At 41.1% G+C, this 47,676-nt stretch carries 37 protein-coding genes and 1 pseudogene; 18 read left to right on the top strand and 20 right to left on the bottom strand.

Translation table 11 applies throughout. The annotated features are described in order from the left end of the window. Window positions 1–377: leucine-rich repeat domain-containing protein (locus tag V7K15_RS13520; protein ID WP_334906012.1), on the bottom strand; the 377-nt coding region annotated here is incomplete at its 3' end. 363 nt (window positions 378–740) lie between these two features. On the opposite strand from V7K15_RS13520, the gene V7K15_RS13515 reads away from it, so the two are divergent. Then, on the top strand, window positions 741–890 hold the full coding sequence (locus tag V7K15_RS13515) for a hypothetical protein (RefSeq protein WP_334906011.1): 150 nt from the start codon (window positions 741–743) through the stop codon (window positions 888–890). 434 nt (window positions 891–1,324) lie between these two features. On the opposite strand, the gene rsmG is transcribed toward V7K15_RS13515, so the two are convergent. Together rsmG and V7K15_RS13505 are read right to left on the bottom strand one after the other, a co-directional pair. Further along, on the bottom strand, window positions 1,325–2,062 hold the full coding sequence (gene rsmG, locus V7K15_RS13510; RefSeq protein ID WP_334906010.1) for a 16S rRNA (guanine(527)-N(7))-methyltransferase RsmG: 738 nt from the start codon (window positions 2,060–2,062) through the stop codon (window positions 1,325–1,327). An 82-nt stretch (window positions 2,063–2,144) separates the two neighbouring features. Further along, the gene (locus V7K15_RS13505) at window positions 2,145–2,819 is read right to left on the bottom strand and encodes an ABC transporter ATP-binding protein (RefSeq protein ID WP_334906009.1); all 675 of its coding nucleotides are present in this window, start codon (window positions 2,817–2,819) and stop codon (window positions 2,145–2,147) included. Between the two features lie 317 nt (window positions 2,820–3,136). Between V7K15_RS13505 and V7K15_RS13500 the strand changes: the two genes are divergently transcribed. The 3 genes from V7K15_RS13500 (at window position 3,137) to V7K15_RS13490 (ending at window position 5,078) form a co-directional block, all read left to right on the top strand. Then, on the top strand, window positions 3,137–4,096 hold the full coding sequence (locus tag V7K15_RS13500) for a Sll0314/Alr1548 family TPR repeat-containing protein (protein ID WP_334906008.1): 960 nt from the start codon (window positions 3,137–3,139) through the stop codon (window positions 4,094–4,096). Window positions 4,097–4,185: 89 nt separating this feature from the next. Further along, window positions 4,186–4,638: a DUF3531 family protein gene (locus V7K15_RS13495; RefSeq protein ID WP_292805944.1), complete on the top strand. Its 453-nt coding sequence runs from the start codon at window positions 4,186–4,188 to the stop codon at window positions 4,636–4,638. Between the two features lie 8 nt (window positions 4,639–4,646). Next, complete coding sequence (locus V7K15_RS13490) at window positions 4,647–5,078, top strand: NUDIX hydrolase (protein ID WP_334906007.1); 432 nt, start codon at window positions 4,647–4,649, stop codon at window positions 5,076–5,078. Between the two features lie 37 nt (window positions 5,079–5,115). Here the strand turns inward: V7K15_RS13490 and V7K15_RS13485 are convergent, their stop codons facing one another. The 6 genes from V7K15_RS13485 to mfd all read right to left on the bottom strand — a co-directional run bounded on the left by V7K15_RS13485 (window position 5,116) and on the right by mfd (window position 10,984). Next, entirely contained in the window at window positions 5,116–5,496 is a 381-nt protein-coding gene (locus tag V7K15_RS13485) for a type II toxin-antitoxin system HicB family antitoxin (RefSeq protein ID WP_334906006.1), read from the bottom strand. After that, window positions 5,462–5,737, bottom strand: a complete 276-nt coding sequence (locus V7K15_RS13480; protein WP_334906005.1) for a type II toxin-antitoxin system HicA family toxin — start codon at window positions 5,735–5,737, stop codon at window positions 5,462–5,464. The genes V7K15_RS13485 and V7K15_RS13480 overlap by 35 nt, the downstream gene beginning before the upstream one ends. Continuing rightward, window positions 5,734–5,862, bottom strand: coding sequence for a hypothetical protein (locus V7K15_RS13475; RefSeq protein WP_334906004.1), 129 nt, complete (start codon window positions 5,860–5,862; stop codon window positions 5,734–5,736). Before V7K15_RS13475 ends, V7K15_RS13480 begins: the two co-directional genes overlap by 4 nt. A 293-nt stretch (window positions 5,863–6,155) precedes the next feature. After that, window positions 6,156–6,974 (bottom strand): hypothetical protein, encoded by an 819-nt coding sequence (locus tag V7K15_RS13470; RefSeq protein ID WP_334906003.1) that lies wholly within the window; start codon window positions 6,972–6,974, stop codon window positions 6,156–6,158. Window positions 6,975–7,064: 90 nt separating this feature from the next. Next, window positions 7,065–7,325, bottom strand: a complete 261-nt coding sequence (locus V7K15_RS13465) for a hypothetical protein (protein ID WP_334906002.1) — start codon at window positions 7,323–7,325, stop codon at window positions 7,065–7,067. 56 nt (window positions 7,326–7,381) lie between these two features. Continuing rightward, entirely contained in the window at window positions 7,382–10,984 is a 3,603-nt protein-coding gene (gene mfd / locus V7K15_RS13460; protein WP_334906001.1) for a transcription-repair coupling factor, read from the bottom strand. A 240-nt stretch (window positions 10,985–11,224) separates the two neighbouring features. Here mfd and V7K15_RS13455 point away from each other — a divergent pair, with 240 nt between their 5' ends. Together V7K15_RS13455 and V7K15_RS13450 are read left to right on the top strand one after the other, a co-directional pair. Further along, a complete protein-coding gene (locus tag V7K15_RS13455) occupies window positions 11,225–12,553 on the top strand; it encodes a hemolysin family protein (RefSeq protein WP_334906000.1) in 1,329 nt (442 codons plus the stop codon). Window positions 12,554–12,701: 148 nt separating this feature from the next. Next, window positions 12,702–13,508, top strand: coding sequence for a TdeIII family type II restriction endonuclease (locus tag V7K15_RS13450; protein WP_334905999.1), 807 nt, complete (start codon window positions 12,702–12,704; stop codon window positions 13,506–13,508). A gap of 1 nt (window position 13,509) precedes the next feature. On the opposite strand, the gene V7K15_RS13445 is transcribed toward V7K15_RS13450, so the two are convergent. The 5 genes and pseudogenes from V7K15_RS13445 to V7K15_RS13425 all read right to left on the bottom strand — a co-directional run bounded on the left by V7K15_RS13445 (window position 13,510) and on the right by V7K15_RS13425 (window position 21,800). Then, on the bottom strand, window positions 13,510–13,662 hold the full coding sequence (locus V7K15_RS13445; protein ID WP_334905998.1) for a DNA cytosine methyltransferase: 153 nt from the start codon (window positions 13,660–13,662) through the stop codon (window positions 13,510–13,512). After that, window positions 13,655–13,885: a DNA cytosine methyltransferase gene (locus tag V7K15_RS13440; RefSeq protein WP_334905997.1), complete on the bottom strand. Its 231-nt coding sequence runs from the start codon at window positions 13,883–13,885 to the stop codon at window positions 13,655–13,657. The genes V7K15_RS13445 and V7K15_RS13440 overlap by 8 nt, the downstream gene beginning before the upstream one ends. A gap of 79 nt (window positions 13,886–13,964) precedes the next feature. After that, window positions 13,965–15,146 (bottom strand): aldo/keto reductase, encoded by a 1,182-nt coding sequence (locus tag V7K15_RS13435; RefSeq protein ID WP_334905996.1) that lies wholly within the window; start codon window positions 15,144–15,146, stop codon window positions 13,965–13,967. 175 nt (window positions 15,147–15,321) lie between these two features. After that, window positions 15,322–21,186: pseudogene (locus tag V7K15_RS13430) on the bottom strand (amino acid adenylation domain-containing protein); the annotation flags it as partial. Window positions 21,187–21,584: 398 nt separating this feature from the next. After that, window positions 21,585–21,800: a hypothetical protein gene (locus V7K15_RS13425; RefSeq protein WP_334905994.1), complete on the bottom strand. Its 216-nt coding sequence runs from the start codon at window positions 21,798–21,800 to the stop codon at window positions 21,585–21,587. A gap of 1,337 nt (window positions 21,801–23,137) precedes the next feature. Here V7K15_RS13425 and V7K15_RS13420 point away from each other — a divergent pair. The 9 genes from V7K15_RS13420 (at window position 23,138) to V7K15_RS13380 (ending at window position 36,823) form a co-directional block, all read left to right on the top strand. Next, window positions 23,138–24,580: a sugar transferase gene (locus V7K15_RS13420; protein WP_334905993.1), complete on the top strand. Its 1,443-nt coding sequence runs from the start codon at window positions 23,138–23,140 to the stop codon at window positions 24,578–24,580. Between the two features lie 482 nt (window positions 24,581–25,062). Next, window positions 25,063–26,004, top strand: coding sequence for a class I SAM-dependent methyltransferase (locus V7K15_RS13415; RefSeq protein WP_334905992.1), 942 nt, complete (start codon window positions 25,063–25,065; stop codon window positions 26,002–26,004). 51 nt (window positions 26,005–26,055) lie between these two features. Further along, entirely contained in the window at window positions 26,056–27,501 is a 1,446-nt protein-coding gene (locus V7K15_RS13410) for an oligosaccharide flippase family protein (RefSeq protein WP_334905991.1), read from the top strand. A 65-nt stretch (window positions 27,502–27,566) separates the two neighbouring features. After that, window positions 27,567–28,670, top strand: a complete 1,104-nt coding sequence (locus tag V7K15_RS13405; RefSeq protein WP_334905990.1) for a glycosyltransferase family 4 protein — start codon at window positions 27,567–27,569, stop codon at window positions 28,668–28,670. 7 nt (window positions 28,671–28,677) lie between these two features. Further along, on the top strand, window positions 28,678–29,961 hold the full coding sequence (locus V7K15_RS13400; protein WP_334905989.1) for an O-antigen ligase family protein: 1,284 nt from the start codon (window positions 28,678–28,680) through the stop codon (window positions 29,959–29,961). A 174-nt stretch (window positions 29,962–30,135) separates the two neighbouring features. After that, a complete protein-coding gene (locus V7K15_RS13395) occupies window positions 30,136–31,290 on the top strand; it encodes a glycosyltransferase family 4 protein (protein ID WP_334905988.1) in 1,155 nt (384 codons plus the stop codon). A gap of 63 nt (window positions 31,291–31,353) precedes the next feature. Further along, the gene (locus V7K15_RS13390; protein WP_334905987.1) at window positions 31,354–32,655 is read left to right on the top strand and encodes a UDP-glucose/GDP-mannose dehydrogenase family protein; all 1,302 of its coding nucleotides are present in this window, start codon (window positions 31,354–31,356) and stop codon (window positions 32,653–32,655) included. A 405-nt stretch (window positions 32,656–33,060) separates the two neighbouring features. Next, the gene (locus V7K15_RS13385; protein ID WP_334905986.1) at window positions 33,061–34,251 is read left to right on the top strand and encodes a glycosyltransferase family 4 protein; all 1,191 of its coding nucleotides are present in this window, start codon (window positions 33,061–33,063) and stop codon (window positions 34,249–34,251) included. 325 nt (window positions 34,252–34,576) lie between these two features. After that, entirely contained in the window at window positions 34,577–36,823 is a 2,247-nt protein-coding gene (locus V7K15_RS13380) for a GumC family protein (protein ID WP_334905985.1), read from the top strand. 161 nt (window positions 36,824–36,984) lie between these two features. On the opposite strand, the gene V7K15_RS13375 is transcribed toward V7K15_RS13380, so the two are convergent. The 5 genes from V7K15_RS13375 to fabI all read right to left on the bottom strand — a co-directional run bounded on the left by V7K15_RS13375 (window position 36,985) and on the right by fabI (window position 43,660). Next, window positions 36,985–38,376 (bottom strand): right-handed parallel beta-helix repeat-containing protein, encoded by a 1,392-nt coding sequence (locus tag V7K15_RS13375; RefSeq protein WP_334905984.1) that lies wholly within the window; start codon window positions 38,374–38,376, stop codon window positions 36,985–36,987. A 741-nt stretch (window positions 38,377–39,117) separates the two neighbouring features. Further along, complete coding sequence (locus V7K15_RS13370) at window positions 39,118–40,587, bottom strand: polysaccharide biosynthesis/export family protein (RefSeq protein ID WP_334905983.1); 1,470 nt, start codon at window positions 40,585–40,587, stop codon at window positions 39,118–39,120. 400 nt (window positions 40,588–40,987) lie between these two features. Beyond that, entirely contained in the window at window positions 40,988–41,971 is a 984-nt protein-coding gene (locus V7K15_RS13365) for an ABC transporter ATP-binding protein (protein WP_334905982.1), read from the bottom strand. Window positions 41,972–42,131: 160 nt separating this feature from the next. Next, the gene (gene hisB / locus V7K15_RS13360) at window positions 42,132–42,773 is read right to left on the bottom strand and encodes an imidazoleglycerol-phosphate dehydratase HisB (protein WP_334905981.1); all 642 of its coding nucleotides are present in this window, start codon (window positions 42,771–42,773) and stop codon (window positions 42,132–42,134) included. 110 nt (window positions 42,774–42,883) lie between these two features. Further along, entirely contained in the window at window positions 42,884–43,660 is a 777-nt protein-coding gene (gene fabI, locus V7K15_RS13355) for an enoyl-ACP reductase FabI (RefSeq protein WP_334905980.1), read from the bottom strand. 380 nt (window positions 43,661–44,040) lie between these two features. On the opposite strand from fabI, the gene ntcA reads away from it, so the two are divergent. The 3 genes from ntcA to ruvX all read left to right on the top strand — a co-directional run bounded on the left by ntcA (window position 44,041) and on the right by ruvX (window position 46,921). Then, window positions 44,041–44,712 (top strand): global nitrogen regulator NtcA, encoded by a 672-nt coding sequence (gene ntcA, locus V7K15_RS13350; protein WP_292790746.1) that lies wholly within the window; start codon window positions 44,041–44,043, stop codon window positions 44,710–44,712. Between the two features lie 168 nt (window positions 44,713–44,880). After that, window positions 44,881–46,371 (top strand): DUF3084 domain-containing protein, encoded by a 1,491-nt coding sequence (locus tag V7K15_RS13345; protein ID WP_334905979.1) that lies wholly within the window; start codon window positions 44,881–44,883, stop codon window positions 46,369–46,371. A 94-nt stretch (window positions 46,372–46,465) separates the two neighbouring features. Continuing rightward, a complete protein-coding gene (ruvX, locus tag V7K15_RS13340; protein WP_334905978.1) occupies window positions 46,466–46,921 on the top strand; it encodes a Holliday junction resolvase RuvX in 456 nt (151 codons plus the stop codon). Window positions 46,922–46,978: 57 nt separating this feature from the next. Here ruvX and V7K15_RS13335 read toward each other — a convergent pair whose 3' ends face one another. Next, complete coding sequence (locus V7K15_RS13335; protein WP_292790756.1) at window positions 46,979–47,242, bottom strand: DUF3146 family protein; 264 nt, start codon at window positions 47,240–47,242, stop codon at window positions 46,979–46,981. Window positions 47,243–47,676: the final 434 nt, after the last annotated feature.

Genomic DNA, 47,676 nt, shown 5'->3' with positions numbered 1-47,676 from the left:
TCCGGTGGCAGACTGCTCAGTTGATTACCGCTGAGGTTGAGCGTTTGCAGGTTGGTGAGTTGGACTATTTCCGGTGGCAGACTGCTCAGTTGATTGTAGCTGAGGTCGAGGGTTTGCAGGTTGGTGAGTTGGACTATTTCCGGTGGCAGACTGCTCAGTTGATTGTAGCTGAGGTCGAGGGTTTGCAAGTTGGTGAGTTGGACTATTTCCGGTGGCAGACTGCTCAGTTGATTGCTGCGGAGGTTGAGGGTTTGCAAGTTGGTAAGTTGGACTATTTCCGGTGGCAGCGTTGTTAAGCCTTCCCCAGAAAGGTCTAATTCTGTCACTTTCTCTCTGACAGCTTGTTCAATAATTTGCAGCAGTTCTTCATAAGTCATTTCGGGTTTTACAGAGGCTATGCCTGACGACGAGTTGCTGCTTGGACGCGCAGCAGAGAAATTGAGCTAATTAATAATGTAGCCTGTATCAAATTGCATTGAGGCAATGTGCGATCCAAGCTGCTACGTGTCTACTCTTGATCTCAAGTCTTGTGATTACTCACATTTTTGTAACAGTCAGAATGTCGCGCTGACAAGCAATCCCGCCCCGAACTTCAGTTCTGGGCTAATAGCTCAAGTCCACTCAAGTGGACTGAAATTTTCACTTTCACAGAGTATAACTATCTACATCGCTTAAAATTTGATATTTAGTCCTCTTGAGAGAACTTTAGCTATTAGCCTGGGAATAAATTCCCAGGCGAGATGGCAACGAAGCGGAAGATTTATAAAAATGTTGGTAATGACAAGCCGTTGCGCGTCTACGCTCAACCTCAAAGCTTTACCATTGACGTTCGGAACTCAAAGCTTGCACCTTTTAACACCAATTGTCGAGTAAAAAAAGCGACGGCGTAGCCTGTCGGAGCGATCGCTTGACTTCAAAGCCTCACCATTCCCCTTTTGAACTCGGAAGTTGCACCTTTTAACACCAATTGTCGAGTAAAAAAGGCGACGGCGTAGCCCGTCGGAGCGATCGCTTTACTTAAAAGCTTCACCATTTCACCTCTGAACTCAGAAGTGGCTAATATGATTCCGGGCAATTAAGCATAATACCCCGAACCCAATACGGTTCAGTTAAGGCTAAAACTCTTTGTCAAAGTCAATTTTTTTAACGAACCGCAAAGGACGCAAAGGAAGAGAAGGAAGAGAAGGAAGAGAAAGAAGAAATGCTTAACTGAATTGTATTGACCCGGAACCCCACCCCGCAAAAGCCGCGCTTTAGCTCCCCTCCCTGCCGGCTCTTAGGGGTTGGGGGTGGGGTTCTTTTATTATTTTCTCGCACTCGCCCGTCAAAGCGGTTTTTGAGAAGGTACACCTACAGCACGGGGAAAATTAGCTGGTGTGTTTGCTACCTTACGCACATAAAGACAATGACGGATGCTATCACTTAGAGGCGTGGTAAATTTTTCAATTAATTCAATCACACCACCTAGCTGGTTAACAGTATTTTGCAAAACTGTGGTTTCTTCCTCTGTCCAATTACCACGATAAATTATGGCTAAACCACTTTGTTTAAGTAATGGTAGGGCATATTCTGCACAAACAGAAGCTGTCCCAACAGCGCGGATTAAGGCAATATCGTAAGCTTGTCGGTGCTGGGGGTGCTGACCGATTTCTTCAGCCCTACCAACAAGAGTTTTGGCATTAGTCAGGGCAAGTTCAGTTAATATATTGTCGATAAAAGTAATTTTTTTCCGGGTTGAATCCATCAGAGTAATTTTGCAATTAGGTGCAGTAATTGTCACTGGAACACCCGGAAAACCTGCACCTGTGCCAATATCAATCACAGATGCAGCTTCTTGAAGAGACGGGATAAATTCCCCCTGTGGCGCAATTCCTCGCAGAGAATCCCACAGATGTTTTTCCCAAAACTCTTGAGGGTCAGTGATCCGAGTTAAATTTAGTTGGCGATTACCTTCTAGGATTAACTCATAAAGTCTCTGGAATTGCGCTTGCTGTTGGGCTGTTGGTTCCCAATTGAGAGTTTGCTGCCAAATTTCTGCCATCTCAGGCAATAAGTTAGTCATTGGGCACTTGTACTGAGCGAAGCCGAAGTATTGGGCATTCATTATTTTCTCCTTGTCTCCCTCATCTCCCCCACTCCCCGTTTCATACTACTGGTAGAGGTTCTTTAACTTTTGCTTCTAATGTCTTTGGGTCTACTGATTCTAGTTCACCGTGGTTGAGTGTCCAGCAACGGTCTGCGATCGCTAACAGATCCCCAGCATCGTGTGTCACTATCAACAGTGTCCAATGTTGTTTCAGTTTCGCTAATAAATTTACCAGTTGCCGACGCATTGACCAATCTAACCCAGCTGTGGGTTCATCCAATAACAGTAAATTTGGCTGGCGAATCAATTGCACTGCCAAAGCTAAACGTCGTTGCTGGCCACCACTCAAAGCATGGGGAGCAGCAGAAAGCGATAAATGCTCTAATCCCACCTCAGTTAGTGCCTGTGTGACTCGTTCTGACCCTAACTCAGGATGTCCTAAACGCAATTCTTCTAAAATTGAACCACCGCAAAAGTGCCGCTCTGGAAACTGAAATACTAACCCAGCCAATTGTTGTAGCTGTTCGGCTAGAAGTTCTTGTTCCCGCCAGAAGAGTCCGCCAGTAGTGGGTTCGGCTAGTCCTGACAAAATTTCTAATAAGGTACTTTTACCAGAACCACTCGGGCCAATAATCAGACCTAGCTGCTGCGGTGCTAATTCCATGTTGATCGATTTGAGAATCGCTGTCGGGCAAGCTGTGGGGTGATAAATTAGATTTCGGAGATAGAGCATTTGTTAAGATTACCAAAAAGTCAGCAAATTAGTGATTAGCTACACTGAGAGAATCTAGAAAATTCTGGAAAATTTTCTCGCGCATTATCTGGATTAACACTTTAATTTAACAGCAAGAATTATCCACTCTTTCTCCATTGTGGCATTTTCACCCTTAAACAATCGCTATAACAAGCCTGGGAACATGGAAAAATTACCAAAGTCAACCTTTATATAAGAAAATTTTCCTTGAAGCAGAGGCAAGTAAAAATTAAGTGTTTTTTGCATTCTAAGTAACACATACGACTATTTCAACCGCAATTATTCTGAGGCTTAAAATGACTAAAAGGTTTTCTTCGGCTCGATTAGTAGTGTCTGCTAGACTCACTACCCTTGCTCAGACTGCTTTTGCCACTGCGTTCGCCTTTGGCGTTGCCCCTTGGGCAATCGCACTTAATTTGTGTGTAAATCCCTCCCTGGCTGGCGATCCGTTTCGCGATCGTGAACCTCATCAAATTGGCGACCAAACAGAAGCAGCTTTTAAAGCGATTTTCCAACAGGGCAACTATCCAGCCGCAGAGCGTTATCTAGATCAAGCACTATCCAAAGAGCCAAATGAACCTCTAGCTTATGCTATCAAGGCATCTTTAGCATACGGAAATAAGGATTGGGCTAAACTCGACACCTACAGCCAGAAAACTCTAGAAACCGGACAAAAACTGATTTATACCGATCCAGTGCGTGGTAATTTATACACTGCTGTTGGTCATTTTTTAGAGGGTGCAGTAGTTATCAGCCGTGAGGGTACAGTCAACGGTGTGCCGCAAGTCTTTAGTCAGTTGCGGCAAGTTTATGAATATTTAGACAAAGCTGAAGCAATTTCTGCCAACGATCCAGAACTGAATTTAATCAAGGGTTATATGGATTTATTATTGGCGGTGAATTTGCCTTTTGCTAGCCCAGATCAGGCAATTGGACGCTTAGAACAAAATGCTGCTCCTCGGTATCTAGTAGATCGGGGTATTGCTCTTGCTTACCGAGATTTAAAACGGTATTCACAGGCACTAGAGTATGTCAACCGGGCGATCAAAACCACATCCGATAATCCAGAAATTTATTATCTCAAAGCCCAGATTCTGAAAGAATTGGGTCAAAAACAAAAAAGCCAGCAGATGTTCCAGGAAGCGATCGCTAATTTTGACAAAGCATTGACTAAAAAATCCCAACTACCAGGCGATTTAGTCAAACAAATTGAGGGCGAACGCAAAAATGCTATTACCCTGAAGAATCCTGAGTAATTGGGCATCCCTTGTCCCCCATTCCCCACTCCCCACTCCCTACTTTGATATGCTTATTTTCAGAACAGTAATTGAGATATTAGACCAAAATGGAGATTCAGTTCCGCGAAATTAATCCTTTTGATATGTGGATTTGGCTGAAATTCAGCACAAATCCTTCGGCGCGTGAAAAGCAGTTTGTAGAAGAAGTTTTCAATTCCTGGTTTTATCTGGGTAAATTGGGTGCATTTAATGCTGAGAATCTTCAGGTGCAGGACACTGGACTCGATATCAGCTACATGAATTATGATGCACAAGGGTATGATAAAAGCTTGTTAGCACTGATGCATAACATCGGTGAGTTTGAATATGAGGGTCAGTGGGGGCGTTGTTGGTTTGACTTAGGAACTAGTGATGCGATCGCTCTGGATATTTTAATCAACGCCCTCACCCAGCTAAGTGAGGAATATGTCACCATTGAAGAGTTATATATGGGTGGCGAAAATTCAGATTGGCCGGTTGAGAATAGCGAAAGTCGTCCTCAGTCTATTTACGACAATTAGTTATAAAAATGAATAAAGCAGGCGAAATTCGGGTAATAACCTTGGGGCTAATTCGGGATGGCGAACGCATATTTCTTTCTGAAGGCTACGATCCCGTAAAGCAAGAAAGATTTTATCGGGCTTTGGGCGGTGGTGTTGAATTTGGCGAAACCAGCCGCGTCGCGCTACAACGGGAGTTTCAAGAGGAAATTCAGGCAGAGTTAACGAATATTAAATATCTAGGTTGTATAGAGAACCTGTTTACATTTAATGGTAGGCAAGGTCATGAAATTATTCAGCTTTATCAATGTGACTTTGCTGATTCCAAATTTTATCAACTGGAAAGTTTAGTTTTTTCAGAATCACCAAATCATAAACATAGAGCATTATGGATAGATATCTCTCGCTTAAAATCTGGAGAATTACGATTAGTACCTGAAGTATTTTTTGAATATTTATAAATCATCTGGAAATTTACTAAGATTACTTTGCTGTTAATTATGCCACCGCACTCAGCAAAGACACAATATACTGGTTGAGACTAACGCCTTCCCGTTCAGAAGTCTCAGCTAGACGTCGATGTAAAGATTTTGGCATCCGTAGTAGTAGTTTACCGCTATAGCTATCATTACTACTTGGTAAGGGAATATCATCGCCGGCTTCATAAGCTGTCTCAATCCACAATTCCCGCGCCTCATTGAGATTTGCCATTGTCTCTTCAAGGGTTTCGCCTTGGGTAAGACATCCAGGTAAATCTTTAATTTGAGCTACATATCCTTCCTCTGGATCGGGGTAAAGTGTTACAGCGTACTGAAGATTTAAATAATATTCTAAGGACGGCTTCTCAATCTGCTCGTTCTTCTGGTTCAGTGTCTTCATCAATCCACTCTTCTAAATTTAATAGTTCAACTATTTGCTGTACATAGATTCCTTTAACTTTTTGTCCTCCTGTTTTGGGTACAGTGATGGTTTTACCTTGGGAGTCTCGGAAGCTATGATGGCTACCCTTAGACCTTTTCTCTTCAAAGCCAAAAGCTTCCAATAGATAGTAAACTTCCTGAAACCGCACTTCTGAAGGTCGTTTCAGGAACTGATCTACTAATTTTCTTAATTTGCTCATTGAGAGATGATACTATATATAGTATCAAAGTTTTGAAATATAAAAAAGCGATCGCTTGTTGCATTTAGAAAAAAGGCGATCGCTAGAATTAACGCAGATTGGCGTAAGTCCTGTTTAGATTTCACTGCCGTTACTGGACAGTAAGCGCTCATCTTTTGATCCAAATTAGGTATGCGATCGCATCTTGTTCATTAGCAGGCAAATTTTTTAGTTTGGCGATCGCTTGTTCAAGTAGCTCTGTCATGGCTGTTAATCGTTACGAAAGTCATACATAAATTATCCCTGCTTGCACTCTGTTGGGGTTGTTAGGGTGCGATCGCTTGGGGTGAAAGCAAAGCGCGATCGCTATCAATAGCAGAATTAGTTAGGTTTGAGTAGAAGCAAGTGTTGGGTTTCCTGGTGTCAATTTAACCTATTGCTACACAATTTGATGATAAGTAATTATACTTTCTGCCTCATCTTGTGGATCTGCAAGCCATATTTGATTTACACTAGGCGGAATAGTTGCATTTTCTATTATTTCTACAATTACTTCGGGCGCAGGGATGGACAAAATATCACCACATATTTCTATAACTAAAATTTTTAAACAGTGGGCATATTCCTTAAACTTATCATCTGTCTCGGATAAGTTTTTAGCTAATTGCTTGGCTATTTCCTCTTCGGCTTGTCCTAATGTTTCAAATTGATACGACCAGGATTTTCCTGAATCAAATAGCGATAGTCCTGATTTGTGAGACTCGTCATCACGTTCATTTTCTGGAACTCGGCGAAAGCACCAAGGAATACGCTCTGCTGAGGAGATTTCATTAGAGAGATGAAACTCGTCAATATGCTGCCATACATAAGCTACTATCTGATCTGATATTGAAGGCAATTTTTTTTTATTTTCATACAGTGCATTTTCGTTGATGCGAATCTCATATACATCTTGAGTTAAAACAGGTTCTAAATAGCGATTATAAGAATCATAAAAACATTGAAAAAACTTGTGAAAATGCCGATGTTGCTCATAATATTTGGGTGGATAAACTATCTTTTTACATTCAATTACCATAGGCTTATCACCTGAAGCCTCTAATAGCACCTCTGGCTGTTTGCTGTCTCTCTTAGAAATATCGAGGCACTTGGAAAGAGTGTAGCCTTTGCCAAAAGCTTGATTAAACTGAATTGCAAAATCTCTTAAGCCTTTTTCCCATTCACATTTATCATCCCGAAAACAGTGAAAAGACACCATAGTTTTTTTCAGTACATTGTTTTTTAAGGAATCTCATCCCGATTATAAGTATAAATTTATTATTTTTCTCCAGAAATACATCAATTTTACTTATGCTCGCTCACGGGTTTGGGCTTCATGACGCAACTTACGAGCGTATGCTTGACTATCTGTAATATCAGACCGTGAGTTTATCACACCTTCGCTCTGCCAATAAGCAACGAGTTCGGCTCCTGTCTTGGGAGGATTTGCTAAAACCTGTCTCACAGAAAGAATCTGAAGAATGTATTCAGAAAGAGGAAGATTTAACCGAGAAGCTTCGATACAAAGCTCGTTTTCTAGCTCTGGCGGCAAATCAAGATTAATATTCACTCTGGTTATCCTGTGTAGGTTTGGTTCTAAATTGATAGAAACTTGAGCAAAACTGATCAAACAACAGCCGCCTCTGGAATTGCACCTTGCATTCTCCCGAAAGCATCAATCAAACTCTGCAATTGTTGATCTGCTTTAAAAACTCCTAATCCGCGCACCGTGACTTTACCAGGAGAATACACAAAGCGCGTCTTGAGATTTTCTGGTAAATTAGCCGCCAATAAATTCCAAGCTGGTTCCTCCATCGGCGTTTCTAAAACGACGTGCTGCTTTTGTTCTGGTTTAATCCGACTAAATCCGATTTTTTTCGCTAACTGTTTGAGTTCCATGACTCGCAAAAGTTGATTTGCAGGCACCGGTAAACTACCATAGCGATCGCTCCACTCGGCTGCAATCTGCTTTAATTCTGATTTAGATTTCGCTGTAGCCACCGCCCGATAAGCACTCATCTTTTGATCCAAATCGGTAATGTAATCTGCTGGGATAAATGCTGTCAGGTTGAGGTCAATCTGAGTATCCTCCACTTGCGGAATTTCTTGTCCTCGAATTTCCCGAATTGCTTCTTCCAGCATTTCCATGTATAAATCAAAACCGATGGCATCCATTTGACCGGATTGTTCTGCACCTAGCAAGTTACCCACACCTCTGATTTCCATATCGCGCATCGCTAGCTGATACCCAGAACCTAGCTGAGTAAATTCCTGAATTGCTCGTAAACGTTGCCGTGCCGCATCAGATAACATCCGTTGCTTCGGATAAAATAACCAAGCATGAGCTTGGATACCTGCACGTCCCACACGACCGCGTAATTGATACAGCTGTGCCAATCCAAAGCGATGAGCATCTTCAATCAAAATAGTGTTGACTCGCGGAATGTCTAAGCCAGATTCAATAATTGTCGTACAAACGAGGATATCTGCGTCGCCATTACTGAAAGTGAGCATAGTTGATTCTAACTCGCTTTCATCCATTTGACCGTGAGCGATCGCAAACCTCGCCCCCGGAATCACTTCTCGTAAATTCGCTGTTGTCTCTTCAATTCCATCCACCCGTGGAACTACATAAAACACCTGTCCACCTCTGTCTAATTCTTGACGAATTGCACTGCGGATACTTTCAGAATTTATCGGTGATAGATGGGTTTTAATTGGGCGTCTGGTTGGCGGTGGCGTGGTAATCAAACTCATTTCCCGAATTCCCGACAAGGACATATACAAAGTCCGGGGAATGGGAGTGGCTGAGAGAGTAAGCACATCAACCTGAGTTTTCAGGCTTTTAATTTTCTCTTTTTGGTTTACCCCAAATCGTTGTTCTTCATCTACCACCAACAATCCTAAATCCCGGAATATCACGCCTTTACCTAAAATTTGATGTGTACCAATTACTACATCTAATTCACCCGTTGCCAATCGCTTTTGAATATCGCGGCGTTCTTCAGCCGAACGAAAACGGTTGAGTAAACCGACATTTACGGGGTAGGGAGCAAAACGTTCTTTGAGTGTATGGTAATGCTGCTGTGTTAAAATAGTCGTTGGCGCAAGGAGTGCCACTTGTTTACCGGCGATGACTGCTTTAAAAATAGCGCGAATCGCCACTTCCGTTTTCCCGAAACCGACATCACCACAAATTAAACGATCCATCGGGCGATCGCTTTCCATGTCTCGTTTCACATCTTGAACAGCTTTGAGTTGATCCGTTGTGGGTTGATAGGGGAAAGAATCTTCTAGTTCCTCCTGCCAAGGCATATCATTGGGGAAGCTAAAACCTTGTTGTTGCGATCGCGCTGCATACAGTTTCAACAAGTCCACCGCCAATTTTCTGATCGCTTTGCGGACTTTATTCTTCGTATTTTCCCAAGCTTTACCGCTCATCCTATTGAGTTCCGGTGCTTTATCACCTGCGGCGCGGAACCGAGATAAAGCACCTACTTGATCGGCTGCGACTCTGAGTAACCCGTCAGCATACTGCACCGCTAAATAATCACGGGTTTCGTGATTAATCGTCAAACTTTCCAGCTTGACAAATTTGCCAACACCATGATTTCTGTGAACTACATAATCGCCTGGACGCAGCTTATTGGGATCAACTTGTTTAGAAGTAGCTTTGTGGCGCTTGCGGATATAGCCGGGAGTTGCTAAGGAATGCTGCCCAAAAAATTCCCGATCTGTAACGATTACCAAACGGTACGTAGGCAGGATAAAACCTTCTAATTCGGCCAGACCCGAATATTTTAGAGCTATGGGAGTATGGTTGATTTGGAGCTTATCGATCGCTAGGTAGTCGCGGGGATTGGGGATAAATTGAGCCGGACAATCATGTTCTTGCAATAGGGAGACGGAACGCGAAGGTTGAGCAGAAAGCAGCCAGATCGAGAAATTGCGATCGCGTTCTTGGCGGATGGTCTCAGCTAGTTTAGCAAACTGGTGCGGCATGACTGGAACAGGTCGGCTGGCCAGATTGATCCCACTATTTTCCTCTGACAGTTCCGATAAGTATAATGTTTTAAACTTGGCAATATCAGCCAAACACTCATCAAAAGACCGATGAATCTTCGGGAATTGGGAATTGGTAACTGGTAATTGGTTAGACTCTTCCCCATGCCCCATGCCCAATACTTCGGCTTCGCTCAGTACAAGTGCCCCATGCCCAATGCCCCACTGTTCTTCCGCATTTTCTACCCAGCGATCGCTATGAGCATGACACTGTTCTGGCTCATCAATAGCAATTAGGGTGTTTTCTGATAAGTAGTTTAGCAGAGATGCTGGTTGCTCGAACGCCAACCCCAAAAAGCGACGACTACCCTCAATCAGTGATGAGTTATGAGTGCTGAGTGCTGAGTTAAATTCTGACTCAGCACTCGGCACTCGGAACTTATCACTATTTTTCAGTGCCGCCATCACTACGGGAGCAAAGCTAGTGGGGGTAAGAATTAACTGGTCAACTTTGTCGAGGGCTGAACGTTGGGTTGCAGGGTCAAATTCCCGCATTTGCTCGATTTCATCGCCAAACCATTCCAACCGGACTGGGAACTCAGATGAAACCGGGAACACATCAACAATATCGCCCCGCCGGCTCCACTGTCCTTCTGTTTCCACCAAAGGTACTCTTTCGTACCCCAAAATAGTTATTTTCTCACTGAAGGCATTCAAGTCTAATTCCATCCCCCGCTTCAAGGTAAGACAGAATTGCCCAAAAGCTGCTGGTGGAGGTAAGTGAGGTTGCAGTGCCCCTTGAGTAGCCACAATCGCCATCTTAGGTAATTGAGAATTGGAATTTGGGATCTGGTTTTCTTCCCCATGCCCCATGCTCCATTCCCCATGCCCCATGCTCAAATCTGCCAGTACCTGCATTTGCCCCCAACTCATCTCAGTTTCCGGGTCAAAAGGTTCGTAGGGAGAAGCCTCGGAGGTAGGGTAAAAATGTACTGTTTGCCATCCCATTGCCTCTAGTTGTGCGTAAACGCGTCCAGCTTCCTCCAGAGTGGCGCAAACCACGAACAAATCCTTGCCCATAGCCCGCGCTAATGCTGAAGCCACCAGAGCCTTGGGCAGCCGGGGAATGCCATTTAACCGCAATTCTTGTTGTCGGTTTAGCTTAGAAATAAATTCAGTGGTTAGCGGCGATCGGCTTAAGGCACGCACAATAGAAGAAAATGACATAAGTACTACTAGCGATGGGAGTCTTTGTGGGTCAGAAAATCTTGAGGCAGTTTATGTCAACCATTTTAAAAGTGTTAACAGTCTTTTTATTCCTCCGGTGGAAAAATAATGCACAGCGACTAATAGACCTAAGAACTATAACTATTACTTTGTGTACAGTCAAAGCATTTATCGAAGCACCTTTAATACTAGATACTAGGGATTGAGCTACGTTCGCTCTGATAAGCGTCAATTTTAAACATGTCCTCCATCACTTTTGAAATTTTAATCATTTTGGTGCTAATTATTGCCAACGGCGTGTTTTCTATGTCTGAGATGGCGATTGTCTCAGCCCGGAAAGTTAGGCTACAACAGCTTGCCAATCAAGGAGATCCCAAGGCAAAAGTAGCACTGAAACTAGCTGAGTCTCCAAATCATTTCCTGTCAACCGTTCAAGTGGGTATTTCCCTGATCGGTATCCTGACTGGTGCTTTTGGCGGAGCAACAATTGCCAGTCGGTTGGCAATCTATGTAAAACGCGTCCCCTTGTTAGCACCTTATAGTGAACCGCTCTCCTTCGGAATAGTGGTTTTGCTGATTACCTATTTCTCACTCATTGTTGGCGAATTGGTACCGAAGCGTCTGGCATTAAACAACCCAGAAAGGATTGCATCAATTGTAGCTATTCCGATGCAAGCCTTGGCGGCGATCGCTTCTCCAGTAGTCTTTCTCTTAAGCGCTTCTACAGATTTGATCCTGCGAGTGCTGGGAATTACAGCTTCTACTGAGCCACAAGTCACTGAAGAAGAAATTAAAATCTTAATTGAGCAAGGTACTGAGGCGGGAACCTTTGAGGAAGCTGAACAGGATATGGTAGAGCGAGTCTTTCGTTTAGGCGATCGCCCTGTCAGCTACTTAATGACACCCCGCCCCGATATCGTCTGGCTAGACTTAGACGACTCTGCCGAAGAAAATCGCCAAAAAATGGTTGATAGTGCCTATTCTCGGTATCCAATTTGTCAGGGGGGACTTGACAATGTGCTGGGTGTTATCCCTGTCACCGACTTATTAGCCAGGAGTTTCCGAGGAGAACCGCTAGACTTGACCATAGGATTGCGACAGCCCGTATTTGTGCCAGAAAGCACCCGTGGTTTGAAAGTTTTGGAATTGTTCAAGCAAACCATCACTCACATGGCGCTGGTAGTCGATGAATACGGCGTGATTCAAGGATTAGTCACTCTCAACGACATCATGAGCGAAATCGTGGGTGATGTTCCTTCCACAGATGGGCAAGATCAACCCCAAGCTGTGCAACGCGAAGATGGTTCCTGGCTTTTAGATGGGATGTTGCCTGTAGAGGAGTTTTTGGAACTTTTCGGTATGGAAGAGTGGCAATCTGAGGAACGCGGCAGTTATCAAACTTTAGGCGGTTTTGTGATCACCAATTTAGGTCGTATTCCTGCCGCCGCAGATTATTTTGAATGGCAAAGTATGCGAATTGAAGTAATGGATATGGATGGTAATCGCGTTGATAAGGTGCTGGTCATACCGAAGGTAAGTAAATCAGCAGATACGAAAAAATCTGACTAGCGATCGTTGAAGCATTGGGAATAGGGTATTGAAAATTATTGTTTATTATTTTCCATGCACTATGCCCAATGTAATATGGTGCTTGAGGCTAAATATATCCATATCTGATCTATTTGCGAATTACAATAAAACCTCAGACGGTTGAATTATGGATGACTATATTAAACAAAGAATCAAGGAAAATCTTAAAATTTCAATTAGAAGATTTTTTAACAATAAAAAAGTAAAAAATTACCAAGTATTAGATGATATTTTTCCTAAGGAAAGACGAATACGTTCTTTAGTAGGTAGATTAGAAACAAGTTTAGGAACAACTTTTTGGGAACCTATATCTAAAACATTAGCTGAAATCAATGGATTTCAAATCATCAAAGAGAAGATATTAGTTCCAACTCCGTTTCCTCAAGCTTTGCAGAATGAATTGGATAAATTAGTTTATGAACGTGAAAATAAGCCTAATAACAGGAGAGTTTCAACAAAAGAATGCATAGATAGCCTAAGAAACGCTGCGGAAAAAACCAATCCCCAAGACATTGCCGCCTACATTTACGTATCTCCTCCATCAGGAACTGGAGTTGATATTCATTTGTTTAAAGATGGAATTGAATATCTTTTTGATATAAAAACTGCACAGCCAAATCAAGGTGATTTTCAAAAATTTAACAAGCAAATGCTCCAGTGGTACGCCTATAGACTTGCTAAAAATAAAAATGCTAAGTTAAAGGCTCGTATTGCTATTCCTTTTAATCCTTTTCCAAAATCTTGGTATGAAATGCAAAAAACTAAGTTATTTAGTTCTTCTCTAAATATCGCTCAAGATATATGGGTTGAAAACGAATTTTGGGATTTTTGTTCTGGAATTGAAAATACATTTGAGCAATTAAAAACACTTTTTGTTGAGTTAGGACAAGAAAATTTTGCTGCCGAATTTAATGATATTTTTTACCAAAATTAGTTTAAATATCAAGAATACTTAGCAACTCTCTAGCTACATACTCAACAACAGGAATAGGAACAGCATTACCAAACTGTTTTCTAGCAATATCATCTTTTTCGTGATATTCAAAATTTGCCGGAAAACCTTGGAATTTACAAGCGTGTTTATTCAATTTCATCTTTCTTTAAGTAGCTGATAAAATTTTGTTGATAAACTTTTATAGCTTGTTTGTCTATTTCAGAATAGCCTAAGCATTGACCACCGAGTTTTTGTAAAGCAATTCTAAATCCACCAATACCAGCAAATAGATCGATGAAAGCGAATTTATTTTGATAAGTTACTAACTGTAGAGGTAATTCTATTTGTTTTGAATTTTGCGAAAATACAGATTTCATGTTTGTTAGCCAACTTGATTAACTAACTATTAATATGTAGTCACTTAGTATATCATCAAATATACTAAGTTTCTAATCTTCAACTCTGAGACAATCGCTTCACCTCTGCACCCGCCAACAACTGATGGGCTTGTTCCAGAAGTTGGGGGATTTTATCAGCATAGGGATTCCGGGCGAGACATTGCCGCAAGTTTAATTCATTTAGTCGATCAGCTTTGTTACCAGGGAACCAGTGATCACCATTACCAAGCAGGTTGTAGCGCATTTTGCCATAGTCTACCAGATCGTAGGCGATCGCTAGATTCCGCAGCCACAAAATCACCCGAATATTTACCTCACCAGGGGTTTGGTCAAAGGTTGGTAGATTTGTCTGCCAGGATTTTACCCAATCTTCTCCCAAAGTAGCGATCGCTTCTGATTCCAACCTTGCTAAAATTGGTGGCAAAATTGACGATGCTCGATCTACTAATTCTAAAGTCTTCAGGTGTTCATCAAAATCTTCTGGTTTTGCTGCTCCCAAACTCAGAGTATGCACCTCTTGATGACTTAAACAAAACAAATCATTAAACACCATTGGACTCAAAGGAGCGCAAAGATTTACTAATTTTTGTGGAGGTTCATACAACAAACCTCCTTTATTAGATGGGCTAATGATAAACACCCCCATATCGTGGCGTTTAGCTGCTTCAATTGCCGCCCAATTCCATTGATTAATGTAGTACCAGTGCAGGTTCACGTAATCAAATTGATTGGTATTAATTGTCTGCACAATCGTATCTGTTGATCCGTGTGTAGAAAAGCCAATAAATTTAACTTTTCCCTCAGCTTGCAACTGCTGCGCCACTTCCAAACAGCCACCAGGACGGATGCTGTAGTCTAATGACTCAGCATGATTGATGCCGTGGAACCCTAAAAGGTCAACATAATCTAGTTGGAGGTTTCGGAGTGATTGTTCAAATTTTTCCCGGAATTCTTTCGCATCTGCCTCTGGGTTTATTTTGGTCTGAACAATCAACTTTTCGCGGGGAAACTTGGGCAATATTCTCCCTAATTGCATTTCGGAAGTGCCATAACCACGAGCAGTTTCAATATGATTAATTCCAACCTCAACAGCCCTTCTAATAGTGGCTTCCAGATTCGCCTGATTATCAGCAGGAATTTCATGATTGGGAACATCCTCCCATTTAAACTGATATCTCATGCCACCGCAGGAAAACACTGGCATCTGTAATTCTGTGCGTCCAAATCGTCTATATAGCATCAGTGGATTGGGGATTGTTTACCAACTTAAATATAAGTTAATAGCGAATTCTCTGCGCTTCCCTCAGCGTGCCTCTGCGTTTAAAAAAGTTACGAATTTCGGAAATGCTGTACTAAGAAATAGCAAAACAACCCAGTAGTGCTGAGTTGATAAGCTTCGGCTGACGCTCGTACCCTTAATTCTTTAGAGACTGCGCCTGCGTTAAGCAATTTCTCAATGTTTCAGCTAACACCTGTACATAAGGTTCCTTAAGTACCTCAAGGTGAGAACCGGGAAGGTAATGGATATCTAATCCTCCAGCCACTAGGTCGCCCCAGCCGAATTGAGGATCGTATTCTATGCCTATAGCTTCGCTCCGATTTTGATCCTCTGTCCGCAAGAGGATACCTCGACCAAGGTAAGGTGAAAAGATATATTCGCTGATCGCTTGAGTGTTAGTATCTATAATCTTTAAGTGCTTGTCAGTTCCAGGTAAATGAAGTACCCCTTCTAAGTAACGTTTATATCTATTTTGGAGACTCTGCTTACGCCAATAGCTCCATTTTCCAGACTTTTGCCAAAGGTAGGTAGGCCCTTCTTGAATAATATTATTTAAATGCAAAAAAACTCGTTTCAGAAATGGCGCCCGCCAGCTATAACCTGGACGACAACTATCAAGCATAACTAGAATACCAACTTCTTCGCCTTGCTCTTGGAGTTGCCGAGCCATCTCGAAAGCAACTATACCCCCAAAAGAATAACCTCCCAAAAAATAAGGGCCATCGGGCTGAAGGGTCTGAATTTCTTGAATGTAGTGAGTTGCCATGTCTTCAATCCGCGTATGGAAAGGGTGTTTTTCATCTAGCCCTTGTGGCTGTAGTCCGTAGAATGGTTGGTCTGACCCCAGATGCAGTGCCAATTTACGGAAACACAAGACTTCTCCACCCAGTCCGTGAATACAGAAAAAAGGTGGCTTGGAACCGTTGGGTTGAATTTCTACCAGAGATGACCAGCTTGATTTGGAATTGTCTAAGGTATTTACTAAAGCCCAGTTTCTTGCTATGTCTTTTTCTTGGCAGATTATTTTGGCTAGAGCTTCTACAGTCGCTGACTGGAAGAGAATCGCCAGAGGCAGATTTTTATTAAATGTCTTCTCAATTTGCCAAAATAGTTTTACCGCTAATATGGAGTGTCCTCCTAGCTCAAAGAAATTGTCCCTGACACCGATAGGCTGGACACCTAAAATTTCTTCCCAAATTTTGGTCAGCTGAAATTCTAATTGATCACGGGGAGCAACATAGGTGTTTTCGGAATCAAGCCTTGTTGACTCTGGTGTTGGTAAAGCGCGGCGGTCAATTTTGCCGTTGGGGGTTAGGGGTAGAGTGTCTAGTAAAACGAAAGCACTAGGCACCATATATTCTGGCAGTTTCTGTTTGAGGAAGTGGCGCAGTTCGTCTGTGGTTGGTATCTGTTCTGGGTGAGGAACTATGTAGGCGACTAATCGCTGGTTTTCGGGATTATCAATAGCTGTGACGACAGTTTGCTGTATGGTCGGGTGTTGTGCTAGTAAAGTTTCGATTTCTCCAAGTTCGATGCGGAAACCCCGAATTTTTACTTGATGATCAATTCTACCGATGTATTCAATGTTGCCATCGGGAAGATATCGGGCTAAGTCTCCAGTTTTGTAAAGTTTTTCGCCTTCGTTAAAGGGATGGGAAATAAATCGCTCGGCTGTTAAGTCTGGACGGTTAAGATAGCCTCTAGCAACTCCGATACCACCAATATAAAGTTCGCCGATCGCACCCAAGGGAACTGCTTGTAAATGGGAGTCGAGGATATAAAGTTGAGTGTTGGCGATCGCTCTCCCAATCGGTACACTTTTTAAGTTACTCTCTCTTTGACACTGCCAAAATGTGACATCAATTGCCGCTTCGGTAGGGCCATAGAGGTTGTGTAGTTCACATCCCATCGGGTCAAAAAACCGCTCCTGGAGGTCAACTGGTAAGGCTTCTCCACTACAAAACACCCGTTTGAGAGATTGACAACGTTCTAGCCCTTTGGTTTCTAGAAATATCTGCAACATGGAGGGGACAAAATGCAGTGTTGTAATTTCCTCTTGGGCAATGGTGTTGATTAAGTAAGTCGCATCTCGCTGTCCGCCTGGTTGAGCCATCACTAAACGCGCCCCTGTCAATAGAGGCCAGAAAAACTCCCAAACGGAAACGTCGAAACTAAAAGGCGTTTTTTGGAGAACGCGATCAGTTTCAGTTAGTTTGTAAACATCTTGCATCCACAGTAAGCGATTGCAAATTCCTCGATGGCTGTTCATCGCCCCCTTTGGTTTGCCGGTGGAACCAGAGGTGTAAATTACATAAGCTAGATCCAGAGGCTTAACGCTTGAATTGGGATTGCCATCGCTTTGTTGTGAGATTGTTTCCCAGTCGGTATCTAGACAAATTTTTTGGATACTTGTAGGCAGATGATCAACTAAACTCTTTTGGGTTAACAGCACTGGGGCTTGACAATCTTCTAGCATATATGCTACGCGAACTTGAGGATATTCGGGATCAAGAGGGACATAAGCGCCGCCAGCTTTAAGAATCCCTAACAATCCCACAACCATTTCTAAGGAACGCTCAACACAAATGGCTACCAATACATCTGGCTGGACTCCACAAGTTTGCAAATGGTGTGCTAGCTGATTGGCGCGACAATTTAGCTGATGATATGTAAGATGTTTGTCGGCAAATTTTACAGCGATCGCATCTGGTGTTTTCTCTGCCTGCGCTTCAAATAACTGATGCAGACATTGAGATAAATCATAGTCAGTTTGAGTATTATTCCACTCTACTAATAGCTGATGCTGTTCGGCTGCTGTTAACAGAGGTAAATCTGAAATATGCTGTTCTGGGTTGGCGACGATCCCTTCAAGTAAAGTTTGGAAATGCCCTACCATTCGAGCGATCGTTGTCGCATCGAATAAGTCTGTGTTGTATTCAATTCCACCTTTGATCCCCGATGAAGTTTCTTCCAGGTCAAAGGTAAGATCGAACTTTGCGGCACCGCTATGGACTTCTAAAGGAGTAATGGTCAATCCCGGAAGTTCCCAGAGTTCACTTGGGGTATTATGAAAGGCAAACATTACCTGAAATAGCGGTGAGTGGCTCAGATTTCGTTCTGGCTGTAGTTCTTCTACTAGCTTTTCAAAGGGCAGGTCTTGGTGGGCATAAGCTCCTAGTGTTACTTCTCGAACTTGACTAAGTAACTGCCGAAAACTTGGGTTGCCTGAAAGCTTAGTGCGTATGGCTAGGGTATTGACAAAGAACCCAATCAACCCTTCGGTTTCAACTTGGTTGCGGCCAGCAATGGGAGAACCGATGAGAATGTCTTCTTGCCCAGTGTAGCGGTGTAGTATTGTCCCAAAAGCCGCCAGCAATGTCATGAATAGCGTCACACCCTGCTGATGCGAGAGTTCTTTTAGCGATGCATTCAGCGTCTGGGGTAGCATCAGCGATTGCACTGCTCCCCGGTAAGTTTGCACTGGTGGCCGTGGTCGGTCGGTTGGTAATTCTAATACAGTATTAGCACCTACTAACTGGGTTTTCCAGTAGTTGATTTGGCCCGAGAGTATTTCCCCCGATAGCCATTGGTGTTGCCAGACAGCAAAATCGGCATACTGAATGGGCAATTTTGGCAGAGGGTCAGGCTTACCGCTCAAAAAGGCTTGATAAACGGCTGCTAACTGTTGCCAGAGAATGCCTATTGACCAGCCATCTGAGGCGATGTGGTGCATGACCAACAGGAGTATATGCTGATGTTCGTCTACTTGCAGCAAAGTAGCTCGCAGCATCAAATCAGATTCTAAGTTGAAGGGGCGTTGCGCCTCTTGATTTAGGAGAGATTCTACTTGCTCCGGTGTTACCTGAATCGTTTTGAGTTCCACTGGCCTAGGCGTGCCAATTACTTGTATGGGGCTACCATCAACTGATGTGATAAAGTTTGTTCGTAGTGCCTGGTGATGGACAACGATCGCATCTAATGATTGTTGCAATACACCCGGATTTAATTTGCCCATTAAGCGCTGTGCATTCGAGAGGATATATGCTCGGCTGTTGGGTTGCAATTGCTCCAAAAACCACACTCGCTGCTGGGCAAAAGATAAAGAGGCTGACTCCCGGTTGGCTACTTGGGGAATAGTCTGATTTTGGGGATCATTTTCTGGAGTCTGGTTTTGGGTGAACGCTTCAGCTAAAGTTGCGATCGTCGGATTCTCAAATAACAGTTGCAACGGTATTTCTATCCGAAAGGCTTGGCGAACCCTAGACATGACTTGAGTAGCCAGCAGTGAATGACCTCCCAATTCAAAAAAATTGTCGTGGATGCCTACTTGTTCCAGACGCAAAACTTTCGCCCAGATGCTAGCTAAGACTTCTTCTGTCGAATTCTGAGGTGGAACAAAGTTAGTTGACAATTCAAGAGTAAATGTATCTGGTGCAGGCAAGGCGCGGCGGTCTATTTTACCATTGGGATTTAATGGTAGGGTGTCCAAAAATACAAAGTAAGCAGGCACCATATATTCAGGTAGCTGACCTTGCAAAAAGCGACGCAATTCAGCCTGACTAAGAGTTAGCTCTGGACTGGCAACAATATATGCCACTAGTTGCTTGTCACCAATAACATCCTCTCTAGCTATGACTAGAGTCTGTGTCATTCCAGGATGTTGAGCTAATATGGCTTCAATTTCTCCCAATTCAATTCGGAACCCACGAATCTTTACTTGGTGGTCAATGCGACCAAGGAACTCAATATTACCATCACTTAAGTAACGTCCCAAGTCCCCAGTTTTGTAAAGACGTGCCCCAAGTTCAGAGCTAAAAGGGTTGAAAATGAACTTATCTATGGTCAATTCTGGACGGTTAAGATAACCTCGCGCTAGACCAATACCGCCAATGTGCAGTTCGCCCGATTCACCAACAGGCACAGGCTGTAAATTCTCATCGAGGATGTGAATCTCTGCATTAGTAATGAGGTGACCAATGGGAGCAAATGCGTAATTAGTGCCGCGCTGGCAACTCCAGAAAGTGGTATCAATGGAAGCTTCTGTCGGTCCATAGCAATTATGCAGAACATTGTCCAAATTCAGTTGAGCAAAGAAACGCTCTATGAGTTCGCCAGGTAAAGCTTCACCACCACAGACAATGTGCCTGAGGAATCGGCAATTCTCAATTCCCTTCTCTTCGAGTAACACACGAAGTATGGAAGGCACTAAGGCTAGGATGGTGATTTGCTGCTCAGTAATCACCTTCACAAGGTAGGCAGTATCTTGATGTCCACCAGGGCGAGCCATGAACAATTGCCCCCCAAAGCACAATGGCCAGAATATCTGCCACACTGAGGGGTCGAAGCTAAAAGAAATAGTCAGTAAAACTTTGTCTGCGTCAGTTAATCCAAAGGTTGTTTGCTTCCAGTGGAGTTGATTGCAAATCCCACGGTGAGGGATCATTACACCCTTGGGCTGTCCCGTAGAACCAGATGTGTAGATTACGTAGATGAGATTATCAGTCGTCGTCTCATTTACAGGATTTTCTTGACTGTTTCGGATATTGCCTTGCCAGTTGGAGTCCAGACAAATTACTTGCGCCTGATGCGGGGGTAAGTTCTTGACGAATTTTTTTTGGGTTAACAACACTGGTGTCTGGGTGTCTGACAAGATAAACGCTAAACGTTCTGAGGGATATGCCGGATCTAAAGGCACATAAGCACCTCCAGCTTTCAGAATTCCCAGCAACCCGACAATCATCTCCAAGGAGCGATCTACGCAAATGCCCACAAGTACTTCCGGCCCAACGCCTAAAGTACGTAAGTGGTGCGCTAGTTGATTAGCCCGTTGGTTTAACTGCCGATAAGTAAGTTGTGTATTTTCAAATACTACAGCAATGGCTTGGGGCGATCGCTCAACTTGGATCTCAAACATCTGATGGATGCATAGATCCTGATCTGCTTGGGTGTCATTCCATTCCTGTAAAACTTGAGTGCCGATGATGTGAGTTAAGGTATCTAACGGAATATTTTGCTTATATTTTGAAGTCTGGCTATTATTTATCTGCATTTTCTATATAAGTTCAGTGGAGCTATCAATCGTCTGGAGTCATCCACAGCAAAGTAGTGATCGTGTTTAGTACAATTGCACTTTGATCGCAATTAAACATCAAAGCACTTCAACTGAAGTTTGGACAAAAGGGAATCTGAGAAAATACAGATCCCAATCTATAGAAGATCAGACAAATACCATTAACTCTCATATGCCAATATAAAACTTACCAAACTCAAAACTTAGTGTCTAATTTTTGACTGTTACCACTACCTTCCCTTCAGAATTTATCTGATGTTGATGATAATTGTCGTCAGCTATTCAACAGGCTGGAAACGGAGATAACCAAGCTGGTTATATTTAATAAGTCAATCGAAATTTACAAACTTCATATAATCTTTTTCTGAAAGAGATAAATTATTTATATTTGCTTTTATTTTTATTTTTCCTATTTCCAAATCATTTGTGGCTCCTAAAATCAAATTAAATTTTAAATTATTTAGACGCAAATCTGCCAAAAAACGCCACTTTTCCGTCTTCAACAACCTGCCTAATCGATTTATATTCAATTTGCTGATTACCATACTTTTACCCTATATTTTATCTATTGAGGCTCTCAATTGCAATTAAATCCAAAGGATTAACTTTTGATTTTAGCCAAGAAAAAGCATTTTCTTAAAAACCTCAACCTGAGTTGAAAAATAAGTTTATCTCTGATGTAATCAAGCCATCTCATAACTTAATTAATTATAAAAGTACATTATCCTTTTTTAGTAAAATTCGCTGCACGAAAAAATAATTCTTACCGAATCTTCATTTTGTTTCCTTATATATGAAATTAATGTAAAGTCATCATATTATTTTCTTGAATAATTACGCGAACTTCATGAAACCTACTTAGGTAGGTTTAATTTGTGTAACTTCAGTGTTCTAGTTTAAATTACAGTCCCGTCGGTAAGGTAAGTGTCCTTTTAGGGCTTCAAAAGCTTAACAACATGAGAATTAACATCAGATACTTACCGTCAAAATGTAATCTAGAGCATTGATTCATTAATCAAAAACTTAACCCCCCAGCCCCCTACCCTAAGTAGGTATGCAGAATTAAACCAAACTACGTAAACTTATATAAAGCACCAAAAATGCTTTTAAAATAAGCTTTTGAGCGATTTATATGTCTTAATTTAGTTGTCTTTTTCAGCACCCACCTACTTACTAGGTACGGTGTACAGAAAAGTCTTACAATCCTTGCTTGGTAAGATACGAGCCTTAGTGGGCGAAGTTTTGAGTTGAGCAAGCTGGTTATCAATGAGTGTCAACTTATTAATAGAGGTCTAACGAAAAATCGATTATGTAAAGTTTTGTAACAATAATCAAATTTTTGATGCTTTTCGTTATATGTTGTGTGTGTAAGTTTTGTGAATCAGTAATTATGCGTAAAGAAACAGAGAAGCTTCTAAGCAAAACTGAACTAGTCTAAGTAAATATGTTACGATGATTTCCGAAGGACGATCATTTTCTCCTAGAAGCGCAACTCTGGAATGGAACTGTAGTAATTCAGTTTATTTATTACGCAACTTAAAAATCCTAATATCTTTACCTGACCTGCTTAATTATTAATGTCAGGAGTTTTATTCAACTATAAGTTAGCTCACCAACAAATCCAAATCCTTTTTTTGTATCAAAGCTTAAAATTTCCAGGCTAAACTGGATTCTACATCCAACAAAAGCTAAGTATCAGGGTAGTAATCACACTTAAACCGACCCGGGAATACGCTTTTGATTAAAAACTTAAAGTTCCTGCGAAAAAAATGGTTAATAGTAGACTGCAAAGACCAGGCTTCTTTGGAAGAAAAATTTGAGATACCCCACTTGTTTTATATAAATTTGCATCAAATTTTAACTACACCAAGTTTTACTAACTATGAGTAATCAAAGCATTACAACAAATAAATTCAGTGAAGTACCTTTGGATTTACGTGCATCTTCATTTGTGAGAGTACGCAAGGGTTCCTGGTGGTTGAGATTAACAACATTGTTTTTAGTAGACTATACTCTTTTATTATTAGCTTGGGTTTTAGCTGAATATCAATCTTCTTATGGGGATTTTGCTTGGTATATACCGAGTCATTATTTAGCGATTTTAATAACTATTGGGATTCAAATAGGATCACTAGCTGTCGAAGGTATTTATCGAGAAGGTCAAAAACGCTATGACTATTTCAATATTATCAAATCGCTAACTTTTGCTCATGGATTAATACTCCTTGTTTCTTTTTTGTATAAACCAGTTGTTGATATTACACTTCCAAGATTAATCTTATTATCTTGGTTGTTTAGTGTATTATTTATTTGTACTGGTAGATATGCTGTAAACATTACTCTTGAATATCTGCGTAAGCAGAAAAAAATAGTTCGTTCTTCAGTATTCATTATTTGTGATCCTCAAGATCATGAGCAGATTGCTAGCTTTATAAAAAAAGAAAAACACTACATCGTATCTGGAACGGCGAATGCTAAATCCTTAGACAGATATCAACGTCAACAAACATTGAATCAACTTAATCAATTAGGTGTAACAGAAGTTTTTATATCTTGGGATGCTCTAAAAAATAGAATGTTTTTATGCTGGTTATTTCAAGCATCCGGCATACAAGTACATATTTTACCTATGGAATTAAAACCAATTTATAAAAACGTAGAATTTAATAAAATAGGAGGAATGCCTTGCCTGAGTTTAGATTGTCCGATAATTACAGGTAAAGATTTTTGGATAAAGCGCACTTGTGATTTTTGTTTTGCGACTTTATTTGTAATGTTATCATTCCCTATTTATATAGCTATAGCTATAGCTATCAAACTGGACTCTCCCGGCACAGTATTTTACAGGCAAACGCGTATAGGTCTACATGGGCAACAGTTTAAAGTATGGAAATTCCGAACTATGAGGTCTGATGCGGAAAAATTACAGAAAGAATTAGAAGCGCTAAATGAAACGAAAGATGGGATTATCTTTAAAATTAAAGACGATCCTCGCGTTACCCGTGTTGGAAAATTTCTTCGACGTTACAGCTTAGACGAATTACCTCAACTGTTTAATGTTATCTTTGGAGAAATGAGTATAGTAGGACCTCGCCCTTTACCTACTAGAGATGTTGATAAGTTTTCTGAACATCATTTTATCAGACATGAAGTTTTACCTGGTATTACAGGTCTTTGGCAAGTATCAGGTCGCTCCGATATTTTAGATTTTGAACAAGTGATTAATCTTGATCTTAACTACATCGAAAATTGGTCGCTTGGGTTAGACTTTGAAATTCTGCTCAAAACAGTTATGGTAGTTTTGAAAAAAGAAGGCGCCTACTAAGGTTAGTATGGGGAAACTAAAGAATTAGTCAAGGAAACTATATCTTTGATACTAATAACTTTAGGTTGTTCCATTACCCTGATCTACAGAGCGATCGCATCTAAATAAGATAAGTCCCGATAAAAAAACCAAGGTTAAGAACCAACGAGCAAATCAGCATTTATCATTGGATTCATAGTCGCAATGTCATCTCAAATCGAGCACTTAAATCTTTGTCAATAAGTAGAGGTTAATAAGATTATTTTGTAATTGAGAATATAAAAGTCTTATTGACCTTATGTGACCGCCCTGCCTAGACTAGAGTTACTCAACCATCATCAAATGCTGAACTATAAAAATGGCGAAAGCCGCCTCTGCACTGATCAGGCTAGTAAGCTCTAAAACGACAGATTTTTATCTAAATCTTAAAGATCATCAAGTGAGATGTAGAGCTTTACTTTATTTCATTTGCACATCAACTTATTAAACTAAAGGAGTTAGTTATGGAACCCAGAGGACTTGAACTAATAAATCGTTATAAACGCAACTACCGCATCCCTGCTGAAGCAGAAATTACCGAACAAATGATACTTGAACACTGGGAGTTAGAAAGAAAATTGACAAAAGACCTATTAGAGTCGAAATCAGAAAATCGATGGGAAGCATTTGAGCAAGCCTATACTACTCTTTATAGTAAATTAGAATGGCAAAACTATTTTGTAAGAGATAGCACACCTATTACCGGCAAATATAAAACTTGGCTAAAAATGATCGGCTCTCCACCCAAGAAAATTTATGAAGTTGGTTCTGGGAAAGGAGAAATGATAGCATATTTAGCTAAATGTGGATTTCAATGCAAAGCTACAGAAATTACAAGGGAACGTGGTTCAAAACATCTAAGTGATTCCTCACCTAACTTATCTTGGGGTAACTCGGACGGTGTACACTTAGAGCATTTTGAACAGACTGAATTTTATGATTTGGTCGTCTCTAATCAAGTTGTTGAGCACTTCCATCCAGATGATTTAATTACACACTTTAAAAGTGCTTATAAAATTCTCGTTAATCAAGGAAAATACATTTTTACAACACCTCATTGTCATACAGGACCTCACGATATATCGTTAGTTTTTGGCTATGATAATCCTCAAGGTATGCATCTGAAAGAGTATACATATCGTGAATTACATAATTCTTTAAAGATGGCTGAATACAAACGTATTTATTGCGCTGTACCAGCTAAGTTGATCAAACTGTTATCTATACTAGGTATTAAAGAAGAAGAACAAATAATACTAATTAGTGTTTTCTACTTTAATATGATGTTGATTGTAGAAAATATTCTCTTCGGAATTCCCAGTAAAAAACTGCGTCGTTTTTTTAGTAGATTGCTGAGAAAAGTTTATTTATTTGCAGACAATATTTTTTTAGTTGCCCAAAAATAAAATCTTGCAAGCCAATTCATCTCATATTAATTTAATTATATTTTACAGACAATGGGACAACAAAAACTATTAACAAATACTCTCTCATTGTTGGTGAATCGGTTAGTCCAAAGTCTTACAAGCTTTGTGTTAGTGGCATCTATAGCTCGTACTCTAGGAGCGTATGAATTAGGGCGATATTTACTAGCATTTAGCTACTACTATATCTTTATGGCCATTGCTTCACAGGGTCTAAAAACCTTGTTTACACGAGAACTGTCTCGCAAGCCACAAGAAATGCCTGTTTACTTGGTGAGTGGTACTTTCTTGCAAATGCTTTTAAGCATTCTTGCTTATATGGTACAGGTGATTGTGGTGTTTCTACTGCCCTATAATTCAGACACCTCAATGACCTGCTACATCATGGGATTAACAATAATTCCCTTTTCGCTTTCTAACATCACGGAGGCAATTTTTCAGGCTCAAGAGAGAATGAATTTGATTTCCATCTCTACGGTGCCAGTCTACGTTCTACGTTTACTAGTAATGCTCTGGTTTCTGCATCTTAATTATGGAGTAAATTATTTAGCTGGAATTTTAGCAATTTCCGAAACTCTAGTTTTTGTAATTGAATGGATTTTGCTTACAAGAGTAGTTAAGCCAAAATGGCAAATTAAGCAAGATTTTATATGGAACTTATTCAAGTCTGCTCGGACATTTATGCTTATTGATGCAGTAGGCATACTTAGTAGTAGAATGGGCATTTTAATTATCTCACTCTTAGGAAGTGAATTACTGGTTGGTCTTTATGGCGTGATTGGACAATTGATGCTACCGTTTACATTGGTTTGCGATAGTATATGTATGGCTGCTTTTCCTGTTATGACAAAGGCAGTAGGTTTAGGGCGGGAAAAATTGCGTCAGATTACTGAAAACGTTATTGAAATGCTTTTGTGTGTAGCACTGCCGCTTATTATTGTAATATTTTTTATTGGAAATGATTTAATAACATTAATTTACAAACAGCCTAATTTCAATCAGGTAAGTTTAGTTCTAAAGGTAAGTTCCTTATCGCTGATTACGTATCCGTTTATGCGGACATTTGTCTATCTGCTTTTAGCTAATGGATTTGAAAAATTTAACTTAGGGGAGGTTATTATTACTAATATTGTAGGACTATTATCAGGTGTAGTGTTGATTTCACAATATAAACTAATGGGTGCAGCGTTTATGCAATTAGCAATGGGTTTAACTGGTTTTAGCTTACTCACATACGCTGTGTACAGTAACTTGTTTTCCTTACGTTTATGGCGAATAACACGTCGTCCGCTGATAATTAGCGTTGCTATGGTATTGGTATTTTTCATCCTACAAAAATTTAGACTAGACTTTATATTTGTTTTGCTTATTTCAACTTGCGTTTATGGTTTGCTTGCTGGTTACTTGGTAATAAATAAATTCGGAGGAATCCGATCTGTATGGGTAAAATTATTCAGTATGAGTTCAGAAAAAATATAGAAATTGAAAAATTTATCTAGTGATCAAAGCCGGGTGAATAAATATTCCATGAAAACTTAAACTTTATGATCAAGGTTGCTTTACTATATTTTGGCTTTGAAGACTATACTATTGAATTAGCAAACAGTCTGGTTAAATATGTTGATTTAACGCTAATTCATCCGGAAAAAGTCTCAGATGTCTGTAGCAATGTTCTTGATTCTAGTATCCGCGTCATTAGCTTTAAAAAACCACGGATTCGCGATCCGCGTAACCTGTTGTCTATGTACGCCATGATGCGTATTATCAAAGACATACAGCCAGATGTTTTGCATGTGCAAGAAACTAACGATCCTTGGTACGATTGGACTTTGTTACTCAACAAGATGCCACCACTAGTGACAACCATTCACGATATATTCCGTCACCCAGGGGATAGCGTGGCTGTATTTGGTTCAGAGTATACCAGGCGTATTGCTTTCTACCGTTCCCAACAATTGATTGTCCATACTCATCAACTAAAAAAAATCCTCATTGAACAATTCCGTATACCTCAAGAGCGAGTCAATGTTTTACCGCATGGGGAACTTGGTAGTTTGTATCAGCGCCGGGGTAATCACAATAGTCAGCCTACTGATCCAAATACATTGCTATTTTTTGGACGCATCTGGCCTTATAAAGGATTGAAATATTTGCTTGAGGCTATGCCTTTAATTGCTGAACGTGTACCTGAAGTCAAGCTAATTATTGCTGGACGGGGAGAAAACATAAAACAATATTTCCCTAATGGCTATGATGAAAAACGGTATGAGATTATCAATGACTTTATTCCCCTTGAAGAAGTAGGTAATCTATTTCAACGTAGCACAGTAACAGTTCTGCCATATATCGAAGCGTCTCAAAGTGGTGTAGCAGCTTTATCTTATGGAATGGGAACGCTGGTTGTAGCTTCTGAGGTAGGGGGATTGAGTGAGATAGTTCAGCATAAAAAAGATGGGTTGTTAGTTCCACCCCGTGATGTTCGAGCTCTAGCTGATGCAATAATTTGTTTGTTAAGCGATCGCGACTTGCAACAACGCATGCAAGCTGCGGCACTAGCTCGTTGTCAGGAAGATTTAAATTGGTCAAATATTGCTGCTGAAACAGCCCAAATTTATTATAAAAAAATGAATATGCAAAATAAATATTAGTTAATTTATGAGAAAACTACTAATTTATGCGGAGCAGGGATTCACAGTTGCAGCCTTGCTAATTTATTCAGGGGCAATCTTAACTCTTCTCCTGTCAGGAGGAGCAGGACAACAGGATGCGGTAGAATATGATAGCTCCTCGATTCGGATTATTTTTTTCGTAATCTATGCAATTACCTTATTACTACTAATTTTGCGTTGGAAGAAAACTCTTTATGTCCTTGTCTTGAATAAAGATATCTTCCTTTATGCTTTACTAATGTTGCCAGCTGTTTCTATTCTTTGGTCTTTTGAACCCTCAACAACATTAAAAAATAGTTTTACCCTCATTGGTTCCAGTTTATTTGGTCTGTATTTTGTTTCGCGATACAGCTTAAAACAGCAATTCTATTTACTTGCTTGGAATTTTGGAATTATTATAGTATTGAGTTTGATTTTTGCTGTAGCCTTACCTAAATACGGGATACAGAACGACCTTGGTAAACCATTGTTGCGTGGAGTATTCACCCACAAAAACGGTTTGGGAGCAAGAATGGTAACCAGTAGTATAGTTTTTTTTCTCCTTGGTTATCAAAGTCAAAGACGTAGTTGGCTTTTCTGGGGGGGGTTTAGCTTGTCAATACTACTCTTGCTGCTTGCCGGTTCCGCTTCATCTCTAGTTAATCTATTAATTCTAATATTCGCATTTTTTACTTTTCAAATTTGGCGTTGGACATACCAGATCATGGTACCAACCCTAATAATTATGGCAATTATCAGCCAAAGTTTATATTTTTGGTTGTCTAATAACGCTAATGTCCTGTTCACTTCACTTGGTAAAGATGCGACACTGACAGGTCGAACAGACTTGTGGCCATTAGTAATCGATATGATTTGGAAACATCCTTGGCTCGGTTATGGTTATGGCGGGTTCTGGCAAGGATGGAATGGGGAATCTGCTTATATTTGGCTCAATGCTGGATGGATGCCAAGCCACCCCCACAATGGTTATTTGGCTCTTTGCCTTGATTTGGGTCTTTTAGGATTAGGGTTATTCTTCTTAGGATTTTGGCGCAGTTACCTCCAAGGATTCACTTGGGTGCGTAGTAGTAATACAGCATTAGATATTTGGCCACTTATGCATATGACATATATATTTTTAGCTAGCCTTACTGAATCTAGCTTGCTGGAATCGAATAGTTTGACTTGGATACTCTATGTGGGGGCATGTTTATCAGTGAGAATGACACATGAAAGCAAAATAAAATCATCAAACAAAAAAAGACCAATCCATAGCATAGATATTGCATAAAGGTTCTGAACCCATTGTTTTTGGGTTGGCATTTATACCATATCAAAATTGCTACAATCCATTTCTGATTAGGACAAACGAATCTTTTGAAGAAAAACCTTTCAACCCCAATAAAGCAGAAAATAATCGGATTTTGACAAGATTGGATGCAATTACTTTGGTCTTTGGAAAAAAATGGTAAATTCTGATTCTTTCGTTGATACATTAACCCAGGATAGCCCAACTTTTGAAAAAGTAGAGCCTATGTGTCAAACTAAAACTCTCAAGATTATTCTGTTAGGCCCTAGCTTACTCCAGCAGGGTGGCATTTCCAATTACGAGAAGCTTTTTTTGGAGTATGCTCCTTCTGAAGTTCACATATGTCATATTATTACTCACGAAGAAGGAGCTATAGCAATCAAAATCATGGTATTTTTGAAAGCTGTATGGAAATTTCTGTGGATGTTACTAAGGGAAGAAGTTGATATTGTTCAACTTGAAATTTCACAGCGCGGCAGTGTTTTACGACAGGCGATTATGGCACTTTTAGCTTGGGTATTTCACAAGCCGATAATTATACATGCTCACGGTAGTCAATTTCATGTTTTCTATGCTGAACTGGCAAAATCGATACAGCAATTGCTAATTTGGGTATTTTCCAAGTGTCAACGCTTAATTGTGTTATCCGAAAGTTGGAGAAGCTTCTACATAGAAAATCTTGGTCTGAAACCCGAACAAGTTGTAGTCTTTTATAATCCCGTAAAAATTCCTGCTGAAGTTCCACACCGTTCAGTATCTAAAAAAGTGAACTTACTTTTTTTAGGACGAATTGGTCAACGTAAAGGAGCATTTGATTTGATCGAAGCCTTTTCTCTTTTGCCTACTGAACATAAAAGTATATCTAGTCTGATTATGGCAGGAGATGGAGACATAGAACAAGCACGCAATTTAGTTACGACTTTAAATCTAGAAGATTATATTAAATTGCCTGGTTGGATAGGGTCACATGAACGTGATATTCTTTTAACTGAAGCAGATGTTTTTGTGTTGCCCTCTTACAATGAAGGTCTTCCATTAGCAATGCTGGAAGCAATGGCTTGGGAGTTACCAGTCATAGTTACAGCAGTAGGAGGTATACCTGAAATAGTTACTCAATCTGAAAATGGATTAATCGTTAATCCAGGTAATATTAACCAGTTATCAGATGCTATTAAGTCTTTGATTGAAAATGAGCCTTTGAGGCTTTCTCTAGGAATGAAGGCAAGAACAAGTGTTTTTCCTCTAGATATAAAAAAACATTGGGTTTATTTTATCGATTTATATCGCTCAGTATTAAATTTAAGCTGCTAGATGAAGAGCGCCTTATAGGCTTGATTGTTTTGTCCTTGATGAAAGAATAACAACTGGATAGATATGAAAATTAGCATTTTTGGTCTGGGATATGTCGGTGTCGTAACAGCAGCTTGTTTGGCACGAGATGGGCACGAAGTAATTGGCGTAGATGTAAATCCCCAAAAAGTGGATTTGATTGCCAAGGGAGAGTCGCCCATTGTAGAGCCAGGGCTGAGTCAGTTGCTGGTTGACGGAGTAGCAGCTAAATTAATCAGAGCTACTACAGATGCGGAAGCAGCGGTGCTAGCATCAGATATTTCGCTGATTAGCGTCGGGACACCTCCAATCGAGAGGGGAGAACCCGATCTTACCTACGTTTGGAATGTGTGCAAGCAGATTGGCAAAGCCGCCATCCATAAGAATGAAAGCCATGTAGTTGTGTTACGTAGCACTGTCCCCCCAGGAACATTGGAAAAGTGTCAAAATCTGCTAGATAGTCTCATAGGTGATCATTCTATTCATCTAGCATTTAACCCAGAGTTTTTACGCGAAGGTTCGGCTATCAAAGATTACGATCAACCACCTTACACGATTATTGGTACTGAATCTCCTGTGGCAGAAGCAGCAGTACGGCACATGTATGCCACAGTAGATGCACCGTTCACCGTAGTTAAACCATCTGTAGCAGAAATGGTTAAATATGTGGCCAATTGCTGGCACGCTGCCAAGGTGGGGTTTGCTAATGAAATCGGACGGGTCGCCAAAGCCTTTGGCGTAGATGGGCGGGAAGTAATGAATATCATTGTACAAGACACGAAATTAAATATTTCCCCTGTTTACATGCGTCCTGGATTTGCCTACGGAGGTTCCTGTCTGCCCAAAGATTTGGGTGCTTTGCTTTACTATGCACGGAACATGGATGTACCAGTTCCCCTACTAAACGCCCTTCCGACTACTAATAGCCTCCAAGTTGATTTGGCCGCCGAGCAGGTATTACGCCTTGGGGCAAGGAAGATTGCTATTTTAGGATTGGCATTCAAACCAGGTACAGATGACTTGAGAGAAAGTCCAGCAGTGCTGCTAGTTAAGCGATTGATTGGGGAAGGCTGCCAGATAAAAATTTATGATCAAGCCGTCTATGAAGCTCGGTTAATGGGAACGAATCTGACCTATATCCAAAATAACCTCCCTCATTTTGAGGATTTGCTAGTTGGAGAACCTCAACAAGCTCTGGAGAATGCAGAATTAGTAATAGTTACCCATGCTAGTCCAGAGTTTCGCCAGATATTAGGGGAAGCGCTCAAAGAAATACAAATTTTGGATCTGGCAAGTGTGTTTCCTGAACCGATTAAGGACTTAAATTATTGTGGTATTGCTTGGTAAGCAAAGGACTGATAATGAAATAAATAACTTAAGCATTTTCTGGATATGTACCTACCCTTTGCTTTGCTCAAGTAGTGGTACATCCAGAAAATTATCACTAGAACTTGATATCTGGCTCATTCAATTTCTCACTTTAGATAAGTACACAACCTTTGATAATTTTCCGTGTAGTAATAAATAGTCCAACTCTTTTTAGGAGTTAATTATGAGTTTTAAAAATTATCTAATAACTCTCTGCCCTCCAAAATTTAGTCTGCCAATTCTTTTTTGTTTTAAGCAGCTTAGAAGGTCGCTTGATTTGGTAGATGATACTAAAGCAATATTTAGTCATAAAAATAGAGGGAAAGTTAATAAGTTTATTTTTAAACCTAGCAAAATTAACTAAAAAATGAAAAGCCAATTGAAATGTCCAAGAAAGTAGTAATAATTGTAGAAAACCTGCCCGTTCCCTTTGATCGGCGCGTATGGATGGAAGCCACCACCCTGATAAAAGCGGGGTATGAAGTTTCGGTGATTTGTCCCAAAGGTAAAGGGTTTGAGCAAGAATACGAGGTAATCGATCAGGTTCACATTTATCGCCACCCAATGCCACCTGATATTAGTTCGGTTTCAGGTTATCTACGGGAATATGGTACTGCGCTTTTTTGGGAGTTTCGCCTTGCTCATCGGGTGTGGCGAGAGCGAGGGTTTGATATCGTCCACGTTTGCAATCCTCCAGATTTAATGTTTTTGGTGGCGGGATGGTTCAAGTTGTTCAAAGGTGTAAGAGTCATATTTGACCACCATGATATCAATCTGGAGATGTACGAAGCTAAGTATGGACGACGAGACATCTTCTACTATGGACTCTCCTTGGTTGAACGATTGACCTTTGCGACAGCAGACGTAGTTATTTCAACTAATGAGTCTTACCTCTCGGTAGCACTTACCCGTGGACGCAAAAGTCCAGAGGATGTCTTTGTTGTTCGCAGTGGTCCGGATCTTTCCCGCTTTCAACCGGTACCGCCTAACCCAGTCTACCGTCGAAGTCGGAAGTATTTGGTAGGATATGTTGGTGTTATGGGAGAACCGGAGGGAATCGATTACCTGCTACAATCAGTTCGCTACATTGTCTATGAAAAAAAACGCCAGGATATTCAGTTTATGCTCATCGGTAGTGGACCGATGTTTGAAAAGCTTCAGGCACTATCTGAAGAGTTAGAAGTTAAGGAGTTTGTAGAATTTACCGGGCGTATTCCTGATAATGAACTTTTGGCACGACTTTCTAGCTGTGATGTATGTGCTAATCCCGATAAAAAAATGCCCTACAATGATCGTTCTACTATGAACAAGATCATGGAGTACATGGCAATGGGAAAACCCATTGTTCAGTTTGACCTTTTGGAAGGAAGGCGATCGGCAGAGGGAGCATCTGTTTATGCCAAAGGCAATGACGTGGTGGATTTTGCCGAGAACATTCTTGAACTTCTGGAGGACACCGAGCGGCGACAAAAGATGGGAGAGCTAGGTAGAAAAAGAATGGAGGAGAAACTAGAGTGGCGACATCAAGTACCTAAGCTGTTAGAGGCTTATAAGAAAGTTTGGCAACCTAAATAGCAACATCGACGAATTTATGAGGATAAAGCCAATGAAGATTCAAGGTTTCACCCTACTTTGATCAAAGAGGGTTAATTGAAGCAAAAATTAGCATTAACTCATATCAGATGTGCTTTGAATAATGCTCCGCGACTCTCCTAAGTATTGGCTCTTACATTGATGAAACCAAAGCCTGTAGATGATTTCAGGTTTTTTAATTTAAATAGCCTATACTATATGTCATATTGTAAAATAGTACCACTATTAATTAATAGGTGTGCTTTGTAGCTACTCTGAGTAGATCAATATTGAGTTTATCGTTTAAGACCTGTACTTTGGAAGATTTATGTCAGACAAATCTATGGAATCTAGAGAATCTATTGATTTAGACCTTAGTCGTTACTTATTGATATTGAAACGATGGTGGCTACCTGCTACTGCGATATTTGTAGCTACAGTTATGCTCAGTGCTATAGCTACACAATTTATGAAGCCATCCTATGAAGCAGAAGGAAAACTGTTATTTAAAATTCCCTCTTTTAAAGTAGCAGGAAGTAATCTTTCGCCTGGTTCCTCTGAAGGAGGGGACTCAGGAGATTTGAAACCCTTGGTAGCAACTCAAAATCCTATAAGCAGTCAGATAGAAGTTATTTCTTCTCCTACTTTTTTGCAGCGGACAATAGACAAACTACAACTCAAAGACAAGGAAGGTGAACCTCTAGAAGTAGAAGCGCTACTAAAAGCCCTGAACCTAAAAATTGTTGGTGGGACAGATGTATTGCGAATTAGCTATAGCAGCCATGACCCCCAAGAAGCAGCGGCAGTGGTCAATACAATTATGAATTCTTATTTAGATAATGATATTACGACAAATCGCTCTGAGGCAGGAGCAACTCGTCAATTTATGGCCAAGCAGCTTCCTAAAACTCAAGCCGCTGTTGATAATGCAGAAGTAGCGCTACGTATATTTAAACAAAAGCATCAGATTGCAGATTTATCAGCGGAAACCCAGTCAGCCGTTGCGACTATTGGAAATCTAGACAATGAGATGAATACTGTTAAGGCTCAATTGGATGAGGTAAACGCCCAAACCAATCAACTGCGCCAGAAAGTAGAGCTAAATTCTCAAGAAGCGATCGCTGTGAGTGCCCTGAGTCAGTCACCTGCAGTACAGGGAGTTCTTACACAACTTCAAGAGACTGACCGGCAGTTAGCGATTGAGCGCAGCCGTTTCTTAGATGACAACCCCGTAGTTGTTAACCTAGAAGCAAAAAAAGCTAGTTTAAAATCTCTCCTGCAACAGGAAGTTGGTCAGACTGTTGGAAATCAAACACAAGTTCCCCAGAGCCAATTGCAGATTGGACAACTCAGACAAAGTCTTATCCAAAGTTTTCTCCAGTCAGAAATACAGCGCTTTGGCTTAACTAAAAGACTCTCCTCTCTATATAATTCCCGTTCTAACTACGAACAGCGCGTGAAACTCATACCCCAGTTGGCACAAAATCAGCGGGAGTTAGAACGGAAAGTTGCAGTCGCAGATTCGACCTATCAAACTCTATTGAAAAAGGTTCAAGAATTACAGTTAGTTGAGAATACAAATGCAGCTGCTTCCCGGATTATTTCTCAGGCTTTAGTGCCCAAAAAACAAGTAATAATCAAAAAAATAATTCTTTTGGTGCTAGGAGTGATGTTCGGTTTATTCTTTGCCACCACAACTGTACTCTTCCTAGCGATGAGAGATAGATCTCTAAAAACACTTAAAGAAGTTAGAGATGTATTTGGATATACTTTGCTGGGAATTGTTCCTTTGTCTGTTAAAAAGGTTCGCTCCCGTTATTCAAATGCAGAATTAACAGACCAAACAATTGCCGTCAGAGATACTCCCTACTCTTTAACGAGCGAAATGTATCGAATGATTCAAGCCAATCTGAAATTCTTGAGTTCAGATAAAGTGCTTAAAACTATCGTGGTAACTAGCGCAGTTCCTAAAGAAGGCAAGTCTACAGTTTCAGCTAATTTGGCGGCTGCGATCGCTCAATTAGGACGTAAAGTTTTATTAGTTGATGCAGATATGCGAATTCCTTCTCAGCATCATCTCTGGCAACTAACCAATGCAGTTGGTTTGAGTGAGGTTCTTGTAGGTCAGGCTGAATTTGACATTGCTGTATCTAAGGTAATGGATAACCTTGATGTTTTAACTGCTGGAGTTAGACCTCCCAACCCACTTGCTTTGCTTGACTCAAAACGGATGGCATCACTAATTGAAAATTTCTCATCTCAATATAACTATGATTTTGTCATTATTGATGCTCCTCCCCTGCTTTTGGCAGCCGATGCTTTGACTTTAAGCCAAATGACTGATGGGATTTTGTTAGTAGCTCGACCTGGGGTAATTGATTCTAACAGTGCATCTGCTGCTGAAGAAATGCTAGAGAGATCCAGTCACAATGTCTTAGGTTTAGTTGTGAATGGTATCATTGATAAAAATGAATCTAGTAGTTATTTCAACCATGCTAAAGAATACTTTACTGATCAAGATTTGACAAAACAGGTTAAGCAACAAAAACGTATTCCAGACAAAACCTCTGTATAAACTAGGATTTTGTCTCATAAGTGAACTGAACACCATAACTGGTATATCATGTTTAATTAGCCACAAAATAATAAGCTTGCCTTTGCAAGCTTATTATTTTGTATAAGCGTAGACTTCAGTCTGACGCAACTATGGGCAGATAGCAGGACATGATATTAAGATTACTGATCTTCGTATGCTCCAATATCAGATCTACTACCAGCACGACGAGGTTTACCTGCATAATCAGTTTTCACATCTTTCCAATTGTAACCCATATTGATTGCCGGACTCGTTCCTTTGATTCTAAAGTCAGCAATTGAGGGATTCATTAACTGTGGGTCTGCAATAATATCGTGAGGTCCCATCACAGCAATCACGACACCTTTGCTGTAAAGATTGTAGTCATAGGTGACGTTGATATTCTTCATATTGCTGTTCGCATTTTGACCAGGGGGAGCATAGATAATGTTATTGAAAATCTTGACATCAGATGAATAACCAGCATATATTTGCCCTTTTTTTCTAAGGTTTGAACTTTGCGCGTTCTCATATGCCGTGTTGTTGACAATATCCACATGCTCACTACTATGGGCATGAATCCCCGAACCGCCATTCTTGTAGCTGATATTGTTTGCAATTAAAGTTCGTCCTCGATATGCACCATTTTTCGCAAGTTTTGAAACATCGACAATAATGCCATTACCGTCTGAGATTGTTCCGGATTCAAGCCAGGGAATGTACATGCGATTTTTGTAGACCTTGTTATTGGTCACGAACATCTTGTATCCCCGTTTGCCGTCAGAATTCCAACTCTTTGAAATGCTAATGCCACTGGGACCAAAGACACTATACCAGGCATTATTATACACAGTGTTATTGTCCACCTTCACATAATCAGCCTCCCTTGTTCCGATACCTCCTCCTCCACAGTCATGCACTATGTTGTTCAGAATATTTATGTGAGAAAGATGACCATCGACTCCATCAACGGTTATGCCACTTCCGTTTGTACGCCGATTTGATTTGTTCCACTTCTGACTTAATGCATAACCAAGGGTTATATTAGCATTGTTCCCTATGATCTCTAGCCCGTTAATCTCGATATATGAAGCTCCATTTGACAACTTGATACCATTCCATGTATCGTGCTTAATTTTTGGGAAATGCCCAGGATATGCTTTATATTTAATCCATGCTTTTGCATTTCCAGAACGTTGAATATTTACTACACTCCCAGCATTGGGTGGATTTCTGTATACTCCGTTCATAATCAATACTGTGTCGCCAGGGTCAGTCAGATCTGCTGCCCTTTGAATTGTCCTAAAGGCGGATGAGGTAGTGAGTCCGCTATTTCTGTCGTTTCCAGTACCACTAACATAATATGTTGTCGCAGTTGTAACCCTACTGATCAGCTTGCGGCTAGGTAGTGGCATTTGCTGAACAGTGGATGACTGACGAACATCTTTAACTAAAGACTCTGTTATTCTCTCTCCTTGAACCAGACCTGTTAATGCCCAGGGAAGTACAAGAGATGCGCTCAAACTGAGAAAACCTAAACCATGAATCATCATAGGGAAAAAATAGGGTATGTTGCAAAAACTGAATCGTCAACGGTCAGTAGCTCTAGCCTTAGTCAGTAACTCAGTATTGGATACGGTCGGGTAAGAGGTGTGTATGAATTTATACACAACTATTGAGGTTTACATCTGGGCATTTTCACCTAAATATGGCTAAAATGCGTTTTTAGCTTGTCTTCTAAAAAACAGTGGCTATCTGGTAATAGTACTGAATAAAAATTACCAGTATCCAGAGTTACCCATCAATGGACACCAAGTAACCGTACAAATGGTGTCATTTCCAATTCGACATCATTCTACTGTGTATACGCGGGATCTGTGGTTAAGATAGTATATCTGTTATGAATCAGTTAATTTACTTAAAGAATTCTTATGATAATAAGAAGCAAAAAGAAGGCAGAGACTAGCATTTATCGCCTCTGCCTTCTAAAATCTTCTCATTATCATCATAAATTCGAGTACTTGCAACAAAGTTTGCAAAAGCCTATCAATGCAGATTAAGAATTTTCAGTGAGAGTTTTAGAGTCTACAGTATTTATCAATGAGTAATATTATTTAAGATTTTTATCATAATGGCGGATAGAAAATATAATTCTGGAGGAAGCGATGCCTTCTGATGCGTCCGCTACGCATAGCTTGCTTCCCATTTGCTCATTGACCTTTGATTTAAGAATAGTGCAATTTGAGGGACGAAGAGGGTTGAACAACGCCCCCAATTTACATCTATCTCTTAAATTAGAGTCCGAATAAGTTTAGAAGATTCAAGACAATACCTAGAGGTCCAGTTACAGTACTTACGGTATCACCAAAACTAGCTGCACCAGATCGGTTGACTACTACAACGTCATTATTGCGGAGTATAGGATTAGTTTGCTCATTAATCCCAGCGGAGAAATCCACTTTTACTATACGTTTAGTGACAGAACCATTCGGGTTGAGGCGAATCAAATCAACAGCCTTACTACTAGCTCTGGCATCATTAAATCCGCCAGCAGCGAGTATAGCTTGATTTAAAGAGCTATTCGGTTGAACGTCTGTTAACCCTGGTTTTTTAACTTCGCCTACCACACCAACTTGAATGCGTGTAGGAGAGAAAGTAGTGGTAGCTAATTGCGTAGCTTCTGCAGGGTTGATTTCAGTTGCTGTCGGAATAACAATCGTATCTCCGTCTTGCACGATGATGTCTTGATTGGCATCACCACTCTGTAATAGTTGCCAAAGATTAATATCTATAGCTTGTTCTGAGCCAGTTCTTGTCGGTCGGCGTAGCTTGAGATTACGAACATCAGCCTGTGCTGTAATTCCCCCAGCTAGTTGAATTACCCGCGTTACATTTGGTAGACCAGTGGGACTGGCAGCGCCACTGTTAGGGGTTGCGCCCCCCTGAGCATCTGTGTTACCGGTGGTGACAAGATATGAACCGGGACGGTTAACTTCACCAATAATTGTGACTGTGCGGGGTGTGGTTTGGCTGGCGGCAAAGTTAGCTGCAAATATATTGCGCGATTCTGCTACGTTGAAGTTGGTTGCTGTTGGCACAACTATGGTGTCTCCATCCCGCAAGGTAATATCCTGTGTTAATCTGCCTGTTTGGATGAGTTCCTTCAAATTGACGGTGACGGCTTGCTCTGAAGAACGTCCTATTTTACGCCGTAATTGAACTTGAGTTACATCCGCAGCCAGGGTTACACCCTGCGCTGTTGTCAATGCGGCCAATATAGTCGGATATTGTACACCTGGATTGTTCCCTGCGCCTCCACTCAAGCTCAGAGTGTAAGCTCCTGGACGTGTCACCTCTCCGGCAACGAAAATATTGATGGGACGAGGCGATAACAAATTGACTGAGATTAAGGGACGTTTGAGGAAGCGAGAATATCTTCTAGCAATTTCATCAGAAGCCTGTTCAGCTGTTAGCCCGAGGACTGACACACTGCCAATTAAAGGCAGGTTTATAGCTCCACCTGGCGGAATTTGGTATTCACCTGTATATTCGGGGACTTCAAATACATTTACACGGATGAGATCCCCGCCTCCTAATGAATAATTAGTATCTAATTGTGTTGGTGTGCTTGGTGTTTGTGTAGTTGGTGGTAATGGTTGTCCCTGAGCTAGACTGACACATGGCACAGCGACATTGACAGCACTTAACAAAGCCACACCCACAACTGGCTGAGTTAGGAATTTAAACAAACTTGTGTTAAGCATATTTACCTGAGACTCTGAAACTACGATCAATAAAGTACTGTCTAAACATTTTTATTTTGACTATACCTAAGTATTCAAGTTCCCTGACACTCTTATTTTCCTCGAAAAGTGTGATTTTCCGGAGGAAATTTGTTTATTGAATTTGAACTTTTAGTGAAGTTCACTTAAAGTTAACGCTGCGGAATTAGAGCAATTATCAAAAAATATTGGATTTACCCAACTAAACGCAGTTTATACAATAAATTGTCTATTAACCAATAAATACAAATAACCTTAAAAAGAGATCGGAATTTGCTTTTATGTGGGTTGGCTTGAGAAAGATCAACTCAAAAAGGCAGGGTTTTTGGGTTTTGTTCCTCAAATTAACCCAAAATTTCCTATTTGGCAAGAAGCAAGAAGACTAATTCAGTGAGTTATTTTTTCTTTGGATTTGTTGAATAAAAAATTCTTCTAGGGAGCGACGCGACAAATTTATGGCAATAATTTTACCATCCATGAGCCGAAGACTGGCGAGGAAATCATAGTAATCATCTTGTAGTGTACCTTCCCAGGAACTATCAGGCTCAAATCTGAGAGTGGGTATCCATTTTTTGAGAATTTCCCAGTCACCACCTCGACCTTTGACGTGATATGTGTTTTCACCGCCTAAGAGTTCATTCAGGGAACCAGAGCAAATTAGTTCACCTTGAGCGAGGATGGCAATGCGATCGCAAATCTGTTCTACTTCACTAAGAATGTGGCTATTGAAAAAAATCGTCTTACCAGCTGCTTTTAGCGCCAGAATAATTTCCCGCATTTGGTAGCGTCCCACCGGATCAAGACCAGACATCGGTTCATCCAGAAAAACTAAATCTGGCTCGTTAATTAGCGCCTGTGCCATACCAACACGCTGTAGCATTCCTTTAGAATAGCGGCGCAGGAGCTTTTTTTTGGCATCGGTTTGGGATAAACCCACTAATTCTAGCAGTTGGGGAATGCGTTGGCGTTGTACCCTGTTGGGAATTTGAAATAGCCCAGCAGCTAGCTGCAAAAATTCCCAGCCGGTGAGATAGTCATACAAATAGGGATTTTCGGGCAGATAGCCGATATGTTGCTTAACACTGCGATCGCCTATGGGTTTACCCAATAATAATCCCCGTCCAGAGGTCGGACGAATAATTCCCAGCAACAATTTTAAAAGAGTGGTTTTACCCGCACCATTTGGCCCCAGCAACCCAAAGGTTTCGCCTTTGTAAACTGTTAAAGAACAGTTTTTCAGAGATACGACTTTTTGATTTAGCCAAAAACCAGTGCGATAGACTTTTCGCAACTCAGAAGTTAGGACTACTGGCGGAGTGTCAGTCGGATTAAGTTGAGAATTAGGGTCATCTGCAACAGACTTCATCTCGGTTCAACTACCATTTTCCAGCTTGGTATTAATTACAAGTTACCCGGTAGCCTGATAATAACCATCACTACCCGGTGTGTCAATTATCTCAAGCTGGGGAGTTAGGAGTTAGGAGTTAGGAGTTTTTTCTTCCCCTGCTTCCCCTGCTGTTTGCCTTCTACAAGACGCCCTTAGAACTGGGAATCACGCCAGCACGGCGGGGGTCGATTTCCACCGCCAGCCGCGTTGCTCTCGCAAACGCCTTAAATGTTGCTTCAATAATGTGATGGGAATTAATGCCATCCAGTTGCCGAATGTGCAGTGTCATTTGGCTATGGTTCACGAGTGCCACAAAGAATTCTCGCACTAACTGGGTGTCATAGGTTCCTACCCGTTGAGTCGGAATTTGCAAGCCGTAGCTGAGGTGAGGACGTCCCGAAAAGTCTAGCGCTACCTGAACTAAGGCTTCATCCAGTGGTGCAAGAAAATTACCAAAGCGGACAATGCCTTTTCTGTCGCCTAGTGCTTGGTTCAAAGCTTGCCCTAAGGTAATGCCTACATCTTCGTTGGTGTGATGGTCATCAATTTCCCAGTCTCCCTTGGCTTGGACATCTATATCAATCAGTCCGTGGGAGGCAATTTGATGCAACATATGATTCAAAAACGGAACACCTGTTGCTGCTGTGCAATTTCCTCTACCATCCAGGTTGATGGTAACTTGCACATCGGTTTCACCTGTGGTGCGGTGAACAGTGGCAATCCGAGGGGTTTTAGTTGACTGATCGTAGTTTGAATTAATTTGGCGATTGGTTGTTTGCATGGGGAGTGGGAAGAGTTAGGAGTTAGGAGTTATCAGTTAGGAGTTATCAGTTATAAATTTTTAACTCTTAACTCCTCACTTTCTTACTCCTAACTCCTAACTTTATCGCGTCACATTCCCATAATTTCATATCCTGCATCTACATACAGAATTTGTCCGGTAATGCCACTGGACAAATCACTACACAAGAAAGCCGCAGCATTGCCCACTTCTAGCTGAGTGACGGTGCGTCGTAGGGGAGCTACTTGTTCTACATGATGAATCATATCCAAAATCCCACCCACTGCTGAAGATGCCAAGGTGCGGATGGGGCCTGCGGAAATGGCATTGACGCGGATATTTTGTGGCCCTAGTTCGGCGGCCAAGTAACGCACACTTATTTCTAACCCGGCTTTGGCAACTCCCATGACGTTATAGTTGGGGATTGCCTTGACACCGCCTAAATATGTCAGGGTGACGATACTACCTCCCTCTGTCATCAAAGGTTTCGCTGCACCACTTAACTGCACCAGCGAGTAGGTACTGATTTCTAAGGCGGTGTTGAAGCCAGAACGAGAGGTTTGGCTAAAATCTCCAGTTAAATCGTCTTTGCTAGCAAAGGCCAAACAATGGATCAGGATATCTAGCTTCCCCCACTGTTCACGGATTGTCTCAAAGGTAGATTTAATTTGTTCGTCATTTTGGACATTACAGGGAAGAAATAAGCTGGGGTTGAGGGGTTCTACCAATTCCGCAACTTTTTTCTCCATTTTGCCGCGTTCATCCGGTAGGTAGGTAATACCCAGGTTTGCTCCGGCTTTGTGCAGCTGTTGGGCGATGCCCCAGGCGATCGAGCGGTTATTGGCAATACCTGTAACAAGGGCATTTTTTCCAGTCAGATTTAGCATAGAAATTGTTAGTGCGATCGATCATTAGGAGCATACTAGAATCTGAGGCACGTTTTGTCTTTGTTTTACACAGGATTTGCAAAAATGAATATTGGTAAGGGTGTTTAGTATGACAAAATTCTTGATTTTTCCTAAAGATTTTATCAATTTATCTTTATTTGTTCTTCAAAAAACCCTTTTGAATACAGCTATTGTAACTACTTATCAACAATTAGTAGCTGAAAGGATCAACAATTATGTATCATTATAAACAAAGAGTTATGAAGATATTAATTTGAGTATAGGAAAGTACAGAAAGGTTGACGGTGCTTTATTCATTTTTCAGGTGTATTCTTAGGTAATCAGTTTTTGTTTTTCCGGCATTGGGTAGGGGAAGGGAGATGATCGTGACACAAGATAAAGCCCTAGCAAATGTTTTTCGTCAGATGGCGACCGGGGCGTTTCCGCCAGTTGTGGAAACGTTTGAACGCAATAAAACGATCTTTTTTCCTGGCGATCCTGCCGAACGAGTTTATTTTCTTTTGAAAGGTGCTGTTAAACTTTCCAGGGTGTATGAGGCAGGAGAGGAAATAACGGTAGCGTTGCTGCGGGAAAATAGTGTTTTTGGTGTATTGTCATTGCTGACAGGAAATAAGTCGGATCGGTTTTACCATGCGGTTGCATTTACGCCTGTGGAATTACTGTCAGCGCCAATTGAACAGGTGGAGCTAGCACTCAAGGAAAATCCAGAATTATCAATGTTAATGCTGCGAGGTCTGTCTTCGCGCATTTTACAAACGGAGATGATGATTGAAACTCTCGCTCACCGAGATATGGGTTCTAGGTTGGTGAGTTTTTTGTTAATTCTTTGTCGGGATTTTGGGGTTCCTTGTGCAGATGGAATCACTATTGATCTGAAATTATCTCATCAAGCGATCGCTGAGGCAATTGGTTCAACTCGTGTTACTGTTACCAGGCTACTAGGAGATTTGCGGGAAAAAAATATGATTTCTATCCACAAAAAGAAGATTACTGTGCATAAACCTGTTACTTTAAGTAGGCAGTTCACATAAAAGCAATTGGAGAAAGGGGAGTCGGCCTGTGTTGTGTTTTGAAAGATGACACTAATAGCTAGAGGTAAATCTAAAATTGAATAATTTCAGCTATTGTCAATTTCCACTTCTCCACAGACAATGCTTAAAAGTAGTAGGCTGTATCTGGAAGGATTTCGGTAGCTAAAGATGACCACCGGATACATCCTCATCGCAGCAATTTTAATTCTGGGAGGCGTGATAGCAACCGTGGGCGATCGCATCGGCACACGAGTTGGCAAAGCCCGCCTCTCACTTTTTAATCTTCGTCCGAAAAATACTGCTGTACTGGTGACTATTTTTACGGGTGGTTTGATTTCTGCATCAACTTTAGGGATTTTATTCGCTGCTGACGAAGGCTTGCGAAAGGGAGTCTTTGAGTTAGAGGATATTCAAACAGACCTCAGACAGAAGCGGGAACAGCTAAAAACCGCAGAAACTCAGAAAAGTCAGGTAGAGGGTGAGCTAAATCTTGCAAGAATTGCCCAAGCAAAAGCCCAACAAGACTTGCAGGTAATCAATCAATTTTTACAGGCGGCGAATGCCAAACAACTCCAAACACAAGCTCAGTTGAACCGTACCATTAGTCAACAAGCCCAAACTCAAACTCAACTCCAAGGCACTCAAGGGCAGCTAGATCAGGTTGTAACTCAGTACCAAAAAGCCATAGCTGAGTTGCAAAGCGTTTACAATCAGAGAAAGCAGCTACAAGCGGCAGTTGAGCTACTAAAGACAGAACGTCAACGACTGTATGCTGAAGCTAAAAAAGCGATTGACGATGCCAAAACAGCTATTGAAAAACGCGATCGCGAACTTGCTAACCGTCAAGAAGCTATAGAAGTACGCGATCAAAAAATTGCCCAACTCGATCAACTAATTCAAAAGCGTAATCTCGAAGTTGCAACGCGAGAGCAAGTGATTGTCACACGGGAATCGCGCCTCAAAGAATTGGAAGGACAGCAGGAACAACTAGAACTGGAAGTTGCAAGGCTGGAAAAATATTATCAATCTTACCGCGACCTGCGTCTGGGTAAGCTAGCCTTAGTTCGCGGCCAAGTTCTGTCTGCTGGTGTAGTTCGTGTTACCCAACCTGGTGCTTCTCGTCAGGCAGTCGTACAGCTTTTACAAGAAGCCAATCGCAACGCCAACCTCGAATTAAGTGAGCCTGGTGGAAATCTGGCAAATGTAGAGCTACTGCGCGTGACCCAGGATAGAATTGAGCAATTGAGCAAGCAGATTGCCGATGGTCAAGAATACGTGGTGCGAATTTTCTCGGCTGGTAATTACGTTAGGGGAGAAAAGCAGATAGAATTTTTCGCCGATACAGCGCGGAATCAATTGGTTTTTTCGGGAGGCGCAGTGCTGGCCACAACTACTACCGATTCCAAAACCATGACATCCTATCAGTTACAGCAACGGCTAGAAATACTGATTTCTGCTTCCCAATTTCGTGCCCGTAATGCTGGAATTGTCGAAAATGTGCAAGTAGAGGGGACTTTTCTGCGTTTTATCACCCAATTAAGACAGTATAATCAACCATTGGAGATCAAAGCGATCGCAGCCGAGGACACTTATACAGCCGGGCCATTGAGAGTAAAATTAGTGGCAATAGTCAACGGACAAATTATATTTAGTACTTAAAAAATTATTTGTACACTAAGATTTAAACATATTTGAACAGCAGCTAAAGTGCTTACTTTAATTGCATTTCTTAATTTTGAATTTTGAATTTATTATGAATTCCCGTGAATTTTCACCAAGGCAACCAGTGATTTTGGGGTTTGATCCAGGTCGAGATAAATGTGGTTTAGCGGTGATGGGACTAGATCGGCAACTATATTATCATCAGGTTGTGCTAGCAAAAGAGGCGATCGCTACCATTGAGACACTACGTCAAAAGTTTCCCATTTCTTTGATGGTCATGGGCGACCAAACTACAGCCAAGCAGTGGAGACAGCAATTATATCAGGAATTGAGAGAACCTTTGAGTATTATTTTAGTGGATGAACGTTACACAACCTTAGAAGCCCGCGATCGCTATTGGCAAATGTACCCACCCAAAGGGCTAACAAAGCTATTGCCAAAGGGTATGCGACAGCCACCACGACCCATAGATGACATTGTTGCCATCCTCTTGATTGAAAGATACTTAAATCGCCTCACTGCTGATTCAGTGAGAAGTGAAGAGTGAGCAGTAAAGAGTTAGGAATTAATATCTTCACAACTCCTAACTCCTAACTCCTAATTTTTAAAGTTCCGCCCGAATCGTAAAAGCATAGTCTCCTCCAGGCTCTAGCTGGTAATCTTGTTGCTCCAAGAATCGACCGAGGGGTTCTTTGATTAAGGCGCGGCCTTGGGAAGGCTTGACGGCAAGTTCTCCCCGGCGAAAATGCCACTGGAAATGCCACTCAAACTCACCCGCATTCACTTCGCCTTCAAGGAAGCCATGTTGCCAGGATTGGCGGGTAATTCTGACACGGGCAATAGTTTCTGGTAGACGTTTTGCACTCACAATGCTTTATGTCAAGTGGGGAATAACAGCCGATCATCTAGGCTACTTACTTTATCTACTAAACATAGCTTAATTAGACAAACCGACAAAGTGGGTATTTGTAGTTTACAAGGTTGTGTTAATAAGCAAAACGACTCCAGTATCCTGAAGTCGCGGCTATAACCTAATAAAGTTTCTTTGAGAGGATGTTTGAAAAGTCATGATTGATGTATCAAATGTTATTACCCCACCCTAACCCTCCCCTTATAAAGGGGAGGGAACCGGATTTTTTTATTGTTTCCCCCCAATATATCGGGGGGATTAAGGGGGGTAATAATTCGATTAAAAGCACAACAAACCACTTTTCAAACATCCTCTAAGCTCGACTTTATCCATTTTTTGGCAACGCTTTAGCTGACGCTGAAAGCTTTGTATGACCGTAGTTTTACTTTTTA

Source organism: Nostoc sp. (assembly GCF_036919815.1).
Classification (GTDB): Bacteria; Cyanobacteriota; Cyanobacteriia; order Cyanobacteriales; family Nostocaceae; genus Nostoc.
This window is presented reverse-complemented; position numbering and strand designations above follow the sequence as displayed.

Coding starts and splice junctions, on each gene's coding strand:
- V7K15_RS13375 (WP_334905984.1), bottom strand. CDS start 38,376: ATGATGATTCATGGTTTAGGTTTTCTCAGTTTGAGCGCATCTCTTGTA.
- V7K15_RS13385 (WP_334905986.1), top strand. CDS start 33,061: ATGTCCAAGAAAGTAGTAATAATTGTAGAAAACCTGCCCGTTCCCTTT.
- V7K15_RS13495 (WP_292805944.1), top strand. CDS start 4,186: ATGGAGATTCAGTTCCGCGAAATTAATCCTTTTGATATGTGGATTTGG.
- ruvX (WP_334905978.1), top strand. CDS start 46,466: ATGAATTCCCGTGAATTTTCACCAAGGCAACCAGTGATTTTGGGGTTT.
- V7K15_RS13490 (WP_334906007.1), top strand. CDS start 4,647: ATGAATAAAGCAGGCGAAATTCGGGTAATAACCTTGGGGCTAATTCGG.
- V7K15_RS13380 (WP_334905985.1), top strand. CDS start 34,577: ATGTCAGACAAATCTATGGAATCTAGAGAATCTATTGATTTAGACCTT.
- V7K15_RS13470 (WP_334906003.1), bottom strand. CDS start 6,974: ATGGTGTCTTTTCACTGTTTTCGGGATGATAAATGTGAATGGGAAAAA.
- V7K15_RS13395 (WP_334905988.1), top strand. CDS start 30,136: ATGGTAAATTCTGATTCTTTCGTTGATACATTAACCCAGGATAGCCCA.
- V7K15_RS13515 (WP_334906011.1), top strand. CDS start 741: ATGGCAACGAAGCGGAAGATTTATAAAAATGTTGGTAATGACAAGCCG.
- V7K15_RS13365 (WP_334905982.1), bottom strand. CDS start 41,971: ATGAAGTCTGTTGCAGATGACCCTAATTCTCAACTTAATCCGACTGAC.
- V7K15_RS13405 (WP_334905990.1), top strand. CDS start 27,567: ATGATCAAGGTTGCTTTACTATATTTTGGCTTTGAAGACTATACTATT.
- V7K15_RS13440 (WP_334905997.1), bottom strand. CDS start 13,885: ATGAAATCTGTATTTTCGCAAAATTCAAAACAAATAGAATTACCTCTA.
- V7K15_RS13480 (WP_334906005.1), bottom strand. CDS start 5,737: ATGAGCAAATTAAGAAAATTAGTAGATCAGTTCCTGAAACGACCTTCA.
- ntcA (WP_292790746.1), top strand. CDS start 44,041: ATGATCGTGACACAAGATAAAGCCCTAGCAAATGTTTTTCGTCAGATG.
- V7K15_RS13345 (WP_334905979.1), top strand. CDS start 44,881: ATGACCACCGGATACATCCTCATCGCAGCAATTTTAATTCTGGGAGGC.
- V7K15_RS13485 (WP_334906006.1), bottom strand. CDS start 5,496: ATGAAGACACTGAACCAGAAGAACGAGCAGATTGAGAAGCCGTCCTTA.
- fabI (WP_334905980.1), bottom strand. CDS start 43,660: ATGCTAAATCTGACTGGAAAAAATGCCCTTGTTACAGGTATTGCCAAT.
- V7K15_RS13500 (WP_334906008.1), top strand. CDS start 3,137: ATGACTAAAAGGTTTTCTTCGGCTCGATTAGTAGTGTCTGCTAGACTC.
- V7K15_RS13435 (WP_334905996.1), bottom strand. CDS start 15,146: ATGCTATATAGACGATTTGGACGCACAGAATTACAGATGCCAGTGTTT.
- V7K15_RS13505 (WP_334906009.1), bottom strand. CDS start 2,819: ATGCTCTATCTCCGAAATCTAATTTATCACCCCACAGCTTGCCCGACA.
- hisB (WP_334905981.1), bottom strand. CDS start 42,773: ATGCAAACAACCAATCGCCAAATTAATTCAAACTACGATCAGTCAACT.
- V7K15_RS13400 (WP_334905989.1), top strand. CDS start 28,678: ATGAGAAAACTACTAATTTATGCGGAGCAGGGATTCACAGTTGCAGCC.
- V7K15_RS13425 (WP_334905994.1), bottom strand. CDS start 21,800: ATGGTAATCAGCAAATTGAATATAAATCGATTAGGCAGGTTGTTGAAG.
- V7K15_RS13455 (WP_334906000.1), top strand. CDS start 11,225: ATGTCCTCCATCACTTTTGAAATTTTAATCATTTTGGTGCTAATTATT.
- V7K15_RS13410 (WP_334905991.1), top strand. CDS start 26,056: ATGGGACAACAAAAACTATTAACAAATACTCTCTCATTGTTGGTGAAT.
- rsmG (WP_334906010.1), bottom strand. CDS start 2,062: ATGACTAACTTATTGCCTGAGATGGCAGAAATTTGGCAGCAAACTCTC.
- V7K15_RS13390 (WP_334905987.1), top strand. CDS start 31,354: ATGAAAATTAGCATTTTTGGTCTGGGATATGTCGGTGTCGTAACAGCA.
- V7K15_RS13420 (WP_334905993.1), top strand. CDS start 23,138: ATGAGTAATCAAAGCATTACAACAAATAAATTCAGTGAAGTACCTTTG.
- V7K15_RS13415 (WP_334905992.1), top strand. CDS start 25,063: ATGGAACCCAGAGGACTTGAACTAATAAATCGTTATAAACGCAACTAC.
- mfd (WP_334906001.1), bottom strand. CDS start 10,984: ATGTCATTTTCTTCTATTGTGCGTGCCTTAAGCCGATCGCCGCTAACC.
- V7K15_RS13450 (WP_334905999.1), top strand. CDS start 12,702: ATGGATGACTATATTAAACAAAGAATCAAGGAAAATCTTAAAATTTCA.
- V7K15_RS13370 (WP_334905983.1), bottom strand. CDS start 40,587: ATGCTTAACACAAGTTTGTTTAAATTCCTAACTCAGCCAGTTGTGGGT.